The 57,671-nt window shown below is 38.3% G+C and carries 57 protein-coding genes, 1 tRNA gene and 2 pseudogenes (1 of these 60 running past the window's edge); 42 read left to right on the top strand and 18 right to left on the bottom strand.

The genetic code is table 11. The annotated features are described in order from the left end of the window. From UXI14_RS02130 to UXI14_RS02120, 3 genes are all read left to right on the top strand, one after another. Window positions 1-821, top strand: partial view of an acyloxyacyl hydrolase gene (locus UXI14_RS02130; RefSeq protein WP_335964604.1) — the 3' portion only. The gene continues 286 nt to the left of window position 1, outside the view; only the last 821 of its 1,107 coding nucleotides appear in the window; the start codon falls outside the window, past its left edge; the stop codon is at window positions 819-821. Between the two features lie 11 nt (window positions 822-832). Next, window positions 833-1,600, top strand: coding sequence for a head GIN domain-containing protein (locus UXI14_RS02125; protein WP_335964603.1), 768 nt, complete (start codon window positions 833-835; stop codon window positions 1,598-1,600). Window positions 1,601-1,670: 70 nt separating this feature from the next. Next, window positions 1,671-2,948, top strand: coding sequence for an NAD(P)/FAD-dependent oxidoreductase (locus tag UXI14_RS02120; RefSeq protein WP_335964602.1), 1,278 nt, complete (start codon window positions 1,671-1,673; stop codon window positions 2,946-2,948). Between the two features lie 109 nt (window positions 2,949-3,057). Here the strand turns inward: UXI14_RS02120 and UXI14_RS02115 are convergent, their stop codons facing one another. The 3 genes from UXI14_RS02115 to UXI14_RS02105 all read right to left on the bottom strand — a co-directional run bounded on the left by UXI14_RS02115 (window position 3,058) and on the right by UXI14_RS02105 (window position 4,649). Further along, entirely contained in the window at window positions 3,058-3,741 is a 684-nt protein-coding gene (locus UXI14_RS02115; protein WP_335964601.1) for an aspartate/glutamate racemase family protein, read from the bottom strand. Window positions 3,742-3,952: 211 nt separating this feature from the next. Continuing rightward, on the bottom strand, window positions 3,953-4,438 hold the full coding sequence (locus tag UXI14_RS02110; RefSeq protein ID WP_335964600.1) for a hypothetical protein: 486 nt from the start codon (window positions 4,436-4,438) through the stop codon (window positions 3,953-3,955). After that, window positions 4,389-4,649: a hypothetical protein gene (locus tag UXI14_RS02105; RefSeq protein WP_335964599.1), complete on the bottom strand. Its 261-nt coding sequence runs from the start codon at window positions 4,647-4,649 to the stop codon at window positions 4,389-4,391. The genes UXI14_RS02110 and UXI14_RS02105 overlap by 50 nt, the downstream gene beginning before the upstream one ends. 430 nt (window positions 4,650-5,079) lie before the next feature. Here UXI14_RS02105 and UXI14_RS02100 point away from each other — a divergent pair, with 430 nt between their 5' ends. Beyond that, complete coding sequence (locus UXI14_RS02100; protein ID WP_335964598.1) at window positions 5,080-5,538, top strand: hypothetical protein; 459 nt, start codon at window positions 5,080-5,082, stop codon at window positions 5,536-5,538. A 4-nt stretch (window positions 5,539-5,542) separates the two neighbouring features. Here UXI14_RS02100 and gldA read toward each other — a convergent pair whose 3' ends face one another. After that, the gene (gldA, locus tag UXI14_RS02095) at window positions 5,543-6,439 is read right to left on the bottom strand and encodes a gliding motility-associated ABC transporter ATP-binding subunit GldA (RefSeq protein WP_335964597.1); all 897 of its coding nucleotides are present in this window, start codon (window positions 6,437-6,439) and stop codon (window positions 5,543-5,545) included. Between the two features lie 324 nt (window positions 6,440-6,763). After that, the gene (gene pncB, locus UXI14_RS02090; RefSeq protein ID WP_335964596.1) at window positions 6,764-7,951 is read right to left on the bottom strand and encodes a nicotinate phosphoribosyltransferase; all 1,188 of its coding nucleotides are present in this window, start codon (window positions 7,949-7,951) and stop codon (window positions 6,764-6,766) included. 381 nt (window positions 7,952-8,332) lie between these two features. Between pncB and UXI14_RS02085 the strand changes: the two genes are divergently transcribed. The 16 genes from UXI14_RS02085 (at window position 8,333) to dnaG (ending at window position 26,997) form a co-directional block, all read left to right on the top strand. Next, window positions 8,333-9,160 (top strand): prephenate dehydratase, encoded by an 828-nt coding sequence (locus tag UXI14_RS02085; RefSeq protein WP_335964595.1) that lies wholly within the window; start codon window positions 8,333-8,335, stop codon window positions 9,158-9,160. Then, window positions 9,157-10,302: an aminotransferase class I/II-fold pyridoxal phosphate-dependent enzyme gene (locus UXI14_RS02080; RefSeq protein ID WP_335964594.1), complete on the top strand. Its 1,146-nt coding sequence runs from the start codon at window positions 9,157-9,159 to the stop codon at window positions 10,300-10,302. The genes UXI14_RS02085 and UXI14_RS02080 overlap by 4 nt, the downstream gene beginning before the upstream one ends. A gap of 51 nt (window positions 10,303-10,353) precedes the next feature. Further along, on the top strand, window positions 10,354-11,214 hold the full coding sequence (locus UXI14_RS02075) for a prephenate dehydrogenase (protein WP_335964592.1): 861 nt from the start codon (window positions 10,354-10,356) through the stop codon (window positions 11,212-11,214). An 11-nt stretch (window positions 11,215-11,225) separates the two neighbouring features. Further along, on the top strand, window positions 11,226-12,305 hold the full coding sequence (locus tag UXI14_RS02070; protein WP_335964590.1) for a bifunctional 3-deoxy-7-phosphoheptulonate synthase/chorismate mutase type II: 1,080 nt from the start codon (window positions 11,226-11,228) through the stop codon (window positions 12,303-12,305). 192 nt (window positions 12,306-12,497) lie between these two features. Continuing rightward, window positions 12,498-13,445, top strand: a complete 948-nt coding sequence (gene rsgA, locus UXI14_RS02065; RefSeq protein ID WP_335964589.1) for a ribosome small subunit-dependent GTPase A — start codon at window positions 12,498-12,500, stop codon at window positions 13,443-13,445. Between the two features lie 162 nt (window positions 13,446-13,607). Then, window positions 13,608-14,057 (top strand): D-aminoacyl-tRNA deacylase, encoded by a 450-nt coding sequence (gene dtd, locus UXI14_RS02060; RefSeq protein ID WP_335964587.1) that lies wholly within the window; start codon window positions 13,608-13,610, stop codon window positions 14,055-14,057. An 88-nt stretch (window positions 14,058-14,145) separates the two neighbouring features. After that, complete coding sequence (locus UXI14_RS02055; protein WP_335964585.1) at window positions 14,146-16,065, top strand: DUF3857 and transglutaminase domain-containing protein; 1,920 nt, start codon at window positions 14,146-14,148, stop codon at window positions 16,063-16,065. Between the two features lie 4 nt (window positions 16,066-16,069). Next, entirely contained in the window at window positions 16,070-18,076 is a 2,007-nt protein-coding gene (locus UXI14_RS02050; protein WP_335964584.1) for a DUF3857 domain-containing protein, read from the top strand. A gap of 2 nt (window positions 18,077-18,078) precedes the next feature. Further along, on the top strand, window positions 18,079-18,405 hold the full coding sequence (locus UXI14_RS02045; protein ID WP_335964583.1) for a nucleotide pyrophosphohydrolase: 327 nt from the start codon (window positions 18,079-18,081) through the stop codon (window positions 18,403-18,405). A 36-nt stretch (window positions 18,406-18,441) separates the two neighbouring features. After that, a complete protein-coding gene (locus tag UXI14_RS02040) occupies window positions 18,442-19,671 on the top strand; it encodes a 3-phosphoshikimate 1-carboxyvinyltransferase (RefSeq protein ID WP_335964582.1) in 1,230 nt (409 codons plus the stop codon). Between the two features lie 295 nt (window positions 19,672-19,966). Next, window positions 19,967-21,016: a tRNA preQ1(34) S-adenosylmethionine ribosyltransferase-isomerase QueA gene (queA, locus tag UXI14_RS02035; RefSeq protein WP_277898261.1), complete on the top strand. Its 1,050-nt coding sequence runs from the start codon at window positions 19,967-19,969 to the stop codon at window positions 21,014-21,016. A gap of 229 nt (window positions 21,017-21,245) precedes the next feature. Then, on the top strand, window positions 21,246-22,286 hold the full coding sequence (gene rlmN / locus UXI14_RS02030) for a 23S rRNA (adenine(2503)-C(2))-methyltransferase RlmN (RefSeq protein WP_335964581.1): 1,041 nt from the start codon (window positions 21,246-21,248) through the stop codon (window positions 22,284-22,286). Between the two features lie 123 nt (window positions 22,287-22,409). Continuing rightward, the gene (locus tag UXI14_RS02025) at window positions 22,410-23,141 is read left to right on the top strand and encodes a phosphatase PAP2 family protein (RefSeq protein WP_335964580.1); all 732 of its coding nucleotides are present in this window, start codon (window positions 22,410-22,412) and stop codon (window positions 23,139-23,141) included. Window positions 23,142-23,297: 156 nt separating this feature from the next. Beyond that, complete coding sequence (locus UXI14_RS02020; RefSeq protein WP_335964579.1) at window positions 23,298-23,699, top strand: hypothetical protein; 402 nt, start codon at window positions 23,298-23,300, stop codon at window positions 23,697-23,699. Between the two features lie 54 nt (window positions 23,700-23,753). Continuing rightward, window positions 23,754-24,731 (top strand): polyprenyl synthetase family protein, encoded by a 978-nt coding sequence (locus tag UXI14_RS02015; protein WP_335964578.1) that lies wholly within the window; start codon window positions 23,754-23,756, stop codon window positions 24,729-24,731. Between the two features lie 262 nt (window positions 24,732-24,993). Continuing rightward, window positions 24,994-26,997 (top strand): DNA primase, encoded by a 2,004-nt coding sequence (gene dnaG / locus UXI14_RS02010; protein WP_335964576.1) that lies wholly within the window; start codon window positions 24,994-24,996, stop codon window positions 26,995-26,997. A gap of 50 nt (window positions 26,998-27,047) precedes the next feature. Here the strand turns inward: dnaG and UXI14_RS02005 are convergent, their stop codons facing one another. Further along, window positions 27,048-27,677 carry a response regulator transcription factor gene (locus tag UXI14_RS02005; RefSeq protein WP_335964575.1) on the bottom strand — a complete coding sequence of 210 codons (630 nt, stop codon included), beginning with the start codon at window positions 27,675-27,677 and terminating at the stop codon, window positions 27,048-27,050. Between the two features lie 177 nt (window positions 27,678-27,854). Beyond that, window positions 27,855-28,643, bottom strand: a complete 789-nt coding sequence (gene nadE, locus UXI14_RS02000) for an NAD(+) synthase (RefSeq protein ID WP_335964574.1) — start codon at window positions 28,641-28,643, stop codon at window positions 27,855-27,857. A gap of 214 nt (window positions 28,644-28,857) precedes the next feature. Between nadE and gldB the strand changes: the two genes are divergently transcribed. The 3 genes from gldB to UXI14_RS01985 all read left to right on the top strand — a co-directional run bounded on the left by gldB (window position 28,858) and on the right by UXI14_RS01985 (window position 30,768). Then, window positions 28,858-29,814, top strand: coding sequence for a gliding motility lipoprotein GldB (gene gldB, locus UXI14_RS01995; RefSeq protein WP_335964573.1), 957 nt, complete (start codon window positions 28,858-28,860; stop codon window positions 29,812-29,814). Next, the gene (gene gldC / locus UXI14_RS01990) at window positions 29,814-30,149 is read left to right on the top strand and encodes a gliding motility protein GldC (RefSeq protein ID WP_277898270.1); all 336 of its coding nucleotides are present in this window, start codon (window positions 29,814-29,816) and stop codon (window positions 30,147-30,149) included. Before gldB ends, gldC begins: the two co-directional genes overlap by 1 nt. A 148-nt stretch (window positions 30,150-30,297) precedes the next feature. Next, window positions 30,298-30,768 (top strand): DUF4252 domain-containing protein, encoded by a 471-nt coding sequence (locus UXI14_RS01985; RefSeq protein ID WP_335964572.1) that lies wholly within the window; start codon window positions 30,298-30,300, stop codon window positions 30,766-30,768. Window positions 30,769-30,772: 4 nt separating this feature from the next. Here UXI14_RS01985 and yihA read toward each other — a convergent pair whose 3' ends face one another. Next, on the bottom strand, window positions 30,773-31,381 hold the full coding sequence (gene yihA / locus UXI14_RS01980; RefSeq protein WP_335964724.1) for a ribosome biogenesis GTP-binding protein YihA/YsxC: 609 nt from the start codon (window positions 31,379-31,381) through the stop codon (window positions 30,773-30,775). A gap of 10 nt (window positions 31,382-31,391) precedes the next feature. After that, complete coding sequence (locus UXI14_RS01975) at window positions 31,392-32,156, bottom strand: alpha/beta hydrolase (protein ID WP_335964571.1); 765 nt, start codon at window positions 32,154-32,156, stop codon at window positions 31,392-31,394. A gap of 289 nt (window positions 32,157-32,445) precedes the next feature. On the opposite strand from UXI14_RS01975, the gene mraZ reads away from it, so the two are divergent. From mraZ to UXI14_RS01900, 15 genes are all read left to right on the top strand, one after another. Further along, window positions 32,446-32,925 carry a division/cell wall cluster transcriptional repressor MraZ gene (mraZ, locus tag UXI14_RS01970; protein ID WP_335964570.1) on the top strand — a complete coding sequence of 160 codons (480 nt, stop codon included), beginning with the start codon at window positions 32,446-32,448 and terminating at the stop codon, window positions 32,923-32,925. After that, window positions 32,912-33,808: a 16S rRNA (cytosine(1402)-N(4))-methyltransferase RsmH gene (rsmH, locus tag UXI14_RS01965; protein WP_335964569.1), complete on the top strand. Its 897-nt coding sequence runs from the start codon at window positions 32,912-32,914 to the stop codon at window positions 33,806-33,808. The genes mraZ and rsmH overlap by 14 nt, the downstream gene beginning before the upstream one ends. Before the next feature lie 13 nt (window positions 33,809-33,821). Further along, window positions 33,822-34,139, top strand: a complete 318-nt coding sequence (locus UXI14_RS01960) for an FtsL-like putative cell division protein (RefSeq protein ID WP_277898275.1) — start codon at window positions 33,822-33,824, stop codon at window positions 34,137-34,139. A gap of 3 nt (window positions 34,140-34,142) precedes the next feature. After that, a complete protein-coding gene (locus UXI14_RS01955) occupies window positions 34,143-36,152 on the top strand; it encodes a penicillin-binding protein (RefSeq protein ID WP_335964568.1) in 2,010 nt (669 codons plus the stop codon). Then, on the top strand, window positions 36,149-37,612 hold the full coding sequence (locus tag UXI14_RS01950) for a UDP-N-acetylmuramoyl-L-alanyl-D-glutamate--2,6-diaminopimelate ligase (protein WP_335964567.1): 1,464 nt from the start codon (window positions 36,149-36,151) through the stop codon (window positions 37,610-37,612). Before UXI14_RS01955 ends, UXI14_RS01950 begins: the two co-directional genes overlap by 4 nt. A gap of 41 nt (window positions 37,613-37,653) precedes the next feature. Further along, entirely contained in the window at window positions 37,654-38,886 is a 1,233-nt protein-coding gene (mraY, locus tag UXI14_RS01945) for a phospho-N-acetylmuramoyl-pentapeptide-transferase (RefSeq protein ID WP_277898278.1), read from the top strand. Continuing rightward, on the top strand, window positions 38,886-40,220 hold the full coding sequence (murD, locus tag UXI14_RS01940; RefSeq protein ID WP_335964566.1) for a UDP-N-acetylmuramoyl-L-alanine--D-glutamate ligase: 1,335 nt from the start codon (window positions 38,886-38,888) through the stop codon (window positions 40,218-40,220). Before mraY ends, murD begins: the two co-directional genes overlap by 1 nt. A gap of 13 nt (window positions 40,221-40,233) precedes the next feature. Further along, a complete protein-coding gene (locus UXI14_RS01935) occupies window positions 40,234-41,436 on the top strand; it encodes an FtsW/RodA/SpoVE family cell cycle protein (RefSeq protein ID WP_335964565.1) in 1,203 nt (400 codons plus the stop codon). Further along, on the top strand, window positions 41,423-42,520 hold the full coding sequence (murG, locus tag UXI14_RS01930; RefSeq protein WP_335964564.1) for an undecaprenyldiphospho-muramoylpentapeptide beta-N-acetylglucosaminyltransferase: 1,098 nt from the start codon (window positions 41,423-41,425) through the stop codon (window positions 42,518-42,520). The genes UXI14_RS01935 and murG overlap by 14 nt, the downstream gene beginning before the upstream one ends. 7 nt (window positions 42,521-42,527) lie before the next feature. Then, a complete protein-coding gene (gene murC / locus UXI14_RS01925; protein ID WP_335964563.1) occupies window positions 42,528-43,883 on the top strand; it encodes a UDP-N-acetylmuramate--L-alanine ligase in 1,356 nt (451 codons plus the stop codon). After that, window positions 43,867-44,586, top strand: coding sequence for a hypothetical protein (locus tag UXI14_RS01920; RefSeq protein WP_335964562.1), 720 nt, complete (start codon window positions 43,867-43,869; stop codon window positions 44,584-44,586). Before murC ends, UXI14_RS01920 begins: the two co-directional genes overlap by 17 nt. 3 nt (window positions 44,587-44,589) lie before the next feature. After that, on the top strand, window positions 44,590-45,936 hold the full coding sequence (gene ftsA / locus UXI14_RS01915; RefSeq protein WP_335964561.1) for a cell division protein FtsA: 1,347 nt from the start codon (window positions 44,590-44,592) through the stop codon (window positions 45,934-45,936). Between the two features lie 77 nt (window positions 45,937-46,013). Further along, complete coding sequence (gene ftsZ, locus UXI14_RS01910) at window positions 46,014-47,948, top strand: cell division protein FtsZ (protein ID WP_335964560.1); 1,935 nt, start codon at window positions 46,014-46,016, stop codon at window positions 47,946-47,948. 103 nt (window positions 47,949-48,051) lie between these two features. Next, entirely contained in the window at window positions 48,052-48,501 is a 450-nt protein-coding gene (locus UXI14_RS01905; protein WP_335964559.1) for a GatB/YqeY domain-containing protein, read from the top strand. A gap of 37 nt (window positions 48,502-48,538) precedes the next feature. Continuing rightward, window positions 48,539-48,612: transfer RNA gene (locus UXI14_RS01900), tRNA-Arg, on the top strand. A gap of 193 nt (window positions 48,613-48,805) precedes the next feature. On the opposite strand, the pseudogene UXI14_RS01895 reads toward UXI14_RS01900, so the two are convergent. Beyond that, a pseudogene (locus tag UXI14_RS01895) lies at window positions 48,806-48,964 on the bottom strand (helix-turn-helix domain-containing protein); the annotation flags it as partial. A 6-nt stretch (window positions 48,965-48,970) separates the two neighbouring features. After that, complete coding sequence (locus UXI14_RS01890; protein WP_335964558.1) at window positions 48,971-49,315, bottom strand: helix-turn-helix domain-containing protein; 345 nt, start codon at window positions 49,313-49,315, stop codon at window positions 48,971-48,973. 86 nt (window positions 49,316-49,401) lie between these two features. On the opposite strand from UXI14_RS01890, the gene UXI14_RS01885 reads away from it, so the two are divergent. Beyond that, window positions 49,402-50,202, top strand: coding sequence for an SDR family oxidoreductase (locus UXI14_RS01885; RefSeq protein ID WP_335964557.1), 801 nt, complete (start codon window positions 49,402-49,404; stop codon window positions 50,200-50,202). Between the two features lie 280 nt (window positions 50,203-50,482). Here UXI14_RS01885 and UXI14_RS01880 read toward each other — a convergent pair whose 3' ends face one another. Both UXI14_RS01880 and UXI14_RS01875 read right to left on the bottom strand, forming a co-directional pair. Further along, window positions 50,483-50,971: a hypothetical protein gene (locus tag UXI14_RS01880; protein ID WP_335964556.1), complete on the bottom strand. Its 489-nt coding sequence runs from the start codon at window positions 50,969-50,971 to the stop codon at window positions 50,483-50,485. A gap of 58 nt (window positions 50,972-51,029) precedes the next feature. Beyond that, window positions 51,030-51,176 (bottom strand): annotated as a pseudogene (locus UXI14_RS01875) (Txe/YoeB family addiction module toxin); the annotation flags it as partial. A gap of 43 nt (window positions 51,177-51,219) precedes the next feature. On the opposite strand from UXI14_RS01875, the gene UXI14_RS01870 reads away from it, so the two are divergent. The 3 genes from UXI14_RS01870 (at window position 51,220) to UXI14_RS01860 (ending at window position 52,844) form a co-directional block, all read left to right on the top strand. Then, entirely contained in the window at window positions 51,220-51,450 is a 231-nt protein-coding gene (locus UXI14_RS01870; RefSeq protein ID WP_335964555.1) for a hypothetical protein, read from the top strand. Beyond that, entirely contained in the window at window positions 51,444-51,668 is a 225-nt protein-coding gene (locus UXI14_RS01865) for a hypothetical protein (RefSeq protein WP_335964554.1), read from the top strand. Before UXI14_RS01870 ends, UXI14_RS01865 begins: the two co-directional genes overlap by 7 nt. Window positions 51,669-52,424: 756 nt before the next feature. After that, window positions 52,425-52,844: a LuxR C-terminal-related transcriptional regulator gene (locus UXI14_RS01860; RefSeq protein ID WP_335964553.1), complete on the top strand. Its 420-nt coding sequence runs from the start codon at window positions 52,425-52,427 to the stop codon at window positions 52,842-52,844. A 136-nt stretch (window positions 52,845-52,980) separates the two neighbouring features. On the opposite strand, the gene UXI14_RS01855 is transcribed toward UXI14_RS01860, so the two are convergent. From UXI14_RS01855 to UXI14_RS01835, 5 genes are all read right to left on the bottom strand, one after another. Further along, window positions 52,981-53,211, bottom strand: a complete 231-nt coding sequence (locus UXI14_RS01855) for a hypothetical protein (RefSeq protein ID WP_335964551.1) — start codon at window positions 53,209-53,211, stop codon at window positions 52,981-52,983. A gap of 255 nt (window positions 53,212-53,466) precedes the next feature. Next, window positions 53,467-54,336: a lysophospholipid acyltransferase family protein gene (locus UXI14_RS01850; RefSeq protein ID WP_335964550.1), complete on the bottom strand. Its 870-nt coding sequence runs from the start codon at window positions 54,334-54,336 to the stop codon at window positions 53,467-53,469. A 10-nt stretch (window positions 54,337-54,346) separates the two neighbouring features. Further along, window positions 54,347-55,219 (bottom strand): DUF6268 family outer membrane beta-barrel protein, encoded by an 873-nt coding sequence (locus tag UXI14_RS01845; protein ID WP_335964548.1) that lies wholly within the window; start codon window positions 55,217-55,219, stop codon window positions 54,347-54,349. Window positions 55,220-55,463: 244 nt separating this feature from the next. Next, window positions 55,464-56,219: a LytTR family DNA-binding domain-containing protein gene (locus UXI14_RS01840; RefSeq protein ID WP_335964547.1), complete on the bottom strand. Its 756-nt coding sequence runs from the start codon at window positions 56,217-56,219 to the stop codon at window positions 55,464-55,466. Beyond that, window positions 56,216-56,998, bottom strand: coding sequence for a histidine kinase (locus UXI14_RS01835; RefSeq protein ID WP_335964546.1), 783 nt, complete (start codon window positions 56,996-56,998; stop codon window positions 56,216-56,218). Before UXI14_RS01835 ends, UXI14_RS01840 begins: the two co-directional genes overlap by 4 nt. Window positions 56,999-57,671 lie beyond the last annotated feature (673 nt).

Raw genomic sequence — 57,671 nt, 5'->3', positions numbered from 1 at the left:
ACGTGGCGTTTTACGGGCATTACAATTTTTATTTTTTCAACAGAAATTTAATATTTCGGGTGGGGCAGGGAATTGCCATAGCCGGAAACCCTTATGATAAAGAAGACAATTATAGGAATGTTGCTTTTGGGTCGAAGTTATTGAGCAGCACTTATTTAATGCTGAATTATAAAAAAGAACGCATTTTTGATAAATTCGGACTTCAAGCCGGACTTACGTTGGTGCATTATTCCAATGGAAACACCAAGGCGCCCAACACCAGTATAAATACCGTTAATCTAAATGTAGGTGTAAATTATCAATTGGATGCTATTGAACCCGAATACATAAAAACCGAAGGCTTAACAAATAGGTATACCGAGCCCGTACGTTTTAATTTTGTGTTTAGAACGGGCGTTAACGAGAGCGATGTAATCCATAGCGGCCAGTTTCCTTTTTATGTTTTTTCGGTGTATGCCGATAAGCGCCTCAATAAAAAAAGTGCCATTCAACTGGGGACCGATGTGTTTTATTCCAACTTTCTAAAGGAATATATTGAGTATAGCTCGATTGCCTATCCCGAAAGAGGTATCGATGGTTCCGAAGATTACAAGCGCGCCGGAATTTTTATTGGCCATGAACTGTTTATCAATAGGTTTTCTGTTATTGCACAAGCGGGGTATTATGTATATTACCCAATAGATTACGAAGGGCAAATGTATTTGCGGGGCGGTTTAAAGGGGTACATCACCAAAAACAAAAAACTATTTGGAGTGGTAACCGTAAAGGCACATGCTGCACAAGCAGAAGCGGTAGAAATAGGAATTGGTTATAGACTTTAAGATATTTTTAAATGAGAATACTACAAGGCATATATTTAATAACGGGTTTGCTGTTGGCAACAGTATTTTTAGGCTGCAATAGCGAAGATGCCAACGATTGTTTTCAAACCGCAGGCACCATTGTTCAAGAAGAAAGACCGGCAACCGATTTTTCGCGTATTTTGGTAAACGAAGGCATAACAATGGTGATAAAACAAGCGCCCGAATACAAAGTTGTGGTAGAATCGGGAGAAAACTTAATGAACGATATCCATACCGAAGTAAAAGACGGTCAATTAATATTGACCAATAACAATATTTGCAATTATGTGCGCAAATACGAGTTTACAACCATTTTTGTTGCTGCTCCCGACATTGCAGAAATACGCAGTGCAACCCAGCGGGAAATTCGTTCTGAAGGCACCATTACTACCGATAAGTTAACGGTTTATTCAGAGAATTATCAAAACAACGAATACTTGACCAGTGCAGCTATTTATTTGAACGTTGATGTAAATCAGTTTCAAATTGTCTTCAATGGTATTTCCAATATTTACATGACCGGAAAAGCAAAAAGCCTGAATATTAACATGGCTTCCGGAAATGGCCGTTTTGAAGGACGTAATTTCCCGGTTGAAAACGCAACTGTTTACCACAGGAGTTCCAACGATGTAATTGTAAAAGCTTCCACCTTGCTAAAAGGCGATATTTATAGCACGGGCGATATTATTTCCGTAGGCATACCACAAACAGTTGAAATAGTAGAACACTACAAAGGAAAACTTATTTACGAAGAGTAATTATTGAACCAGATTAACTTTATTCCGGGTAGTTTCTCCTAACTTTGAAGAAATAAAAGTTGTTAAAGAAATGAATACCGATAAGAAAAAGAGAATTGTAGTTATTGGCGGGGGCTTTGCCGGATTGGAACTTATAAAAAAGCTGAAGCATTCGCCTGCTTACGAAGTTATTTTGGTAGATTTAAACAATTATAATTTTTTCCCACCATTATTGTATCAAGTAGCATCGGGTTTTATGGAACCTTCGGCCATTAGTTATCCTTTCAGGAAGATTTTAAGGGGAAAAGAGAACGTACGGTTTCGGTTGGGTGCATTGCAGCAAGTAATTCCCGAAGAAAACAGGGTCGAATTGAGCAACGGGAGCCTTACGTATGATATTTTGGTAATGGCCACCGGGACAGAAACCAATTTTTTTGGCAATGAAAATGTACAAAAATGGTCATTGCCCATGAAAACCATTGGCGATGCCTTGGCATTGCGAAATTTAGTATTTACCCGATTGGAAAGGGCCACCCGTGTAGAAGACCCATTGCACAGAAAAAAACTATTGTCTTTTGTTATTGCCGGGGCAGGGCCAACCGGTGTTGAGCTTTCGGGTATTTTGGCCGAAATGCGCAAGAATATCCTCCGGAAAGATTACCCCGAACTAAAAAAAGAAGATTTGGGCGATATTTACCTGTTGGACGGGCAAGATTCCGTTTTGGCCACCATGTCTGATAAAACGCAGCATTACACCAAGAAAAAATTAGAAGGATTGGGTGTTATTGTGAAATTGGATACACTGGTACAGGATTTTAAGGAAGACACCGTGTATTTATCTGATGGGACTACTTTAGCATCTAAAAACCTTATTTGGGCCGCAGGTGTCTCTGCCAAGGTATTCGACGGCTTTAAAAAAGAAGATTACGGGCGTGGACGCCGTTTAAAAACCAATGCGTTTAACCGTTTGGAAGCCTACAATAATATTTTTGCCATTGGCGATACCGCTTTACTCACCAAAGACCCGGCCTATCCAGATGGGCATCCGCAGGTGGCGCAAGTAGCCTTGCAACAGGCACGCAACCTGGGCGATAATCTTTTAAAGAAAACCGAGGACCAATGGCAGCCTTTTCAATATAGCGACAAAGGGTCCATGGCTATCATTGGGAGGAACAAAGCAGTAACCGATGGGCCCAAAGAGAAATTTTTTATCAATGGTTTTTTGGCGTGGTGCATATGGATTTTTGTACATATTATGTCACTGGTAAATTACAGGAACCGTATTCGTGCCCTTTACGATTGGATTGGATATTATTTCCACAAAGACCAATCGTTTAGAATGATAATTAAACCAAGGAATGTAAAATAGCTTGTCTAATTGTATGTTGCAAAGGAGAAAGCAACAACCTGGAACATAGAAAAATAGAATTTACGATAGGTGCCATTTCATAATTGGCATTAGTAACAGCAGTTGACTTTTATTGATTTAAGGTGAAATTTACAATGTTTTCAACATGAATTTTTGTTGTATCAAATACCGGAAAGTCGAAATCCTTTTGATCGATTAGCATTGGTATTTCCGTGCATCCTAAAATGAGGCCTTCTGCTCCTCTTTCTATTAATTCATTTGCGTATTGTATAAATTTTAATTTCGATTCTTTATTTATAATTCCTTTTCCGAGCTCATTTTTTACAATCTCCTGTATTTCTTCAATATCTTCTTTTTTTGATGGAACAATGGTTTCAATGTTATATTCCTTCAGTTTATTTCGGTAAAAGTCCATTTCCATTGTAAATTTTGTGCCTAACAGCCCTACTTTATGTATTTTTTGCTTTTTTATTTCTTCTGCAGTGGCAGATGCGATATGAATAATAGGGATGTTAATTTTTGATTGTATTTCATCAGCAAATAAATGGGCTGTATTGGCGCACAAGACTATAAAATCTATATTGTTGGATGTTAAACTTTTACAAGCGTTGAAAATGAGATCGTAAGAGTTTGTCCACCCTATATCTTGAATATCAGAAAAATTCAAGGAATATATAATGCATTCAGCCGAATTAAGCCCTCCTAATTTTTCGTTTATGCCTTGGTTTATATATTTATAATAGTCTAAAGTTGAAGTCCAACTTATTCCACCAACCAATCCTATTTTTTTCATTTTATTGCGTTTTTGTTTTTTTAGCGTGTGCCCAATGTTTACAGTCAGTACGCCATAATTTCGGTTGTATATTCTACCATTGCACAAGTTATTAAAAAATTAAATTTTTAACATACTATTAAATTGTGTAACAAAACAAAAGCCCTTAAATCTATCTAGTTTTTATTGAATTAGTGGGTTATATAATGGTTACTGTTGTTGGCATTAATTATTATTCAATTTTTAAAATGTCTTTCAGTTTTTTTCCAATTGATGTAATCCATATTACAACTTCTCCACCTTTAACAATAGATTTATCTGATATTTCATAGTCCCGTTGGTCTTCTACTCTTGTTGGATTATATCCAAACCCACAAATCCCACTATTAATTAACGGAAAAGTATCATCGTCAGGTGCTTCTTCTGTTGATGCTTCAATTTCAATTTTGGATAGGTCACGACCTAAAAAATATTCCAAGTCTCCGTTATAAATATTTTGAATTATGCGTGCACCTTGTAAAAACTCCTCGTAAGTTATTTGACTTTCCAGAAATCCACGGAAAAATTGCCCAATGTATTTAGCATCAAGATAATCATCACACTTGTCCAATATGAAAATCAGTTTTTCTCCGATTTTGATTTTCTGTTTTTCCGAGTTATCAATCGAGTCAATCATTTTTTCTCTCTGTTCGGTTGGAATATCTTTTAACTCTGTCAAAAAATAAATTATTTTTTTTAGAAAAAGAGCATCTTTTATTTATTGTTGAAGCAGTTTTTCCCATGCCAACGATTGAACCTAAAATCGGAATATCCTTTAAAATTCCGTCATCGAGCATCGAATCCAGTATAACTTCAGCCAAATCTGTCGAAACATTCTGAAGGTCAGAAGTCTTGATTGTTTTTGTTAATGATTTGTCTATTTTATTCAATTCTCGTAACGATTTATTTTAATTAAGTAATCGCTCAATAAACACCAATTTCTTATATAAAACACCTAAAAAATAGTAGTAGCGAAGTATATGGTATTGGTTTAGTTGTTACTAACAATACATATTTCTCTTACAAAATAACAGGTTATAGTGCTTTTTAGTCCTTTTTTTGCTAAAAATACAATTCCAGATACGTCCAGAACCCCACGGGATACGTCCACCAACATATCTGGATATATAAAAGACCCCAAAAATAGGTGCATTAACGTATCAGGACATATAAAAAAAACCGCCATATAGTTTGCCCATGTATTGGTATGGTTCTATTTATAGGCTATGGTATTAAAGGGGCGGGGTCCAAAAATTTTATTTAATTATCTTATCGATTCATCTATATTTGTTTATAGATTAATTTAGACCAACCATAACCATGCAAAAACTTACTTTTCTTATTGCGGTAGCAATCATAAGTATTTCCTGTTCACCTAAAAAAAATCAACCAAAAACGGTGGACAACCCATTGATAGGTACCTGGAGGTTGATTTCGGGAACTACCATTGAGGGAACGGACACCACGGTAACCGATTATACCAGGGACAGGGAAATGATTAAAATTATCAACAAAACACATTTTGCCTTTTTAAACCATGATTTAAACCATGGAAAGGACAGTACAGCGGCTTTTGTGGCTGGCGGGGGCACCTATTCTGTAAAAGACAGTTTGTATACCGAACATTTAGCGTATTGCAACTTTAGGGAGTGGGAGGGCAATAGCTTTTCGTTTGTGTATACCGTTCATGGCGACACGCTTGTTACAAAGGGGGTTGAAAAAATAGAAGATATCGGGGTAAACCGTATCAATATCGAGAAACTGGTGCGGGAAAAGTAAAAAATTAACTGCTGGTAAGCTCTACGAACAAACTTTCCAGGTTTTTGTTTTTTTGATTGAGTTGAAGCGTTTTGAGTCCGTTGTCATGGGCAAAGTCAAAAACGGTGGCGCGCATATCGGTGTCGGTTTCAAAGGTAATTTCATATACAAAACCAATACTGTTTTTTACCTGTTTGGCCTTTGGCAGTTGTTCCAACAATACTTCTTCCACACGGTAATCAAACTCCACTTCGATAATCTGCTCTTGTGCTTTTCTAAGTTCGGTAAGCTTTTTGTCGGCCACGATCTCACCTTTATTAATAATGATTACCCGGTCGCAAATAGCCTCGACTTCCTGCATGATATGGGTGGAGAGCAGTACGGTTTTTTCTTTCCCAACCCTTTTTATAAGTTTTCTAATCTCGATTAACTGGTTGGGGTCAAGCCCAGTAGTGGGCTCATCGAGAATCAAGACATCGGGGTTGCCAATCAGCGCAGCAGCCAGCCCGACCCTTTGGCGGTATCCTTTAGAAAGGGCGCCTATTTTTTTATTGGTTTCCGGGGTCAACCCGCATTGGACGATTGTTTCTTCAACAACATTTTTTTTAACCTTGTATAAACTGGCGGTATAATTTAAATATTCGCGCACGTACATATCCAAGTGCAACGGGTTGTGCTCCGGCAAATACCCAATGCTTTGTTTTACATCCATTTTTTGGGCATCAATGGTAAAACCGTTTACTTTGGCAGTTCCTTCGGAAGGGCTTAAATAGGTGGTAAGGATTTTCATCAGGGTTGATTTCCCGGCACCATTGGGCCCTAAAAAACCAACGATTTCTCCTTTTTTAAGGGTGAAGGATATATTTTTAAGCGCTTGTTGCGCTCCGTAATTTTTACTTATGTTGAAGACTTCTATGGACATACACCAAATGTAGTTTTAATGTGTTAAAGTTAAAAGTTGAAAGTTAAAAAGTTTTAAAGTTCGTTGAGAGTTGGTAGTTGGGATTTTGGAATGGTTATTAGGGAAGAGGGAAAAGTGATTAGGGGGTTAGTTAATTGTTATTTGTTATTAGGGACATACGGCTCTCAACTCAAAAACCCCTTTCCTCGTTAACTTATTTGATCATTATGCTATGCGACTTCTCTCCTGATGCTATTGGTCGGGATCGAAGTGACCATAACTTTGCACCTCTGTATCTTTGCACCTTTACACCTCTGCACCTTTGAAACCATACACCTTGCCCGGTTAAGCAATCCTGAGTAATTCTTTGGCCAAGGCAATCATTTTTTTATCGCCGGTGTGCTTGCCGGGCTCGTCCGATAGTTTTACGGTAGGCAGCCATTCGTTATCGCTGGTGAGTACGTCGGTAAGTTTAATTACAATATTCATGGGTTTTAGGCCAACATCGTTGGTTAAATTAGTGCCTATACCAAAGGAGAGGCCTATTTTTCCTTTACAGGCTCTGGTTATGGACGCTACTTTCTCTGGGTTGAGGCCATCAGAAAATATAATGTATTTGTACAAGGGGTTAATGCCATGGTTTTTATAATGCTCAATGGTTTTTTCGGCAAATTCAATCGGGTCGCCGCTATCGTGCCGGACGCCGTCGAAAAGTTTGGCAAATTTGGTGTCGAACTGTTTAAAGAATACTTCCGTGGTGTACGTATCAGACAGTGCAACACCCAAATCGCCACGGTACACGTCTACCCAATGTTCGAGCGACATGGCATTGGCCATTTTAAACCCATACTCGGCCGCATGAAACATAAACCATTCGTGCGCATGTGTACCAATGGGCTTTACATTGTACAGCATTGCCATATGCACGTTGCTGGAACCTATAAAACTTTGCCCTTTATACGATGATAGCGTATGCATAACCTCGCGGTGCGTGCGGTACGAATGCCTTCGCCGGGTACCAAACTCGGCAAAGGTTACGCCCAGTTCGTTGTATAATTTAATTTTTTCAAGTGTATTGGCCGTTATTTTTTCATCGCTCCAGCGTTTTTGTCCGGTAAGTTTGTAAAACAGCTCGCTAATAAGGGCCAAAATAGGGACTTCCCATAAAATGGTCCTGTACCAATAGCCAGAAATATAAACTTCCAGATTTTCCCCGGTTTGTGATATGGTCACTTCAGAGGGGTCGTAACGGTAACCTTCCAGAAAGTCTACATAAGCCGGGTTGAGGTATTGGCAGTTTTCTTTAAGGAACTGTTTTTCGCTTTTGGTTAGTTGCAATTGTGCCATTTGGTCTACAGCGGTTCTAAGTACTTGGCCAAACCCTTCAGGGAACTTGTGTGTTCCCCGGTTAATAAATTTATATCTTGCTTTTACGCGTGGAAACAATTTTACCACGGCGCATTGCATGGTAAATTTATAAAAGTCGTTATCAAGGATAGAATTAAAAATTGAAAAGTCGGGATCCTTCAGCATGCCTGTTACAGTTTATTTAGAAAGGTACTACATATTTTTTAATAGCGGCTATTGGCGAGCGTAAATATAGGGCAAAGGGCAAAAAGTGGTTATGGGATTTTTAAAAAAGCGTGATTTTTGAAATTAATTATTTAAAAAAAGTTATGAAATACTCTTTTTTTCAAAAAAAACGGGGCAAAGGGTTTTATTTTTCAAATTAATAATTACATTAGCACCACAAAACAGTATAAAATTCATGTTGGCAAACGCTTATATCTGGAACTTTTACTTTTTCTTCTTTTATTTTTTTAATGAAAGAACGGGACGGTTATAGGTTATTGCTAAAGTAAAATATATAAGGTCCCGGAATTTTTTCGGGACTTTTTTTTATGCAAAATTTAAATGAACAATAAAGTTGCAATACAAGGAATATTAGGTTCTTTTCACCATCAGGTGGCAAAAGAATATTTTGGCGATGATGTAGGCGTAGACGAATGTCTTTCGTTTGATGCCTTGGTAGATAGCCTGTTAAGTAAAACAAGCAGTGTAGGTGTAATGGCCATAGAAAATTCCATTGCAGGGTCCATTATCCCCAATTATGCCCTTATAGACATGAACGGCCTGCACATTATCGGCGAGCATTACATTAACGTACAGCATAATTTATTGGTATTGAAAGGGCAAAGCATCGAGGATATTACCGAAGTATACTCGCACCCAATGGCCTTATTGCAATGCAAGGTGTTCTTTAAGCAATATCCACATATAAAATTGATAGAAGATGCCGATACCGCCGAAGTGGCCCGGAGAATACATCAAGGACAATTAAAAGGTATGGGGGCCATTGCAAGCAAGGTTGCAGCCAATATTTTCGATTTGGATATCCTGGCGGAAGGCATACAGACCATGAAAAACAATGCCACACGTTTTGTAATTGTACAAACAAAAAATTCGGTCATACCAAAAGAAGCCATCAACAAGGCATCGGTAATGTTCGAGCTCGGTACCAAAAGAGGGAGCTTGGCAACCGTATTGAACGTAATGAGCGATTGCAAGTTAAACCTGACCAAGATACAGTCGTTGCCAAAAATAGAAACCCCATGGCGTTATTCCTTTTTTGTCGACGTGACTTTTGAACAGTATGAAGATTTTGAAAAGGCAAAGGCATTGCTTAAAATAATGGCATCGCACTTTAAGGTACATGGCGAATATAAAAATGCAAAAAAATGATACAAGTTGCAGACCGTTTACAAACCGTTGAAGAATACTATTTTTCTAAAAAATTAAGAGAAGTAAGAGGATTAATGGCCGAAGGGAAACCCATTATCAACATGGGCATAGGAAGCCCCGATATGGCTCCGTCCAAAGAAGTTTTAGAAGCACTTGTCACTTCGTTGGGAGACGATAAGGCCCACCAGTACCAAAGCTATCAAGGGCTCCCGGAATTGAGGAATGCCGCTGCCAACTTTTATAAAAAGCATTTTCAAGTTGAAGTTGACAGCAATACAGAGTTATTACCGTTAATGGGCTCCAAAGAAGGGATTATGCACATTAGTATGGCTTTTTTGAACGAAGGCGATGAGGTGCTCATTCCAAACCCGGGATATCCAACATACACATCGGTAACAAAGTTGGTGGGCGCAGTACCTAAATATTATGGTTTAACCCAAAGCGGTAGTTGGTTGCCCGATTTGGAAGTTTTGGAGAAAACAGACCTTTCCAAAGTAAAGCTAATGTGGTTAAGCTATCCGCATATGCCAACCGGTGCCAACGCCAATAAAGAGATATTTGAAGGACTGGTAAAATTTGCCAAACGCAACAACATACTGTTGGTAAACGATAACCCTTATAGTTTTGTGCTGAACGAAGAAAGATTGAGCATTTTGGCGGTACCTGGTGCCAAAGAAGTGGCATTAGAGTTAAATTCATTAAGCAAAACATTCAATATGGCCGGTTGGCGCGTAGGGTTTGTTTTAGGGAACGCACGGTTTATTGATGCGGTGCTTAAAGTAAAGAGCAATATGGATAGCGGTATGTTTTACGGCTTGCAAAAAGGAGCGGTAAAGGCATTGGAGCTATCGTCAAAGTGGTATTCAGCGTTGAACAAAGTGTACCAAAAACGAAGGGCCTTGATTTTTCAGCTTGCCGATACATTAGGCTGTACGTACAATACAGATGCTTCGGGAATGTTTGTTTGGGCCAAATTGCCTTCAGAAATGCCATCGGCGGAAGCGTTTATAGACAAAATATTGTACGATAAAAGCATCTTTATTACCCCGGGCACCATTTTTGGGAGCAATGGAGAAGGGTACATCCGCTTTTCGTTGTGCGTAAAAGAAGAACAGATTAAGGAAGCGATAAATAGGTTTTAAAATGGAACATAAACAAATTTGTATATCAAAAACCATAAACCATAGATAGTAATGAATGTATTTGTAATAGGGTTAGGGCTCATAGGCGGTTCAATGGCATTAGACATTAAAACCTCCAACAAAGAAGCCAACATTGTAGGGTTTGATGCCAACGAAGCACACATGGAAGAAGCCGTATCTATTGGGTTTATAGATAGAAAAGGGACCCTGGAAGATGCTAAGGAGGCCGATGTGGTAATTGTATCCATTCCCGTAAATGTTTCCTTGGAAGTGATTCCCAAGGTTTTGGACATCGTAAAAGACGATACTTTGGTTTTTGACGTTGGCTCAACAAAAGCGAATATTTGCACTGCTATAGAAAATCACCCAAAGCGCAGGAACTTTTTGGCAGCACACCCCATTGCCGGAACCGAGTTTTCTGGGCCAAAAGCAGCAATAAGAGGATTGTATACAGGGAAAACAAATATAGTTTGCGAGGTAGAAAAAACAGCCTTTAAATTACAGGAACGGGGCTTTAAAATATTTAACGATCTGGGGATGCGCATTCGTTACATGGATCCAAAGGCGCACGACAAGCACATTGCCTATGTGTCACATTTATCGCATATCAGTTCGTTTATGTTGGGAAAAACGGTTATCGAAAAAGAAAAAAACGAGCGCGATATTTTTGATATGGCAGGCAGTGGATTTGAAAGTACCGTAAGGCTGGCAAAAAGTTCGCCGGCCATGTGGAGCCCCATTTTCGAACAGAACAAAGAAAACGTAATAGAAACGCTTGAAGAATATATAGCAAACCTTCAAAAGTTTAAAGAATTAATGCAACAAGACGATTATAACGCTATCTATAAAGAGATGGCCGATACAAATAGAATAAAGGAAATATTAAAAGGAATTTCAATCAAAACTTCATAAGTAAATTTAAAATGGAAAATTCAGCAGGATTAAGAACATGGTTAGACGGGATGAACTTAGATCATCCGTTAGTAATTGCAGGCCCATGTAGTGCAGAAACAGAAGAGCAGGTATTAAAAATTGCTCACGACCTAAAAGATAGCGATGTAAATTACTTCCGTGCAGGAATATGGAAGCCAAGAACAAGACCTGGAAATTTTGAAGGCGTAGGCTCTATTGGGTTAAAATGGCTAAAAAAAGTTAAAGAAGAAACCGGTTTAAAAACTGCAACCGAAGTAGCCAATAAAGCACACGTAGAACTGGCCTTGGAAAACGATGTGGATTTATTGTGGATTGGCGCACGTTCTACCGTTAGCCCGTTCATTATTCAAGAAATTGCCGATGCCCTGGAAGGAACCGATAAAATTGTATTGGTAAAAAACCCGGTAAACCCAGATTTGGCCCTTTGGTTAGGCGGTATTGAGCGTCTGTACAGCAAGAACATCAAGAACCTCGGGGTTATCCATAGAGGATTTTCTACTTATGAAAAAACTAAATACAGAAACAATCCGGAATGGCAACTGGCCATTGAGCTTCAAAATAAATTCCCCGATCTTCCATTGATATTGGACCCTTCGCACATTACTGGAAAAAGGGACATGATTTTTGACGTGTCGCAAATGGCGTTGGATTTAAATTACGACGGGTTGATGATTGAAACACATTGCGATCCAGACAATGCATGGAGCGACGCCGCCCAACAGGTTACTCCGCAAAGTCTGAAGCAGATCATGAGGGATTTGAAAATTAGAAAAGAAACCGATGAGGAAGCCGAATACAACAGCAAATTAACCAATTGCCGTGCGCAGATTGACGTGATTGATAATTCGCTGATAGAAATACTGGGCAAGCGCATGAAGGTTTCTGATGAAATCGGGAAGCTAAAGAAACAACGCAACGTAGCCGTGCTTCAGTCTAAACGATGGAACGAAATTTTAGGAAAAATGGTGCTGGAAGGAGAGCAGAATGGCTTGAGCGAAGAATTTATCTTACGGATCTTCAAGGCAATTCACCAAGAATCCATCAATCACCAAGAAAAAATCGTTAAATAATAACAAGAGGTTAAGAAGTCAAAAGGAACTAACATTATAGTTGTGATTTGCTGCTGCGAAAACTGAAATTTATATCAGAAAAATATATAAATTTCAGTTTTACTACAGGTAAATGCATAAAATTATTTCATTGGATCGGTATTAATTTTCAACGAAATAATTTTGTGTACTTTTGACTTCTAACTTTTCAATATGACAGGATTAGTCTACAAATCAACCGGGAGTTGGTATAATGTAAAGGCCGAAGATGGAACTTTTATTAATTGCAGGATAAAGGGAAAGTTTAGGATTCAAGGAATAAAAAGTACCAATCCCATTGCTGTTGGTGATGTTGTGGACTTTAATCTGGAAACCATCGGCGATGAAAAAATTGGTGTAATCGCTAACATTCACGACCGCAAAAACTATATAATACGCAAGTCTGTAAACCTTTCCAAGCGAACGCACATAATTGCAGCCAACATAGACATAGCTTTTCTATTGGTAACCCTTAAAGATCCGGTAACCTTTACAGATTTTATAGACCGTTTTTTGGTTACTTCAGAGGCATATGATGTTACCCCGGTGTTGCTGTTCAATAAAATAGACACCTATACAGAAGAAGAATTGATAGATGTAGAATATCTGGCCGATGTATATAAAAAAATTGGTTATCAGTGCTTTAAAGTGTCGGCAAAGACAAATACAAACATAGCGGCAGTCCAAAATATAATGGAAGGGAATACCAGCATATTTTCTGGACATTCGGGAGTTGGAAAATCTACGCTTATAAATTGCATTCAGCCCGATTTGAATTTAAAAACGGCCGAAATTTCCGAACAACACAAGCAAGGCCAACATACCACAACTTTTGCCGAAATGTACGACTTGAGCTTTGACGCCCGGATTATCGATACGCCCGGAATTAAAGGCTTTGGAATTGTAAATATGGACAAATATGAAGTAGGTGATTATTTCCCGGAGTTTTTCGAGCTGAAAAGCCAATGCAGGTTTAACAACTGTTTACACATAGACGAACCCAAATGCGCGGTAAAAAAAGCATTGGAAAACAACGAAATAGCATGGAGCAGGTATAAAAGCTATTTGCAAATACTTGAAGGCGAAGAAGAAAACTACCGAACCGATATTTATGGAGATTAGCTTTTTTGAGTTCAGAGTTTCAAAGGTGCAAAGCTTTAGTCACTTCGACGAAGGAAAAGTCATACTAATGTAAGGAGCTAATAAGTTAATAAGGAAAGGGGTTTTGTTCAAGGTTGTCCTTTTATATCAACTATCAACCATCAACCCAACAAACAATAAAAAATGCGTGTAGTTATTCAAAGAGTAAGTGAAGCAAGTGTTACCATAGAAGGAGAAATAAAATCAGCAATAAAACATGGGCTGCTTATACTTTTAGGGATAGAAGAAGCAGATACAAAAGAAGACATCGATTGGTTGTGCAGAAAAATAACCGGCCTCCGTATTTTTAATGACGATAATAATGTAATGAACCTTTCCATAAAAGAAATAAATGGCGATGTAATTGTGGTAAGCCAGTTTACCCTGCATGCTGCTACAAAAAAAGGAAACAGGCCTTCTTATATAAAAGCAGCCAAGCCCAATATTGCCATTCCGCTTTATGAGGCCTTTGTAGCCCAACTGGAAAACGAGCTCGGTAAAAAAGTAGGAACCGGTGAATTTGGTGCCGACATGAAGGTCTCGTTGCTCAATGATGGTCCGGTTACCATTTTAATAGATTCCAAAAATCGATAATAGCGAAAAAAAACACTAAAAAAATAAATACCCTCACTTAAATTTGAGATTTTTTATATATTTAGCGTCTAAACAAACCTAACTATTAATGCAAATTAAATCCTATTTAGGAGTATTCTTCGTGCTCTTTAATGTAATGACCGCTGTTTCCCAAGAAGCATTTCAACTTCAATCGATTGTACTAAATACAGCATTGACAAAAGATGCCAATGCCATAATGCGTAATGACAGCATTTCTATAAATATCCCATCGTTTGACAAGATGAGGGTATACAAAGAAGAAGTAGTTACCATATTGAACAAGGCAGGCGATAAATATGCATCAGCTTATGAATATTATAGCGATGACGTAAAAATCAAATCGGTTGAAGCTGTTATTTACGACCAAATGGGTAATGAAATAAAGACATTTAAAAAGAGGGATTTTAAAGACCGAAGTGCTGTTCCCAGAGGCACGCTCTATTCCGATCATAGGATTTTGTACCTAGATTACACGCCAACTTCGTATCCTTATACAATTAAATTTATTTCTGAAATAGAGACCCCGAACACGGTTTCCATACCTATATGGTATTTTGTTTCTGGTTACAATGTGAGCGTAGAAAAAAGTACATTTCATATTAATTACGGAACAGATGTTACACTTCGTATAAAAGAAGACAACCTTGAAGGTTTCAATATTCAAAAAACTCAAAATGACAATGACATCACCTATTCTGCAGGGTCAATTCCAGCAATTGAATATGAAGATTTAGCACCCAGCCTAATGTACTTTATACCGAAACTCCAAGTAGCGGCCAATCATTTTAACATAAGTGGCATTGAAGGACATGCCTCTAATTGGGAAGAATTGGGAGGATGGATGTACAACAAGATTTTAACAGGTAGAAATATACTTCCCGATCAAACCATTGCCACAGCAAAAGCATTGGTGGCAGGAATAGACGACCCGATATTAAAGGCAAAGAAAATATATGAATACGTGCAGGAACAAACACGATATATAAGCGTTCAAATTGGAATTGGTGGAATTCAGCCTATCATGGCAGAAGAAGTAGACAAGGTGAAATATGGCGATTGCAAAGGGCTTTCAAATTATACAAAAGCCTTGCTGGAAGCCGTTGGGGTAGATGCCTATTACACACATGTGGAAGCAGGAAGCCAGATTGTGGATTTTGATGGGCAGTTTGCTTCATTGACGCAGGGGAACCATGCTATTTTGGCCATACCCAACGGCGAGGATTATTGTTGGATAGATTGTACTTCAAGGGTGCTTCCGTTTAATTATGTCGGGGACTTTACCGATAACAGAAAAGTACTTGTTATGAAGCCCGAAGGCGGGCAAATTACAACAACCGTTGCCTATATTAACAGGGATAATGAGTTGCGTAATATAGGCGAAATAGAACTGCATGCAGATGGAAGTGTAGATGCCAGTGTTTCCATTACCACAAAAGGTGTGCTGTATGACAGCCGTTTTTATCTAGGTGAAAGAAATAACGATGATATTGTAAAATCTTATAAAGATTATTGGCATTATATAAACAATCTCTCCCTAAAACAGCCCCGGTTTAAAAACGATAAAGAGAATGTGGTTTTTATGGAAGATGTAAGTTTATCGGCTACTAAATATGCATCGAATATGGGAGACAGGATGTTGGTGAACATCAATCTCTTCGACCGTAATACATATGTGCCCGCAAGGTACAAAGACCGAAAAATGGCTTTCGAGGTTCCAAGGGGCTTTGTCTATAAAGACAGTATAAAAATTAACCTTCCGGAAGGTTTTGAAATTGAGGCCATGCCAAAAAACGAAACCCTGGAGAGCGAATTTGGCAGTTATGCCCTAAACCTTGAAAAAGATTCAGAAAACAATATTATCTATCAAAAGGAATTCTTTTTGAAAAAAGGGCTGTACCCAAAAGAGAAATATGCCGATTATAGAGATTTTAGAAAGCAAATATCCAAACTAGAAAACGCTAAAATAATGTTGATAAACAAAAACTAAAACTATGTTCAAGACTTTTACCCTACTGTTAATCCTGTTTTTTGGAGCTGAAAGTATATATTGCCAAGATTACGATTTTGGAAAAGTGTCCATAAGTGAACTTGAAGAAAAAATGCACCCCACTGATTCATCAGCGGTAGCTTCAGTTTTATTTGAAAAGAAAAGATCCTATTTTCAATATGTTCAGGACAAAGGTTTTTTGTTGATAACCGAAGTGCAAAAACGAATTAAAATATACAATGAAAAAGGATTTGCCTACGGAACCGAAAAAGTCTACTTGTACAAAGGCGATTCTGATGATGAAAATTTATCCTCGTTAAAAGGATATACCTATAATCTGGTAGCTGGTAAGATTAATGAAACCAAGTTAAATAAAAGTGCAGTATTCAATAATGACGAGTCCCGATACTGGAAAAGCGAGACATTTACTTTTCCCAACCTAAAAGAAGGCAGTATAATTGAATATAAATACAATATTACATCTCCTTTTTTATCCAATATACATGAGGTTCAAGTACAAAGGGAGATCCCGGTAGACCAAGTAGAAGCTTCTTTTGAGTTTCCCGAATATTTTTACTTTAAACCATTGATAAAAGGATATTATCCACTTAACATTGCTACTAGCGCCAAAAGCGGCTCGATTAACTTTGTAAATAAAAACAGGTCGAACAATAATGGACATGTTGTAAAAACAACATACAGCAGCCAAAAGTTGGACTATAAAATAAACATCAACTCCATAAACTTATCCAACATTCCTGCGTTAAAAGACGAGCCTTTTGTAAACAATATAGATAACTACAGGGCGAGCATAGATTATGAACTTTCGTATATTAAATTTCCAAACGCCCCTATAGAATACTATGCCACCACTTGGGAAGACGTTACAAAAAAGATTTATGGCTATAGCGATTTTGGCAATGAATTGCGTAAAACCGGATATTTTGAAAAGGATATAGACCCGCTTATGGCCAATGCTTCGACCAATGAAGAAAAAGTAGGGCTAATATTCAACTATGTAAAAAATAAAATGGCATGGAACCAAAATCATGGGTATACCTGTCACGATGGAGTAAAAGAAGCATACAAAAAGAATAGTGGCAATATTGCAGAAATTAATTTAATGTTAACCTCCATGCTTAATTATGCAGGTGTTGAAGCCTATCCGGTATTGGTAAGTACCCGTTCTCATGGCGTTCCATTGTTCCCTACGCAAGAAGGGTTTAACTATGTGATTACGGCCGCTAAATTGGGAGATGGCTACGTACTTATGGATGCTACAAGTAAATATTCAATCCCGGGAATGTTGCCCACCCGTGCGCTTAATTGGTACGGAAGGATAATAAGAAAAGACGGCAATTCCATGCAAATAGATTTAATGCCCCGGTCTACTTCAAGAGAAGTTGTCAATATGTTGGTAGACATAGATGTCCAAGGTGGGGCAAAAGGAAAAGTTAGAGGGCAGTATTTTGATTATAATGCACTTTCTTATCGGATAAATTACGACCAGAAAGATGAAAACGACATAATTAAAGATAGGTACAATGAAATAGTTATTGATGAATATGAAATAAAGAATAAAAAAGACCTTCAAAAACCAATAATAGAACAGTTTAGTTTCTATGACGAAAGTGCCTACGATTTAATAGCCGATAAAATATACCTATCTCCCTTGTTCTTTTTTGCCATGAAAGAAAACCCTTTTAAATTGGAGAAAAGAGAGTTCCCTATCGACTTTTCGTATCCAAGGGAAGAAAGTTATATGATTAATATCAACGTCCCTGAAGGTTACAAAGTAGAGTCTTTGCCAGACCCCATGAAAATGGTAATCCCGGATGGAATGGGCGAATTTAGTTACATGGTAGTCCAAAACCAACAAATACTTCAACTAAAGGTAGATTTAAAAATTTCTTCAGCAGTGATATCACCACTTTATTATGACGCAATAAAGCAGTACTTTAGCAAAATAATAGAAAAGGAAAAAGAAAAAATTGTAATAAGCCAACTTTAACAATGGATATAAAAAATGCACAAATCGAAGTCGATAAATGGATAAAAGAACACGGGGTACGCTATTTTAACGAGCTTACAAATATGGCCCAACTTACCGAAGAAGTCGGTGAGGTGGCCCGTATTATCGCCCGTCGTTATGGAGAACAAAGCGAAAAGGAAAGCGACAAAAACAAAGATTTGGGCGAAGAACTGGCCGATGTGGTTTTTGTGGTCTTGTGCCTGGCCAATCAAACGGGCATAGATTTGCAGGCATCGTTCGATGAAAAAATGAACCAAAAGGCCAAACGCGATCACGATAGGCATCATAATAACGAAAAACTAAAATAAAAACCAAAAAAATAAGAAACCGCGAGTCTTGAAATTATGAATATATTAGTAGCTGCAACCAAAACCACCCTTCATCAGCATATAAATATTACAGGTTCTAAAAGCGAAAGTAACCGCTCTCTTTTACTGCAAGCTTTATACCAGAACATACAAATAGAAAACATCTCAAACTCAGTCGATGCTCAAGTGATGCAAAAAGGACTTAAAGTACATCACGGAGAAGTGGACATTCACCATGCAGGAACCGCGATGCGCTTCTTAACGGCTTTTTTTGCCACCCAGGAAGGCAGGGATGTGGTGCTAACGGGTTCGCAACGTATGACGGAGCGTCCCATAAAAATATTAGTGGACGCATTACGTCAATTGGGTGCAGAAATTGAATATGTAAAAAACGATGGCTACCCCCCAATTAAAATTAAAGGAAAAACAATAACCAAAAGTAAAGTATCGCTGGCCGCCAATATAAGTAGCCAGTACATCTCTGCTTTATTATTGAATGCGCCCCAGCTTGAAAACGGACTGGAATTAACCCTTGAGGGCAAGATTACTTCGGTGCCCTATATTAAAATGACAGTGGCACTGCTCAACGAAATTGGTGCAAATACCAATTTTGAGGGCAATAGTATTACCGTGCAACCATTGAACACTGCCAATGAGACAACTTTAGTGGTGGAATCCGATTGGAGTTCGGCTTCTTACTTTTACAGCATAGTTGCAATGTGCAAAACCGGAACAGAAATTTCTTTGTCGAGTTATAAGGGAAACAGCTTGCAGGGCGACAGTGTCTTACAGGAAGTCTACAAACAATTTGGGGTAGAAACTACTTTTAATGAAAATATTTTGAAACTTAAAAAAGTAACCGAAATACCCAAAAGCACAAATATCAATATAAATCTGGCCAATGCACCCGATATTGCCCAAACAATTGCTGTTACATGTTTCGGCCTAGGGATAAAATGCGAGCTCTCTGGGCTACATACATTAAAAATTAAGGAAACAGATCGCTTGGAAGCCTTGAAAATAGAGCTCTCTAAATTGGGCGCCCACATAAAGGTAACCGACAAAGAACTTTTTTTAGAGCCCTCTCAAGCCATAAAAGAAAATGTTGAAATAGATACGTATAACGACCATAGGATGGCAATGGCCTTTGCACCACTGGCCTTAAAAGTCCCAATTGTTGTTAACGATGCCGAAGTAGTCTCTAAATCGTACCCGGATTTTTGGAAGGATTTGGAGCAATTGAGCTTTTCCATTACAAAACTGTAAAATTAGGGTCTTTTTTAGGGCTATTTGGTCCCGTTATAAAATGTAATTCTTTGAAAACAAGAAATAATTACCGTTTTCCTTGACAACCCCTGTTTCCATATTGTATATTTGCGGCTCGTAAAAATACGAGTATTGGCAATTTTTGTTGGTTTAATAAAGATTGCCTTTAAATTATAACAGATTTGAACCACAAAAATTAAGTATAAATACTTGCCGATTTTTCAAAATCTATCATTGATTGTTGAATGTCGGTTTTTTATTTGTAATAATTTAGGTTCCTGAAAAAAATGAATAGATGAAATTATCACATTTTAACTTTGAACTTCCAAAGGAGTTATTAGCAGAGTATCCTTCAGAAAATAGAGATGAATCCCGTTTAATGGTTCTTCATCGAAAAGAACAGAAAATAGAGCATAAACTGTTCAAGGATCTAATCGATTATTTTGACGAAGGCGATGTAATGGTGCTTAACAATACAAAGGTGTTCCCTGCGAGATTGTTTGGTAATAAAGAAAAAACAGGCGCCCGCATTGAGGTATTTCTTTTAAGGGAACTTAATGTAGAACAACGTTTATGGGATGTATTGGTAGACCCTGCTAGAAAGATTAGAATTGGTAATAAACTATATTTTGGCGACGACGAAAGCTTGGTGGCCGAGGTAATAGACAATACAACCTCCAGAGGACGTACACTCCGTTTTTTATACGACGGTTCTTATGAAGAATTCAGAAAAAAATTAAACGACCTTGGCGAGACCCCGCTTCCAAAATACATTAAAAGAAACGTAGAGCCCGAAGACGAAGAGCGTTATCAAACCATATATGCCAAGTCCGAAGGGGCTGTTGCGGCACCTACGGCCGGATTGCACTTTTCAAAACATTTGTTAAAGCGTTTAGAGATAAAAGGCATCGATTTTGCCGAGCTTACCCTCCATGTTGGTTTAGGAACATTTAACCCAGTTGAGGTAGAAGATCTTTCTAAACATAAAATGGATAGTGAAGAGCTTTTTATAGATCAAAAAGCAGCGGCCATTGTAAACAATGCAAAAGCCAAGAAAAGAAAAGTTTGTGCCATCGGGACTACCGCGATGCGTGGTTTGGAGAGTTCGGTATCGTCAGATCATATGTTAAATCCATATGAAGGATGGACCAACAAATTTATTTTCCCTCCATACGATTTTAGTATAGCCAATTGTATGGTCACCAATTTTCATACGCCAAAATCGACCTTGTTGATGATGATTTCTGCTTTTGCAGGGCACGATTTTATAATGAAAGCATACAAAGAAGCCGTTAAGGAAGGCTATAAGTTTTATTCTTATGGAGATGCCATGTTAATTTTATAAGGTGTAGTGTTCAATAATAATGAAAAGTCCTGTTGTATGTTACTAACAGGGCTTTTTTACTTTTATGGATTACTCCCGTATGATTTCTTAAAAATTGTTTTAGGTTATTAAAAATACCCCATGGCAGCGTAGTTATGCCTAAATAGCTTAAAAAAGACCTTGCACGATAAAAGCTTTGTGTGGTTTTATATAATTGAAATCCGAAAATCAAAAATGTATCTTTGCACATATGCAGGCAATAAAAAAAGATATCCGGGCATTGACCAAAGAACAATTAAGAACGTTCTTTGAAGCCCATGGCGATAAAGCCTTTCGTGGTAACCAGGTTTATGAATGGTTATGGGGAAAGGCCGCTCACTCTTTTGATGAAATGACGAACATTTCTAAAGAAACACGGCAAATGCTGGAAGATAACTTTGTTATCAACAATATACGCGTGGACCAAATGCAGCGGAGCAATGACGGGACCATAAAAAATGCAGTGCGCCTCCATGACGATTTAATTGTAGAATCGGTATTGATACCAACTCCTACCAGAACTACGGCATGCGTCTCCAGTCAGGTAGGTTGTAGTTTGGACTGCAAGTTCTGTGCCACGGCCAAGTTAAAGCGCATGCGCAACTTAAACCCGGATGAAATATACGACCAAGTGGTGGCCATAGACAACGAAAGCCGCTTGTATTTCGATCGGCCCTTGTCCAATATAGTTTTTATGGGCATGGGGGAGCCGCTCATGAACTACAATAATGTACTGGCGGCCATAGACAAGATAACTTCCCCGGAAGGGTTAGGTATGTCTCCACGGCGTATTACGGTCTCTACATCTGGGGTGCCAAAGATGATAAAAAAAATGGCCGATACCGAAGTAAAGTTCAAGCTGGCCGTATCGTTGCACTCGGCCATAGACGAGGTGCGAACCTCCATTATGCCTTTTAATGCCACTTTTCCGTTGGCCGATTTGCGAGAGGCATTGGAATATTGGTATGGCAAAACCAAAAGCAGGATTACCTACGAGTATGTTGTATGGAAGGGCATAAACGATACACGTAACGACGTGGACGCACTGGTTAAGTTTTGCAAATTTGCCCCGTCCAAGGTAAATTTAATAGAATACAACCCCATTGGCGACGAGGTTTTTAAACAAGCCGACAACCGCGCCATAGAAATGTACCAACAGATATTAGAGCGAAATGGCATTACGGTAACGGTGCGCCGTTCCAGGGGAAAAGATATAGATGCCGCATGTGGCCAGCTCGCCAATAAGTCGTAGTTTAGAATCTTTTTTAATAAGCTTCTCCGTACAATTATTAAGTAGTTGCCTCGTTTCTTTAGCAACTAGTAACGAATTCTGCTATAAATAATGAGAAGGCTTATATTTTTTATTGCCTTATTAATGACACATAGTCATTATGGGCAAAAAAACAATCTTCAAGACACTTTAAATGCAAAAGGCACAACTTTCCTTGAATTTAATTACAAAGCCTTAATTGTTCCTTCAGTAATGATAGGTTATGGGCTCATTGCTACAGAGAGCCACAGTCTAATAAATATCAATAATGGAATAAAAGAAGAAGTTACCGAACACATTGACGAGAAATTCACTGTAGACGACATTTCTCAATACGCTCCCGCAATTGCAGTATATGGGCTTAATATGTTTGGGGTAAAAGGGAAACACAATTTGAAAGATAGAAGCATTGTTTTAGCAACATCTTATTTAATAATGAGCAGTAGTGTACTTGGCTTAAAGACAATTACCCGAGTTGAAAGGCCCGATGGCAGTTCTAGGAATTCTTTCCCCTCTGGGCATACGGCAACCGCTTTTGTAGGGGCCGAATTTTTATGGCAAGAATACAAAGATGTTTCCATTTGGTATGGTATTGCAGGGTATGCAGTGGCCACCGGAACAGGATTTTTTAGAATTTATAACGATAGGCATTGGTTTAGTGATGTTGTTGCCGGAGCCGGGATAGGAATTTTGAGCACAAAGATTGCCTATTGGATTACACCATTTATAGAAAAAAAAGTGTTTAAAAAGCGGTATAAAAAGGATAAATATGATAAAGCTTTTGTGCCATTTTACAACGGGAAAGAAATAGGAGTTGGTATGGTAATTCAATTTTAATGCAAGACAGTATATGTACAATATGCACAGATTCATCAAAATTTCTTAAATTGTACAGGTAGGCCACTCGCATGCAAGTATGTGTGGCTTTTAAAAGAAAATTAAAACCGCCATACATGGCATTTTAATCTCACTTTGTGAGTAAAACTCAAACCCATGCAATTGCAAAATGGAACACTGGAAATAGTAGACGGTGCACTCTATATCAAGGACGGAAAGAAAGCACAGTACCTTTTTTTAAAAATAGCCCTGTTGCTCAGTGCCTGTATCGGGGTTTTTCATATGTACAATTACTTTCGGGGCGATGCCCATTACAGTATATATGTTATTGTTATGGGAATTATAAGTGCCTTCATATTGATATGGCTTTTTCAATATTCCAATAAAGAGGTAATTTCTTTAGGTGAAATAAAAAAAGTAAAGCAAAAAAGTGCGTTGGGGCGAAAGTCGTTTGTAGTTTATTTAAAATCGGGTAGAAAGCGCGAAATCATGTACCCCAAATACCTTTCCGATGTGAATGATTTAAAAGAATTTTTTAAAGAAAAAGGATTTTTGTAAAAATAAGAAAAGCCTTTTATATCGTAGTATTTTAATACTATCTTTACGCTTTCTATGAAAGTAGTAGAACAAATCAAGCAGCCTATACGTAAGGAAATGGAACTTTTTGAGAAAAAGTTCCACGATTCCATGTCTTCCAAGGTGGCCTTGCTCAACCGGATTACTTATTATATTGTAAACAGGAAAGGAAAGCAAATGCGGCCCATGTTTGTTTTTCTAGTAGCCAAAATGGTGTCCAATGGGGAAGTTAACGAGCGCACCTACCGCGGGGCCAGTGTTATAGAGTTAATCCATACGGCTACTTTGGTGCACGACGATGTGGTAGACGATAGCAACCGTCGTCGTGGTTTTTTCTCCATTAATGCCCTGTGGAAAAACAAGATTGCCGTACTTGTTGGCGATTACCTGCTTTCCAAGGGCCTGTTACTTTCTATCGACAACGGAGATTTTGATCTGCTCAAGATTATATCCGTGGCTGTCCGCGAGATGAGCGAAGGGGAGCTTCTACAAATAGAAAAAGCCAGGCGATTGGACATTACCGAAGATGTTTATTATGAGATTATACGCCAAAAAACGGCAACCCTAATAGCGGCCTGTTGCAGTTTGGGCGCATGTTCCATAAAACCAAATTCTAATGAAGTGGAACAAATGCGTAAGTTTGGCGAGCTTATTGGCATGGCCTTCCAGATAAAAGACGATTTATTTGATTATACCGATGGCCCTATAGGTAAACCCACTGGAATAGATATTAAGGAACAAAAAATGACGCTGCCGCTTATCCATGTATTGAACAACGCCGGAAAAGAAGAGAAAAAATGGCTCATTAATTCGGTTAAAAAGCACAACAAAGATAAAAAACGGGTTCAGGAAGTGGTTGCCTTTGTTAAGGAAAAAGGCGGACTTACATACGCCGAAGAAAAAATGATAGCTTTCCAAAAAGAGGCACTTGCGCTTTTGTCCGGTTTTCCACCTTCGCCATATAAAGATTCCTTAGAACTAATGGTAAACTACGTTATAGAGCGTAAAAAGTAGTAGATTTTGCGCATTATTTCCACATGAGAGGCCATAAAATTACCTTCTCAATACCTGTAAGGCTTGGATGTGTGTTTTTTCCAAGTGATTAAATTGTAAAGTAATATTTTAAGCAAGATATTCAACAATATAAGTTTTAAGCAAAGTGCCAAATACTGCCTGCCGAATAAAACAAATCGTCAACGTATATTTAACAGATATTCATTATTTTTGATTCCCTTTTTTTGGAGAATCTTTATTTTTATAAAAAGCCGCTTAGATTTTGATTTCAAAAGAAACCATAGATAAAGTATTTGATGCCGCACGGGTTGAGGAGGTGCTTGGCGACTTTGTGCAATTAAAAAAATCGGGTTCCAACTTTAAGGGACTTAGTCCGTTTTCAGACGAGCGCACGCCTAGTTTTATGGTGTCGCCGGTTAAGCAGATTTGGAAAGATTTTAGTAGTGGCAAAGGCGGGAATGTGGTTGCTTTTTTAATGGAGCATGAGCATTATACATATCCAGAGGCTATTAAATATTTAGCCAAGAAATACAACATAGAAGTTGAGGAAACCGAGCAGACCAATGAAGCCAAGGAAAAAGCAAGCGAACGGGAAAGCATGTACCTGGTCTCGGAGTTTGCCCAAAAAAACTTTCAAAATAATTTAAAAACTACAGAGCCGGGAAAAGCCATTGGCGGGACCTATTTTAAGGAAAGGGGCTTTACCCGGGAAACCATAGATAAATTTAAACTTGGATACTCGCTGGACGAGTGGGATGCCTTTACCAAAGAAGCGCTGGGTAAAGGGTATCAATTGGAGTTCCTGGAAAAAACCGGGCTCACTATTGTTAAGGAAAGAGAGGGGACTGCTGAAAAAAGAATGTTCGACCGTTTTAAGGGGCGTGTAATGTTCCCTATTCATTCAATGAGTGGTCGCGTGCTTGGTTTTGGCGGACGTATTTTGACCAACGATAAAAAGGCCGCCAAATATTTAAATTCCCCTGAAAGCGACATTTACCACAAAAGCAAGGTATTGTACGGTATTTATCATGCCAAACAGGCCATTGCCAAGCAGGACAATTGTTATTTGGTAGAAGGGTATACCGATGTTATCCAGTTTCACCAAAGCGGGATAGAGAATGTTGTGGCATCAAGCGGTACCGCATTGACTTCGGAACAAATACGATTGATAAACAGGCTTACCAAAAACATTACGGTATTATTTGATGGCGATGCTGCTGGATTAAGAGCTTCTTTAAGGGGGATAGATTTGATATTGGAGCAGGGCATGAATGTAAAGGTTTGCACATTTCCCGAAGGGCAGGACCCCGATAGTTTTGCCCGGACGCATACCGATAGTGAGCTAAAGGAGTTTCTCGACCAAAATGCAACCGATTTTATTCGTTTTAAAGCTTCTTTGTTGGTAAAAGATGCCAAGAACGACCCTATTAAAAAGGCAGATACCATTCGGGAGATTGTAAACAGTATCTACAAAATCCCAGACCGTATCCAAAGGGAAGTATACGTGCAGGAATGTTCCCGTATTATGGATATTTCAGAAGATGTGCTTTACAATACGTTGGCTCAGCTAGGAAACAAAGAAGTAGCTGAGGCCAATAAAAAGCATAAGGAGGAGCAAAAAAAGAATACGTTTAACGTAGTTAAGGATGCCGAAAGTACAGCTTCGGGGAAAATAAACCAATTAGATGAACTGGAAAAGGCCATTATTGGGATACTGCTTTTTCATGGAGATAAGACTGAAACTTTTAACGACGTTGTTTTAGAGGAAGATGAAGAAGGCAATATGATCGAAAATGAGGTAAAAGTGGATATGAAGGTTTACGAAAAAATATTTTTGGACCTCCAGACCGATGAAATTGAGTTTGCCAATACCGATTTTAATGAAATATACAACATCCTGATTGAATGTTTTAACGTTGAAGGAGCGCTTAAAATGGATGATTTCCTGCAAAAATTGTCGTTCAAGCAAAATGCAGTCGTGGTAGATATATTGATGAACGAAGAAAAGTATGCACTTTCCAATTGGGAAAGCAAAGATATTTTGGTGAAGGATAAGGATATGTCGGTTCGCTTATTGGTTTTTCAAACCATTTCAATGTTGCGGTTAAAACTTCTTAATATGTTGGTTGATAGTATTCATGAGGCCATTGGTGCTAATAATAATGCTTCGATGGACCAAATGGAAGATATAAAGAACTATTGGAGCTTAAGAAAAATTCTTTCAGATAGGTTTGGTCTGGTTACCAACACTACTTTTTACAATTAAAAAAGGTGCCTTTTCGGGTACCTTTTTTAATTGTAAGGACAAGAAGGTCTTTAGTAAAGTTCCAGGGCTTTTGCCTGTTGCAACATATCGACCATATTGTCTACATTTAATTTTCTCATGAGCCTTGCTTTGTAGGTACTCACGGTTTTCTCATTTAGATTTAGTTCCTCGGCTACTTGTTTATTTCGCTTACCGGCAGACAAAAGTTTTAACACTTCGACTTCACGGGTAGATAATTTTCTAAATAATTTTCGGGGCTTGTTGGTGCTTTCATCAAATGCTAGGCGCTGTGCCAATTCATTGGTAATGAACATACCACCTTCGGCAACCTTTTCAATGGCCCCAGTTAATGTTTCAATAGGAGCAGTTTTGGACACATAACCAGAAGCACCGGCCCGCAAAGTGCTGAGTGCATAAACGTCTTCGGGTTTCCCGCTGTAAATTAGTACTTTAACGTTTCCATAATCTCTTTTTAGTTTTCTCAAGGCGGTAATTCCATTTACTTCGGGAATATCCATTTCCAACAACACCACATCGGGTTGCTTAGATGAGAGTACGCTAAAAAGTTCAGAAGTTGTACTTACATTGCCAATAATCTCGACAATGTCGTTTTTTTTAAGAGCTGTTTCAAGGCCTATCCTTACTATGGGATGGTTATCAGCCACTAGAACTTTAATCATAATTAACCATTTTAAAGTTAGTTTCGAATAAGCCATAACAAAAGAGGATGCTATTTTAGCACCATCATGTTGGCTTGGGGGTATTTTATATTATTTGTAAGTAAATATAGTAAAATAAATCTTACACACCAAATAAAAAAGGGGTTGATTTCGAAAAAAAGTTCTACTCTTTTTTGTCTACCTAAGGCTTGCTGGTATTTCACAAACGGGAATTGGAACCATTTTGTGCTTATTGGCGTTGTGCAATTTGGTATAAATATCGATTATTTGTTTCTCACGCCCTTCAAAATCGGTAGATTTTTTTCCTTCGGATGTCATTTTCATTGCCCATTCCAGTTCGGGGTAAGAAGCACCTATTTGGTCTTCGTCCGTTCGGTCGTCGCCCCATAAACCATCTGTTGGTGCGGCTTTTTGAATGTCTTCGTTAATGCCGAGTTCTTTGGCTATGGAATAGACTTCTGTTTTTAACAAGTCTGCAATCGGGCTAAGGTCTACGCCGCCGTCTCCATACTTGGTATAAAAGCCTACCCCAAAATCTTCTACTTTATTTCCCGTGCCCGCCACCAGATATTTGTTCAATGCGGCAAAATAGTAAAGAGATGTCATGCGCAAACGGGCTCTTGTATTGGCGAGCGACATAAATCTTTCTTCTTCGTTTTGCACCTTTGGGAAAGAAGCTACGAGACTGTCAAAAACAGGGGTAAGGTCTACTTTTGTCATTTTAACGTTGCTATAATTACTTTGTAGCCATTTAATGTGGTTTATGGCACGGCTAACTTGATTATCGGCTTGATGAATGGGCATTTCCAAACATAGTACTTCCAGTCCGGTTTTGGCACAAAGCGTGGAGGTGACCGCCGAGTCGATGCCGCCGGAAACACCAATTACAAATCCGTTCATGTTTGCTTTTTCGGCATAATTTTTTAACCAGCTTACAATGTGGGCAATTACTTTATCGGTTTTCATTTATATAAATTTTTTGTTTGCTGAAAATAAGTAAATCATATATTCGTAAAGGTTTGGAAGGTTCAATTCCTCAATTTTTATCGGGAGGGGAAATCACAAGATAGTCGATTTTTTTTGAACGTAATCCTCGTATTCGTTTTAACTTTGTAAGCAAATGTAACAGATTATTAAATTTATCAAAAGGGAAACCTTTAAAGGATTAAAAAATATGCGTATGAACAAAATTTTGGGTTTGCTTATTGCGATATTGATAATTTCTTGCTCAAAAGAAAATAAATTGGAGCAGGAAATAGCAAAAATAGAAGTGCATGTCCGTATTGATAGGTTTGATGAGGTTTTTAATAATTCGTCTACAAAAGACCTTCCGAAGTTAAAAAATAAATACCCTTATTTGTTTCCAGCGGAATATAACGACAGCATTTGGGCAAACAGGATGAACGATACCTTGCAAAAAGAATTGTATGCCGAGATAGACAAACGTTTTGCCGATTTTGAAAACGATACTGCTCAGTTTAGCTCCCTGTTTCAACATATAAAATATTATTTTACAGATTTTAAACCGCCAAAAATAGTTACCGTAATTTCTGATGTTGATTATAAAAACCGGGTTATTTATGCCGATACCCTGCTTTTGCTGGGCCTGGATAATTATTTGGGTGCCGACCATAAGTTTTATAAAGGTATTCAGCAGTACATCAGAAAAAATTTTGAAGCCTCGCAAATCCCTGTCGATATGGCAAAGACCATTGCCAAAAGCAAAGTGCGGCCGCCAGAAAGCCGCACCTTTATTGCGCAAATGGTTTATTATGGGAAAATATATTACTTGGTACATTTGTTTTTGCCCAACACGGCCAAGGAAGTCCAGCTTGGCTATACCGGTGAAGAATTAAAATGGGCCATTGCCAACGAAGGCTATATTTGGCGCTACTTTGTGGAAAGGGAGCTTCTTTTTTCTACCGATGCCAAACTTCAGGAACGGTTTATCCATCCGGCGCCTTTTTCAAAATTTTATTTGGAGCTCGATAATGAATCTCCCGGTAGATTGGGGCAATATATAGGTTGGCAAATTGTAAATGCATATATGGAAAATAATGAAGTATCTTTGCAGCATATGTTGAATGCTTCGGCCGAAGAAATTTTTAATAACTCAAAATACAAACCCAAAAAATAATGGCAAAATCGCATAGATCGGATATAAACTTACGTATAGAACTCGATGAAAATAAAGTTCCGGAGAAATTGTTTTGGACCGCAAAAGACGGGGGCGTAGAAAATGAAGCCGCTAAGGCTTTATTGCTTTCTGTATGGAACAGCCAGCAACAGGAAACCTTGAAAATTGACCTTTGGACCAAAGATATGCCCGTTGATGAAATGAAAAAATTTATGCACCAGACCTTGGTGTCTTTAAGCGATACTTATTTCAGGGCTACCCAAGACGAGAAAATGACGGCTACCATGCGGGATTTTTGCGATTATTTTGCAGAAAAACTGGAACTAAAAAAGTAAAACATCAAATAGGTGCATGCATTTCCAAAATGGGGCCGCGATGTACTAAAAGTGACTGCCCGAGCTAGTATAGGGAATATTGATTTTAATGTTGGCTGTAACAATATGTGTTGCAATTCGTCGTAAGCATATAACCAATATTTTAATTATGAGAAAAATAGCAATATTAGCAGCAGTTTCGCTTTTGATAGTTTCTTGTGGAGCTTCTACGCCCTACGATTCCTTCAGAAAAGAAAATAAAAAAGACATCGCTTTTTCATTAAGTGCATCCAATTTTTTGGTCAAAATGTTTGTAGACGATGAAGATTTTAGGGAAATCAATAAAGTAGTATCGGGAATTCATAAATACAGAGTGTTGATTAGTGAAGAAGAGAGTTCTCAATATCTTGAAAATGAGTTTGATGATTTTGTTCAGCGAAAAGGCTACGAATCTTTAATGTACGTAAACAGCGACGGTAGCAAAGTGGGGCTTTTTTACTATCAAAAAAGAAACAAAATCAAGGAGGTGCTGTTGAAGGTTAAGGATGATGAAGATTTTGTTGTTTTAAGTGCTGAGGGAAATATAAAAATTAAAGATTTGGACAGATTAGTGAACAATGCCGTTGCAGAAATAAAATAAAAGGTTAATTTTTTGTAATCTGCTGGTTTATCTGTTCAATGTAGCTTAAAACATCTTCTTTTCCGGCTCCAGACGTTGATGAAGTTACAAAATAATTTGGGGCTTCTTCCCAGATGTCATCGGTCATTGCCTGTAAGTAATTGTTTACATTCTGGGGAATTTCCACGGGTTTCAACTTATCGGATTTGGTGAAAATAATAGAAAACGGAATTGCATGCTCGCCCAACCATTGCATAAATTTCATATCTATTTTTTGCGGACTGTGGCGAATGTCAATCAAAACAAATGCAGAGACCAATTGGCTACGCTTTTTAAAATATTCGGTTATAAATTTTTGAAATGTATTTTTGAGCTTTTTAGAAACTTTGGCATAGCCATACCCTGGTAAATCTACCAAAAACCAGTTTTCGTTAATTTTAAAATGATTGATAAGTTGTGTTTTTCCTGGCCTTCCAGATGTCTTTGCCAAGTGCTTGCGGTTGGTAAGCATGTTGATTAACGAGGATTTTCCAACGTTAGACCGTCCAATAAAGGCATATTCGGGTATTGGCTCTTTAGGGCACTTTTCCACATTAGAGTTGCTCATTACAAAAGCAGCCGATTTTATTTGCATCATTTTAGTTTTATAAATCCCTTTCAGTAAGCCATTTGTCGAGAATCCTGTTAAAATCGTTGGGATGTTCCATCATGGGCGCGTGCCCGCATTTGTCTATCCAGAAAATATCAGAGTCTGGCAAAAGCTCATGAAACTCCTTTGCAACGCTAGGCGGCGTAACCGTATCGTTTTCGCCCCAAATAATGCAAGTCGGTGTATGCATGTGCGGAAGGTCTTTGGCCATGTTGTGCCTAATAGCGCTTTTGGCTATGGCCAATGTTTTTATAAGTTTGTTCCGGTCGTTAACCGTTGCAAATACCTCGTCTACAATTTCTTTGGTTGCAACGGCGGGGTCGTAAAAAACATCCTGGCTTTTCTTTTTAATAAATTCGTAATTGCCGCGTTTGGGATATCCGTCCCCCATGGCATTTTCATACAGCCCAGAACTCCCCGTAATTACAAGTGCCTTGACTTTTTGGGGGTAAAGTTTGGTATGTAAAAGGCCAATATGTCCTCCTAAAGAGTTGCCTAAAAGAATTACTTCCTCCAGCTCTTTAAACTCAATGAATTTCTCTAAGTAATTAGCAAAACTTTTTACGTTTGTCTTCAATAAAGACATTTTGTAAATAGGTAATTCGGGGATTAACACCTTGTATCCTCTTGTTGAAAAATAATCAGCTACATCGTCAAAATTGCTCAAACCTCCCATCAATCCATGCAAAACAATCATGGGGGTTCCTTCTCCAACTTCTAAATAAGTAAATTTACCTTCCTTCTTTAAATCGTGTGCCATTAAGGGTTAGTTACATTTCTTCGGGAACAAATATAGGCATTTCGAGCTTATAATAAATCATTTCTGCTCAATGCCGGAATTTGCCCATTTTAAAAATGCAAAATTATGAATTTTCGCCTTCGCCACGGCAATTATATACTTATTAACAATTTTATAACTATTGGATTTACTGTTGGTTGGCGTAAAAAACGGGGAATTTATCAACAAAGTGGTAAAAAGTGACGAAAAGTGGTAAAAAGTGGTAAATAATTCTCTATATTTGAAAAAGTTAACCGCTAAAACGGATTGAGTGATTCAGTTTTCAGAAGAGTATGAGTGTAAGGCAGATAGCAAAGGGCGTATTATGGTGCCATCTTCTTTGCGTGCCAAATTAGCGCCCGTTCTTAAGGACGGTTTGGTGCTAAAGCGCTCTATTTTTCAAAAATGCCTCGAAGTTTATACCATGGCTGCCTGGGAAAAGGAAATGAAGCAGGTTGGTAAGCTAAACCGTTTTGTGAAAAAGAATAACGATTTTATCCGTCAGTTTACGGCAGGAGTGAGAGTGGTGGAGATTGATGCAAATGGAAGACTTTCCCTTCCTAAAAATTTAATGGCGTTTGCGGGGATTGAAAAAGAAGTGGTTCTTTCCGAATCAATCGACAGGATTGAAGTATGGGACAAGCAAAAATATTATAATGTGCTCGACGAAGGCGCCGGGTCTTTTTCTGACCTTGCCGAAGATGTAATGGGCGGGTTTGAGGTAAACAACGATGAGGATGGAGTATCATAACCCGGTATTGTTGAAGGAGGCTGTAGACGGACTTCATGTGAAAGATGATGGGATATATGTAGACGTAACATTTGGCGGCGGCGGGCATTCCAGGGAAATATTGGCTAGGCTCGGTGAAAGGGGGCGGTTGATAGCTTTTGATCAAGATGAAGATGCGGCAGGGAATGCAATCGACGATGAACGATTTTTATTGATAGGAGAAAATTTTAGGTTTATAAAGCGTTTTTTGAAATTTAACGGAATAGTGAAGGTTGATGGGATTTTGGGTGATTTTGGAGTATCCTCACATCAATTTGACATTCCGGAACGTGGCTTTTCAACGCGTTTTGATGCTGAATTGGACATGAGGATGAGCCAACAAAATCCTGTTTCTGCTTTTGAGGTTGTAAACAACTATGAAGAGGCAGCGTTGCGAAACGTGTTGAGTGTGTACGGAGAGCTAAGAAATGCCGGGGCTATTGCAAAAACCATTGTCCAGCAGCGGGCAGAAGCTCCAATAAAAACTACCGAAGGGTTAAAACAGGCCCTGAAGAAGTTTTTGCCCCAACATAAGGAGCATAAAATATTGGCCCAGATATATCAAGCTATCCGTATTGAAGTCAATCAAGAGGTGCAGGTGCTAAAGGAATTTTTAATGCAAACTGCCGAAATTTTAAACACAGGAGGAAGGCTTAGTTTAATAAGCTACCATTCGTTGGAGGACCGTCTGGTGAAAAGATTTATAAGAAGCGGAAAGTTTGAAGGGGAGCCGGAGAAAGATTTTTATGGAAACATCAATGTTCCGTTTAAAAAGGTGGGGGGGTTGATTATGCCTTCCGCAGAAGAAATTAAAGTGAATAATAGGGCGCGAAGCGCTAAACTTAGGATAGCGGAAAAGCTATAGAAAATGAAGTGTTATGAAGAAAGGGATTTTAGATTTATTGAAAGGGAAGTTTCTCATAAGCGATGATTCGGTAAAAAACTGGAGGTTTTTTCTTTTTGTTTCAATATTGGCCGTTATCATGATTTCTAGTGCGCACCATGCCGATAAAAAAGTACATGAACTGGCAAAGTTGAACGATGAGGTAATGGAGCTTAGAAGCGAATTTGTAGATGTCAGGACAAAAGTTCAGCAAGTGAAGCTGGAATCGAACGTAACAGAAAAAGTGGCCGCATCTGGATTGAGGCCTTCTTTAATTCCACCGAAAAAAATAATGGTAGCTCAAAAAAAATAAATTATGCCAACAACCGATAAGAACATATTAAGCCGATTGTATTTTGTGGCCGGATGTATGTTTTTCTTCGCTTTGGCCGTGGTGGTAAAACTTATTACCATTCAAGTAGTAGATGGAGAAAAATACAGGGGGTTGGCAGAACAACGCACTATTAAGAATTTTACAATAGAGCCAAAAAGGGGTAACCTGTATTCAGACGATGGTAGCTTGCTGGCTACTTCCGTTACTAAATATGATATCCGTTTTGATGCAATTACGCCGCAGCACAAAGTTTTTGAGGAAAACTTAAAGCCGTTGTCCGATTCGTTGTCGTTAATACTTGGCAGGCCTGCATCATATTATCAAAATTTACTTCGAAAAGCGCGTGCCAATAAAAACAGGTACTTGCTTATAGCACGCGATCTTGGCTATACAAACTATATCCGTGTTAAAAATTTTCCGCTGTTCAACCTTGGGCCATACAAGGGCGGACTTATCGTTGAACAGGAAACCAAGCGGGAATATCCCTTGGGCGGAATGGCACATAGAAGTGTGGGTTATGAACGCGTAGACGATAAAGGTTATTACACAAGGGTTGGACTGGAAGGTGCTTTTGGCGATTATTTAAGGGGAACGGAAGGACACAGGTTGAAGCAAAAAATAGCAAAAGGACAGTGGAAGCCCATAACCGATTACAATGAGGTCGAGCCAAAAGACGGTTATGATGTGGTTTCGACCATTAATGTAAATATTCAGGATATCGCTCATCATGCTTTGTTGAGCCAATTGGAAAAATACAAGGCCGATCACGGCTCGGTAGTGGTTATGGAGGTGGCTACCGGAGAAATCAAGGCAATCTCAAATCTGGGAAGGACAAAAGGTGGAAAATACTACGAACGGTTAAATTATGCCGTGGGTGAGTCTCACGAACCCGGATCTACCTTTAAGTTGATGTCCATGATTGCTGCTCTGGAAGATCATGCCGTTGATACCACAGATATTATCGATACCGAAAAAGGGGTTATTTCCTTTTACGGAGAGAAGGTAACGGACTCTAAAATTGGAGGCTATGGAAAGATAACGGTAGCTGAAGTTTTGGAGCGTTCGTCAAATGTTGGGATTGTTAAAATTATAGATGGATATTATGGAGACCAGCCCGAAAAATTTGTAAACCGCCTATACAATATGGGACTTAACAAAAAATTGGGCTTGTCCATAAAAGGAGAAGGGGCTCCCATTATCCCACATCCAAACGATAAAGACCGCTGGAGCGGAATAGCATTGCAATGGATGGCCTATGGTTATGGGGTGTCTTTTACGCCATTGCAAACGCTTACTTTTTATAATGCCGTGGCAAACGGCGGCGAAATGGTAAAACCAAGGTTGATTAAGGAAGTCAGGGAGTGGGACAAGGTAATTTATAAGTTTGACAAAGAAGTTATAAATCCATCAATTTGTTCAAAAGAAACCATAAAGGAAGTACAGGCAATGTTGAAAAATGTAGTGGAATATAAGCATGGAACCGGACATGGATTGTACTCTCCAAATTTTTCAATGGCCGGAAAAACAGGTACCTGTCAAAAAGATTATAGGGATAAAAGCAAGTTGAATTACATATCCAGCTTTGCTGGATACTTTCCTGCCGAAAACCCAAAATACTCATGCATTGTTGTTATTCACGAACCCGATAAAAGCGTTGGTTATTTTGGAGCCGATGTTTCCGGGCCGGTTTTTAAAAGCATAGCACAAAAAATTTATACCAATTCTCCGCTTATAGATACCATTGAAGAATTAAACGAAGAAGATGGAGCAGTAGAAAAAGATTATAAAGCATATTACGCCAAAGTAAAAAAACGAAACGAGATTGTGCCCAATGTTGAGGGAATGAGTGGCATGGATGCTATTTCTATTCTAGAAAACCTTGGATTAAAGGTAAAAATAGAAGGAAGCGGTATTGGCGTGGTAAAAAGCCAGTCGCTTAAAAGTGGAGAAAAAATAAAAACAAACCAAACCATTGTATTGCAATTGTCATGATTTTGTTAAAAGACATATTATACAAAGTGAATATCAATGCTGTAGCCGGTAATACGGTTACCTATGTAAACGATGTTCATTTTGATTCCAGAAAAGTTTCCCTGGATGATGTTTTTGTGGCAGTTCCCGGTACTGTTGTAGATGGTCATGATTATATTACCAAGGCAGTCGAAGCAGGCGCCATTGCTGTAGTATGCGAAAGGCTCCCGGAGCAGCTTGTCAATGGGATTACTTATGTTGAAGTAGAAAATGCGCACAAAGCATTGGCGGTAATGGCTGCGAATTTCTACGGAAACCCTTCACAAAACTTAAAATTGATAGGAGTTACCGGAACAAATGGTAAAACAACGGTTACCTCACTTTTGAGCCAGTTATTTACAAAAGCAGGATACAAAACAGGTTTGTTGTCTACAGTTAAGGTAATGGTAGGGAGTAAAGAATATCCGGCAACACATACAACCCCGGATTCCATGACCATTAATAGGTATTTAAAAATGATGAACGACGCCGGGGTAGAGTACTGTTTTATGGAGGTAAGTTCGCATGGCATTCATCAGGAACGCACTATGGGCCTGAACTTTGCAGGCGGTGTTTTTACCAATTTAAGCCATGATCATTTAGATTACCATAAAACATTCGCCGAATACCGAGACACTAAAAAACGCTTTTTTGACGAACTCCCCAAAAATGCTTTTGCCCTCGTTAATGTGGATGATAAAAACGGGGTGGTCATGCTACAAAACACAAAAGCCAGAAAAGTTACCTATGCCTTAAAAACATATGCCGATTATAAAGCCCAAATATTAGAAAATCAATTTACCGGATTGCTTTTAAAAGTAAACGATAACGGAGTCTGGTCGCGTTTAATAGGGAGTTTTAATGCATACAACTTATTGGCCGTTTATGCGGTAGCCGACCTTTTTGAGCTTGATAAACTAGAAATATTAAAATATATAAGCGAACTGGAGAGTGTGGGTGGCCGTTTTCAGTATTTTATTTCAGATGATAAGATTACGGCCATAGTAGATTATGCACATACACCCGACGCTTTAAAAAATGTCCTGGAAACCATTAATGCCATTCGCACAGGTAACGAAACGTTGATAACGGTTGTAGGCTGTGGGGGCGACAGGGACAAAACAAAACGGCCAATAATGGCAAATATAGCGTCGACCTTGAGCACCAAGGCAATTTTTACTTCTGATAACCCCCGGACCGAAGACCCAAACAAAATTATAGAAGAAATGGAAAGTGGAGTCGAGCCCCAAAATTTTAATAAAACACTTTCTATTGAAGACAGAAAGCAGGCCATAAAAACAGCTTGCCAATTTGCACAGGCAAACGATATCATTCTTATTGCGGGGAAGGGGCATGAAACCTATCAGGAAATAAATGGCGTCCGCAGTGATTTTGACGATATGAAAGTGGTGAAAAAATTATTAACGCACATAAAAAAATAACGCAGCGGTTCCTTTTAGAATAGGGCCAAACAAAAATTTATATGTTATACTATTTATTCGAATTTTTAGAGAAAAACTATCAATTGCCTGGAGCGGGATTATACCAGTTTATCACCTTCAGGGCTGCTGCTGCTGTTATTTTATCATTATTGTTTTCTACCATTTACGGTAAAAGGATTATCAATTATTTACGCGCACAACAAATAGGAGAAAGTGTAAGGGAATTAGGTCTGGAAGGGCAGTCACAAAAAGCGGGAACCCCGACCATGGGAGGTATTATTATTATCCTGGCTACCATAATTCCCGTATTGCTGTTTGCAAAACTGGAAAATATCTACATAATCGTATTGTTGGTAACTACTATTTGGATGGGGGCCATTGGTTTTGTAGACGACTATATTAAGATTTTCAAAAAAGACAAAGAAGGGCTAAAAGGAAGGTTTAAAATCCTTGGCCAAATAGGAATAGGGATTATAGTTGGCGCAACGCTATATTTTCATCCAGAAGTAACCGTAAAAGAAGAATTAAAGGCCCCCAATAATATCGAGGTGGTATCAAATGGAGATGTAACGCAGGAATACGGAGAAGAAGAAAAGTCAACCAAAACCACCATCCCGTTTGTAAAGAACAATGAGTTTGATTACGCAATGCTGATTTCTTGGTTGGGCGATAACTATAAAAGCTACGCATGGCTCATTTTTATCCCTATAGTGATTTTTATTATTACGGCTGTTTCAAATGGGGCAAACCTTACCGATGGAATCGATGGTCTTGCCGCTGGTACATCGGCAATTATAGTGCTGACGCTGGGAATTTTCGCATGGATTTCGGGTAACATCATTTTTTCAGACTATTTAAACATAATGTACATTCCACGTGCCGGGGAAATAACCATATTTATTGCCGCTTTTGCGGGTGGCCTGGTAGGCTTTTTATGGTACAATGCATTCCCTGCCCAAATATTTATGGGAGATACGGGAAGCTTGACCATTGGTGGTATTATAGCTGTTATTGCAATAGCCATTAGAAAGGAGTGGCTTATACCCATTCTCTGCGGAATCTTTTTAGCCGAAAACTTATCGGTGGTAATGCAAGTGAGCTACTTTAAATATACCAAGAAAAAATTTGGCGAAGGGAAACGTATTTTTTTAATGTCGCCCTTGCATCATCATTATCAAAAGAAAGGATATCATGAAAGTAAAATAGTAACCCGTTTTTGGATTATCGGGATTCTTTTGGCAATCGTTACCATTGTAACACTTAAACTGAGGTAATGCAAAGACTGGTTGTGCTAGGCGGGGGAGAAAGCGGAGTTGGGACTGCCGTTTTAGGAAAGCAAAAGGGTTTTGATGTTTTTGTTTCTGATAAAGGAAGAATAAAGGAAAAATATAAAAACGTTCTTATAAATTCTAAAATTGATTGGGAAGAAGAAAAGCATTCAGAAGAAAAAATATTGAATGCAGATCTGGTAATGAAGAGTCCGGGAATACCCGATAAAGCTCCTCTGGTTAGCGAGCTTTTGAAAAAAGGTATCAAAGTGATTTCAGAAATTGAATTTGCATCGCTTTACACCAGAGCCACAATTATTGGGATTACCGGAAGCAATGGTAAAACCACCACCACCATGCTTACGCACCACATACTTAAAAATGGGGGGCTAAACGTGGGAATGGCAGGAAATATAGGTGATAGCTTTGCCCAAATGGTAGCCAAAAATGATAAAGATATGTATGTACTGGAAATCAGTAGTTTTCAGTTGGATGGCATAGAAACATTTAAGCCTCATATTGCAATAATTACCAATATAACACCCGATCATTTAGATCGATACGATTATAGGTTCGAAAATTATATCGCATCCAAATTTAGGATCGCCATGAACCAGACCGAAGACGATTACCTTATTTACGATGCCGATGATCCCGTTGTTCGGGATTGGCTGGATAAGCATCCCGTACAATCAAGGTTATTGCCGTTTTCCATTGAAAAAACAGTAGAAAATGGAGCGTATTTAAAAGATGAAAGCATAATAATTAATATAGATAAACAGCATATAGAAATGTCTACAGATACTTTAGTACTAGAAGGAAAACATAATTTGAAGAACGCTATGGCAGCTTCAACAGTAGCGAAATTGGTAAAAATAAGGAAAGCGACCATCAGGGAAAGTTTAGAAAACTTTCAGGGCGCTTCGCACCGCTTGGAAAAAGTATTGAAAATTCAAAACGTGCAATACATAAACGATTCAAAAGCTACCAATGTAAATGCTACGTTCTATGCTTTGGATAGTATGAATACGCCAACGGTTTGGATTGTCGGCGGACAGGACAAGGGAAATGACTATCTGTCTTTAATGCCATTGGTGCGGGAAAAGGTAAAGGCAATTGTTTGCCTTGGGCTGGACAACGGTAAGATTATTGAAACTTTTGGGAGCGTTGTAGACTTTATTGTAGAGACAACTTCTATGCAGGATGCTGTTAAAATTAGTAAAGAAGTAGCCGAGAGGGGCGATGCAGTGCTGTTGTCTCCGGCATGTGCTTCATTCGATTTGTTTAAGAATTACGAAGATCGAGGAGATCAGTTTAAGCAAGCCGTTAAAAATTTATAAAAACTAAATATACGTGCAGGAATTATTTAAAAATATAAAAGGTGATAAGGCAATATGGGCTGTAGTGGCACTGTTGGCATTGTTTTCTTTTTTACCTGTGTATAGCGCAAGTACCAATTTGGTATACGTGGTAGGCAGCGGTACCACCTTTGGCTATTTGCTCAAGCATGGTATATTGCTGGCATTGGGCGTGGCCATAATTTATGGGGTGCACAAAATACCCTACCGATATTTTAAGGGATTGTCTATTATAGCCATGCCAATAACCATATTACTTCTAATATATACTTTGGCACAGGGGACAACCATTGGTGGGGCAAATGCAAGTAGGTGGATTCAGGTACCGTTTGTGGGTATTACTTTTCAAACGTCAACATTGGCCTCTATTGTCTTGTTGATTCATGTTGCAAGGTATTTGGCAAAAATAAAAAAAGAAAAAATAACCTTTAAAGAGAGCATAGTGCCACTTTGGTTGCCAGTGTTCTTGGTTTTGATATTGATTCTCCCTGCCAATTTTTCTACCACGGCCATTATCTTTTTAATGGTTTTGGTATTATGCTTTTTGGGGGGGTATCCATGGAAATATTTAGCAGCAATTGTAGGAGCCGGATTGTTGGGCTTAACCATGTTTGTTTTAACGGCCAAAGCTTTTCCGGGGCTATTCCCAAATAGGGTAGACACATGGATAAGTAGGGTTGAAAATTTTGCCGATGAAGGAGATAGCGAGGCCGATTATCAAATAGAAAGAGCAAAAATAGCCATTGCAACCGGCGGAATTGTAGGCGTGGGTGCCGGAAAAAGTGTAATGAAGAATTTCTTGCCCCAAAGCTCATCAGATTTTATATATGCCATTATTATTGAAGAATATGGTTTAATAGGCGGACTTACAATGGTTTTTATTTATTTGCTGCTCCTTTTCAGGATAGTAATAGTAGCACATAAGTCGGAATCCACCTTTGGAAAACTCTTGGTCATTGCCGCCGGATTGCCCATAGTCTTTCAGGCATTTATAAATATGGCGGTTGCCGTAGAACTATTCCCGGTTACCGGGCAAACATTACCACTTGTAAGTAGCGGCGGTACTTCTATCTGGATGACGTGCCTTTCCATAGGAATTATTTTAAGCGTAAGCGCCAAACGCCAAGAAGATTTGGAACAAATTGAAGAAGAAGCCGATAATCAAAATCCATTAGATATTTTAAGTGAGCAGTTATAGATTCATATTATCAGGAGGAGGCACAGGAGGCCATATATATCCAGCCATTGCCATAGCCAACGAGCTAAAGCAACGGTACCCGGACGCTTTATTCCTGTTTGTAGGTGCTCAAGACAGGATGGAAATGGAAAAAGTGCCGCAGGCAGGCTACGAAATTAAAGGTTTATGGATTTCAGGCATTCAGCGAAAGCTAACGCTTAAAAATTTAATGTTCCCGTTTAAATTAATAAGCAGCATATGGAAAGCAAAAAAAATAGTAAAATCGTTTAAGCCCGATATTGCCGTTGGAACAGGCGGGTATGCAAGCGGACCATTATTAAAGGCTGCTTCGGGAAAAAGGATTCCATGTGTATTGCAGGAACAAAACTCTTTCCCTGGAATAACAAACAAGTGGTTGGCAAAAAATGTAGAAAAGATATTTGTGGCATACAATGGCCTGGATCGTTTTTTTCCTGCTGATAAAATAATAAAAACCGGAAACCCGGTCCGTCAAGATTTATTAAAGATTGATGATAAAAAAGAAGAAGGTCTTAAATTTTTTCAATTGACCAAGAACCGTAAAACCCTGTTTGTCATGGGCGGAAGTTTAGGAGCGAGGAGAATTAACCAGTTAATAGAAAAAGAGCTAAACTTTTTTAAGGAAAATAACGTACAACTTATATGGCAATGCGGAAAGTTGTACTTCGATGAATATAAAAAGCACCAAGGCGACACCGTAAAAGTGCACGCATTTATTAACGATATGAAACTGGCATATGCCGCTGCCGATATTATTATTTCCCGTGCAGGGGCCATCTCTGTTTCAGAATTGGCCATAGTGGGGAAACCTGTGTTTTTTATCCCATCGCCAAATGTTGCAGAAGACCATCAAACTAAAAATGCTTCAGCAGTTGTAAAAAACAATGCGGCTGTTTTAATCAGGGAAAATGACTTGGACACAACTTTTGAAGAAACATTTTTATCGGTATTTAATTCAGAAGAAAAACAAAAAGAGCTGGGCATCAACATTAAAGCCATGGCGTTGCCAAATGCCACTAGCGATATTGTTGACGAAATAGAAAAATTAATAAAAAAAGTTGCATAAGCATAAAATGGACTTAAATAAAATACATAACGTTTACTTTTTGGGCATAGGCGGCATTGGCATGTCTAGTCTGGCACGTTATTTTAAGTTCATTGGGAAAAATGTAGCGGGTTACGATAAAGTTTCAACAGAAATTACAGACGGACTTGCAGATTTGGGAATCGATCTTCATTTTGAAGAAGATGTGGATAAAATTCCGCGTGGTTTCAAGGATAAAGAAGCAACATTGGTGGTATATACGCCTGCGGTGCCCAAAATGCATCAGGAGTATGTTTATTTTTCGGCAAATGGCTTTGAAATACAAAAACGCGCTGCCGTACTGGGCATCATAACAAAAGATACGTATTGCTTTGCCGTGGCTGGAACTCATGGAAAAACCACTACAAGTGCCATATTGGCCCATATTTTAAAAGAAACGGGAACGCCCATTACAGCCTTTTTGGGTGGGGTTTCAGAAAATTTCAACAGTAATTTTTTAATTGAAGGCAACGAGTATACCGTTGTGGAAGCCGATGAATTCGACAGGTCCTTTTTGCACCTTTCGCCAATGGTAGCTTGTATTACTTCCATAGATGCCGACCACTTGGACATATATGGAAATGAAAACGAAATGAAAAAAACATTCATTGAATTTTCTAAAAAAGTAAAGCCACAAGGAAAGCTTTTTGTTAAAAACGGATTGCCAATTCAGGGGACTACCTTTGGGATAGAAGACAATTCGGACTTTTCAATCAGAAATATAACAATTACAAACTCAACCTACCTATTCGACCTAGTAACCCCGACAGAAACCATAAATGGGGTTATGTTTAGCAAACCAGGAAAACACAATTTGTTAAACGCATTGGCAGCATTGGCAATGGCGACAACTTTAGGCACCCCCCTAAGTCGCCTTGCCAGGGCGCTTGCCAGTTTTAAAGGCATAAAACGCCGCTTTTCATACCAAATCAATGAAAAGGATTTAATTTATATAGACGATTATGCGCATCATCCTACAGAAATAGATGCCGTGTATGAAGCTGTTACGAGTACACACCCAAACAAAAGGATTACGGTGGTATTTCAACCACATTTGTTTTCAAGAACAAAAGATTTCGCCCTAGATTTTTCAAAGAGCTTAGCCCGTTTTGATGAGATTATTTTACTGGACATTTACCCTGCAAGAGAAGAACCCATTGAAGGAATAACAGCTAATTGGTTGCTGGACATGATAGACCATGGCCACAAACAAAAAGTTGTAAAGCAAGACCTTCCCGAGATTTTGAGAGCAAGCCGTTCTCAAGTCTTTTTAACGCTCGGTGCAGGCGATATCGGACAAGAAGTTAATAGCATAAAAAAAGCGTTAAGTGAAAAAGTATGTTAGTTTTATAAAATTAGTAATAGTGCTCCTTGCATTGGTTTTTATGTATTCTTTTTCAAACAAAAGAAACAATAGCCGTATGTTGAGCAACAATTCCCGTATTGAGTTCCTAAACGATAATGCACATTTTATCACAAGGAACACAGTTAATAAATTGTTGATACAAAATCGGGACACTGCTTCGGGCGTACCCAAAGAAAAATTAGCTTTGAATATTATGGAGAAATCCCTCAACGCCAATAAAATGGTTCAAGAGGCCGATGTCTATGTATCTATAACTGGGGAAGTTGGGGCAAAAATACGTCAGCGTACACCAATTGCAAGAGTGGCGGCTAGTAAACCTTTTTATATTGATGTAAAAGGAAAAACGATGCCGTTATCGCCTGTTTATTCAGCTAGGGTACCTTTAGTAACAGGGAATAGTATAAAAAATAAATTGCCGGAGTTATATACACTGGCCAAATTTATATATGATGATGATTTTTTAAAGATGAACGTAATTGGCATCCAGCAAAAAGAAGATCATTACGAATTAAAATTGAGAACCGAAGATTTTGTCTTGTACCTGAATAAAATAGAAGAACTGGAATCTAAGTTTAATAATTTTAAGGCTTTTTATCAAAAAGGGTTGCACGATAAAACCTTGGATAAATATAAGGTTGTAAACCTAAGCTTTGACAATCAGGTAGTGTGTACCAAAAAATAGATTATGGAAAATACTAAATACGCAGTAGGGTTAGACATAGGGACCACAAAAATAGTGGCCATGATCGGTCGAGAGAACGATTATGGAAAGATTGAAATATTAGGTATTGGTAAGTCCAAAAGTTTGGGGGTGCACAGGGGCGTGGTAAACAATATTACCCAAACAATTCAATCAATTCAACAAGCAGTACAGGAGTCCGAGAGCGCATCGGGCCTTAAAATAAACGATTGCGTGGTAGGGATAGCCGGACAGCATATAAGAAGTTTGCAACACAGCGATTATATAACCAGACCCGATTCGGAAGAAGTAATCAGCGAAGACGATCTGGACAAACTTTGCAATCAAGTGTATAAGCTGGTAATGCTTCCCGGGGAAGAAATCATCCATGTATTGCCACAAGAATACAAAGTAGACGGCCAGGCCGAAATAAAAGAGCCCATCGGGATGTATGGCGGCCGTTTGGAGGCCAATTTCCATGTGGTCGTGGGGCAGGTATCATCCATTAGAAATATTGGTAGGTGCGTAAAAAGCTCAGGTCTCGATTTGGCCGGTATTACCCTCGAACCTTTGGCGGCGGCCAATGCTGTGTTGAGCCAGGAAGAAAAAGAAGCTGGCGTTGCGTTAATCGATATCGGGGGCGGCACCACCGACCTTGCCATTTTTAAAGACGGAATTATCCGTCATACCGCGGTAATCCCTTTTGGTGGGAATGTAGTTACCGAAGATATAAAAGAAGGCTGTTCCATTATCGAGAAACAGGCCGAATTGTTAAAAATTAAGTTTGGATCGGCATGGCCCGGCGAAAACAAAGACAACGAAATAGTCTCCATACCCGGTTTAAGGGGAAGGGAACCAAAGGAAATTACATTAAAAAACCTCTCTAAAATTATCCATGCACGCGTTGTGGAGATTATTGAGCAGGTATACATGGAAATTAAAAATTACGGTCACGAAGATCAAAAGAAAAAGCTGATTGCCGGAATTGTATTAACGGGCGGCGGAAGCCAGTTAAAGCACCTAAAGCAATTGGTGGAATACATAACGGGCATGGATACCAGAATTGGCTATCCAAACGAGCACTTGGCAGGCGATTCGGATACAGAAATAGCCAGCCCGGTATATGCCACGGCAGTCGGTTTGGTAATGAATGCCATTCAGCAACAACAAAAGAATGCGCCAAGACAGCCTGGAAACCAATCGAAAAAAGAAGCACAAGAAACCAAACAAGAAGAACAACCAAACGATTATAATCAAACAGAGCCCCAATCAACTGAGTCAAAAAGAGAAAGGAAATCCTTTCTTGAAAAATGGTCAGAGAAATTAAAAGATTTTTTAGACAATGCAGAATAGTCAACCAACACTAGAAGCAAGCGTTTAAAAAATATTAGTAAGTAGTAATAGGAAAAAATAGGGTAAAAAAAATTATTATGAGTAGCAACACAGATTTAGGGAACATCTCATTCGACTTACCAAAAAATCAAAGCAATGTAATTAAGGTTATTGGCGTTGGCGGCGGAGGTAGTAATGCAATTAATTACATGTTTCAACAAGGCATAAACGGCGTGGATTTTGTAGTTTGTAATACAGATTCGCAGGCATTGCAAAACACTGGAGTGCCAAATAAAGTACAACTGGGGGTATCTTTAACAGAAGGCCTCGGTGCGGGGGCAAATCCCGAGGTAGGCGAAAAAGCGGCCATAGAAAGCTTGGAAGAATTGCAGTCCATGCTGGACACCAACACCAAAATGGTTTTTATCACTGCCGGTATGGGTGGCGGAACAGGCACCGGAGCGGCACCGGTAATAGCCAAGCTGGCCAAGGATATGGATATCCTAACGGTTGGAATTGTAACCATTCCTTTTCAGTTTGAAGGGAAAATGCGTAACGAACAGGCACAACGCGGCGTGGAAAAATTGCGTTCCCATGTCGATTCTCTTATTATGATTAATAACAACAAACTTCGCGAAGTATATGGAAACCTTGGTTTTAAAGCAGGCTTTTCCAAAGCGGACGAAGTATTGGCAACCGCGGCAAGGGGGATTGCAGAAGTTATTACGCACCACTACACGCAAAACATTGACTTAAGAGATGCCAAGACGGTGCTTTCTAACAGCGGAACCGCCATTATGGGGTCTGCAACGGCAACCGGTGCAAACCGAGCGCCCGAAGCCATTATGAAAGCATTGGATTCTCCATTATTGAACGACAACAAGATTACCGGCGCACAAAACGTACTGCTACTTATAGTTTCAGGTGCCGAAGAAATTACCCTAGATGAAATTGGAGAAATCAACGATCATATTCAAAACGAAGCCGGCCACAATGCCAATATTATCATGGGTGTTGGTGAAGACGAAGGTTTGGGCGATTCTATAGCCGTAACCGTAATTGCAACGGGATTTAACCCTGAGCAACAACATGAGATTGTAAATACAGAAGCCAAAAAGATTATCCACACACTGGAAGACGAACAAAAAGCGGTTCACGACCTTACCCCAAAGGCTTCACAAAAGAAATTTACAGCATCATCATCTATTGATGAAGAAAAGTCCGAAGAAAAAAAGGTAGTGAAGCATGTTTTGGTGGACGATTCAGAAGAAAAGATAGTTGAAGACCAACAAATGGAATTGATTCCAACTTCAGAAATTATAAAAAACATCAATGTTATTTATGATGAAGTGACATTGGAAAACGACGATGATTTTATTATAATAGATACCACTGCCAAAATTAAGGACATAGATGTTGTGGACCCGGAAATATTAAAACCAGAGGCCAAAAAGCAGACAATGCTTTCTTTTGACATGCCCTTGCAGGAAGAAGACCGCGAAGAGGAGGAAAACGTAATTACATTCGACCTTTCTGAAGATGTAAGTGATTATGAGGTGAACGACCATGTAGAAATAGTGCCGGTTACCGAAGTTTCGCATGATGGTACGAAGCGTTACAGCTTGGATGATTATATGGAAATGGAAGATCAGCTAAACAATGCAAGGCCAAAAGATAAAAAGGCCGAAAAAGTTGAAAAAGAACTGGATTTTGAAAAAAAGGTAGTCGAAGAAAAGCCGTCCCAAAACCAATCTTCAGACGAAATAGACCCCATGAACAGTTCCATTGAAGACAGTTTAAGGAGCAGGGCCGAAGAACGCAGGCGCAAGCTAAAAGATTTCAACTATAAATTTCATAATAATGCATCAAAAATAGAAGAAATAGAAAAGCAGCCCGCATACAAGAGGATGGGGATAGACCTTGAAAGTCAACAAGAAGAAAATCAATCTTCAAGAACGAGTGTAGGCTCAGATAGCAATGAAGAAATTCAGCTAAGAAGTAATAACTCCTTTTTGCATGATAATGTAGATTAGGGAAAATTGATAATAGCCATAAAACCCGAAATCTTTTTAAGAAGTTTTCGGGTTATTTTTTTATCTTCGCACTGCGAAAAAAGTTTTATAAAACAATAAGACCATGAGTTTACAAGATAAAGTGATGACCGAAATGAAAACTGCCATGAAGGCCAAGGATTCAAAGGCACTGGAAGCCCTTAGGGCGGTTAAGTCTGAACTTTTATTGGCAAAGACAAACGCAGCGTCCAAAGATGGCCTAAGCGAAGAAGAAGAGGTAAAGCTTTTGCAAAAACTTGTAAAACAAAGAAAAGATAGTGCAGCTATATACAAAGAGCAGGGGCGGGCAGATTTGGCAGAACCCGAACTGGCACAAGCTGCTATTATAGAGAAATTTTTGCCCGAACAATTGAGTGAAGAGGAAATTACAGAAGTGGTTTCTGGAATTATCTCCAAGATAGGTGCAGAAGGGATGAAGGATATGGGAAAAGTAATGGGGATGACATCGAAAGAACTGGCTGGAAGAGCAGATGGAAAAACCATTTCTACAATTGTTAAGGCTAAATTGAGTTAAATATATAAAGTAAAAATTCCGGCATAAGCAGGAGTATGGCCCCGTGGCGCAACTGAATAGCGCATCAGATTTCGGCTCTGAGGGTTGCAGGTTTGAATCCTGCCGGGGTCACAAAAAGGGATACTAATTTAGTGTCCCTTTTTTACTTAATTATCGATTTTATTGAGAAATCCTTAATTTTTACTTTAAAAAATCATTAATAATATTTCTTAAATAAACAATTAGATTTTTTTAGAGAGTTAGGCTAAATGGATTCGAACCAAGCTGAGACAAAATTAAAATTAGCACTCTTGAATAAAACATATTAATTAAAACTTGTACGGAATTCCTGTGGGGTTTGATTGGTTTTTGATTTAAATAATTTGCTAAATGATTGGGAATGTTCAAACCCCAATTCAAAAGCAATTTCACTAACGGAAAGCTGGGTAGTGGAAAAGCGTTCCTTAGCTCTTTCGATGAGTTTGAAAGTTCATTTTGCTTTGATTTTTTCTATATGATTTTTCCCCCATTTTTCCATCGGGTTTACAACTTTCCCAATACTAAAACAATAGTCAGTTACGTGATATTCGATTCGAACGGGATATTCATCAATTACAGCCCTGGTAATCAATAAATTTTCTTCCAAATGCTTTAGCTCTTTGGACAATACCCGATTGGTTATTTTGGGAATGGAATTGGAAATTTCGTTAAACCTTTTGTTCCCGTCGTGAATAGAGAGGATAATCGGTAGTTTCCATTTTCCCCCCAGTACAAACATCGTGTCCTGTATCGCCTTTACTTTTTCTTTAAACCGTTGTTTATCCTTTTCTTTCATTTTAGGTATCCTCTAGTATACAAGTATCAAATGTATACTTTCACGCCTTAACTTTGTAGAATTAATGAATTAAAAATTAAATAAAAATGAAAACAATTTTTATAACAGGCGCTTCATCGGGTATAGGAAAAGCAAGTGCTAAATTTTTTCGGGCAAAAGGCTGGAATGTTATTGCCACGATGCGAAGCCCCGAAAAAGAGACGGAACTCACCCAACTTGAAAACATAACAATTTTACCTCTGGACATTACTGATGCTGAACAAATACTATCTACGGTTAAAAAAGCCACTTCGTTACACGATATAGACGTAGTGCTTAACAATGCGGGATATGGATTATTTGGCGCAATGGAAGCATTGAGCAATGAGCAAATTACGCAACAGGTAAACACGAACCTAATTGGGACAATGCAGGTTACCCAAGCGTTTATCCCTTATTTTAGGGAAAAGCAGAAGGGCTCGTTTATTACCGTAACCTCGATAGCTGGACTTATGGCATATCCTTTCGGGAGTGTGTACCACGCCACAAAATGGGCATTGGAAGGTTGGAGCGAAAGCCTGTCCATTGAACTATCGATGTTCAACATCGGGGTTAAAACTGTTTCACCAAGTGGAACCAATACAAACTTTTCCGGCAGTTCATTGGATTTAGGCTCTCATCCGATATATAACGAAACCATAGAAAAAACAATGGGAGGCTTTAGTTCGCCTTCTACTCCGGAAGAAATTGCAGAGATTATCTACGAAGCAGCTACCGATAATAAAGATCAGCTACGTTATCTTGCAGGACAAAATGCAAATCAACGTTATGCAAGACGATTGGAAATAGGTCCGGAAGCTTTTAGAAAAGAAATACTCCAATGGTTTACAGATATAAGAAACTCCTAATTAATACTATTTTTATAATACTTTTCGTGCTAACTCTAAGTGGTTAGTTTTCAATTTCTTGAGAAAAACGTTCTTTATGACAATCCGTACATTTATAAAACCAGTACTAAGATACAACTTGTAGGATAGTCACCCAGAATTCAAGAGATAGGTACTACATGTACAGTATTAAGGTGAAAACTTAATGATTAAAAGCCAATGGGGCAATAAAGGGGCAATAAAGATGCAATTACTCCAAAACGACCTGTTTAACCATGGAAAATGAGGGATTTGAATTTCTTTAAGCAGCCACTATATCAGCTAAAAGCTTTAAATCTTCTATTAATTGGTTCGAATTCTGTACCATATCGTTCACCATAGGGGAAAAGTCAATTTTATTTGATTTTTCCCCTTTTTTATGTTCTTGTAAGTGCTTGTTAATCATGGTAGTTAGAGCTAAAGCTTCGTTGATTTTAGGTGTTCGAATTTTTCCAGAAATAATTGTCAATTTTTGAGGGAAAAGAGACGAAATTAACTTTCTTTTAACAATAATATCACTTTTTAAATAGAGTATATCTAACATTGAAAGACAATTATAAGCTTTTTCCAAAAGACTACTGAGGTTGATGTTATCTTCTTGAAAAACAGAAAGTTCACTCTCTATTTTAAAGATTTCATCTGCACATTCAGATTTTATCACTCTAAAGTCATTGGCGTCAATGGTATCAGTCAATAACAGCTCTCGAGCCTTTCTCATTTTATCATTAGCTATTTTTAGTAAACTCTTCAAATGATCAATTTTTTGAGTTCTTCTTATGTTTTTAATTTTTTGGGAGGAGGTCACAACCTTGTAAATCTCCTTTTAAAGCTTCGGGTTTTCCGATACCTTCAAAAGGTATTCGCATACAACTTTTAATTAGTTCGTTAATTCGTTTTACTATTTTCTTATCGACTTTCTGCCAATACAAATAATCTTCCCAAGAAGAAAAAACTATGGAACATAAATTGTATCTTTACAATAAGAAAAGAGGAATAATTATGGCAACTTTAGATTTAAGACAAAGTGTTTTAGAATATATAAAAAACAAGGCAGACGGTAAATTTTTACGTTTGGTTGACGCAATGGCAAAAACCTACCAAGAAGAAGAGATCCCGGAACGCATCAGTATTGAGCAGTACAATAAAGAAATCGACGAATCCATAGCACAGATAAACCGCGGGGAATTCTATACCCAGGAAGAAATGGAAAAAATGGCAAAAGAATGGTGAAACCCAAAGTCATCTGGAGTAAAAACGGTTCCCTTCAGTTAAAGGAATCCTTGGAGGATTTAAGGGAGAAGTCACCAAAGGCAGCATCAAAAGTTAAAAACGAAATACTCAAGGCATCAAGGGAGCTATCCGATAAACCAGAAATCTATAGTCCGGATAGGTTCAAGAAAAAAAACGACGGAAGCTTTAGGGCTTTTGAAAAATACAGTTACAGGTAACCTACCAAGTGGAAAAGACTCAAATAACGATATTACGGGTCCGTCACACAAGCAGGGAACCTTTGGAACATTAAATAATCCCCATAAAACAAAACCCAGATTGTTGCCGGAAAAGGCAAAAATCCCCTGTCTTTTGTTTTATTCCGCTCGCCACTGGACTTGCAACAAAAGACTAGACAATGAGAAAAGATATAATATTGTTAATTTTTAATTTCAATCTCATTGTAGAATTACTATTCTATTTAGATATAAAATTATCTTCATTTTCTACAGCTGCCAAAAGTTCTAAATCTTTAATAAAATTTTCAGAAATTTGTATTTCTTGCGTCACCATCGAGGACAAATTGATATTTTTCGATTTGTCCTCTTTTTTTTTATTTTTAAGTTACTGTTAATCAATAGTATTATAGCTATTTCTTCATTAATTTTAGTGGTTCAAACTTTTCCAGATATTATCGTTAGTTTTTCAGGAAAAATTTTAAAAAGATTATAATTGGCAATTAAATGGATACGCGGAGCATGTTGACCCCTCTACCGGAAGCTCTTTAATGCACTGTCATTACGGCGGATGCTGACCCCTCTATAAAAAAACACAGTCATCAAGGTGATATCATATTCCGGAGCATGTTGACCCCTTTATTGGGGAAATGATTAAAATTCCGGGTATATTGACCCCTCTAGTGATTGTTTTATTTGATTTTGGTTTTTTTGGTGGGAACCACCAAAAGATATGTAATGACAGGAAAACCAAAACGAATGAGTCAAGTAAAACAAATACTCCGTATGCATATACAGGGCAAAGGCATTAAGACCATTGCCCGAGAATTATCCATTAGCAAGAATACAGTAAAGAGCTATATCAAAAAAGTAACCCAGGGCGAACTCTCTATTGCTGAACTTTTACATGAAGAAGATCCTGCCTTGGAAGCTAAACTCTGGTCTGGAAATCCTTCTTATAAAGATGATCGTTATGAATACTTAAAACAGCGCCTTGATTACTATAACAAGGAACTTAAACGGGTAGGTGTAAACCGCCAACTTATATGGGAAGAATATTGCCAAGGTACTACAAGGCCCTATAGTTATACTCAATTTTGTTATCATTTGCAGCAATTTAGGCATAGCAGCAGCCCTACGATGGTACTGGAACATCAGCGGTGGAACTACAGGAATTAAACGGAGAGAGCGGTATTACTAAAAATACGAAAGCCCAAATAATGTATAGTGTCTTTAATTTTGCATTCAATAGTTGAAAAAGTGAAACTCTTCCATTTTGAAGGAAAAATCTTAATCTCTCGGTATCCATTTGCTGTTATGTCAATGCTTTGCAATATACATATTGGTGTTGCAATATCTTTTCAACTTCGCTTTCGGAAATCCCACAAGATACCACCCTTAAAACCTTGTCAACATCTTCCAGGTCGAAATTGGCTTGTTTGACTCCTGGGTGCGTTAAAAGTTTTTCCAATATAATATTCATTTGATCGGTAGAAAAAATATTAGTGGCAAAGACCAATATTTCTAAAGAGGCTGTTTTATTCATCGTTGTTGGTTTTATGGTTTTTATGTCTTTCTTTTATACTGTGCTCCCAGAGCTTGCCACCGGATTTTTCCCTTCCTGCCTTTAAATCTGCCGCGATAGCCTCCCCATCCACTGCTTAAAAACAATAGCTAGTACAGCAACAAAATATCAAGGGTTTGACAGAAGGTAAGGCTCGGATTTACTTGTGCGGAAGATTATTTAAGTAAAAAAATCCTATTAATACACTATGTATTTTGTTTGTTTTCATTAATGAATTTATCTTTTCCATCGTTTATGTGTCCATAACCAACCGTATGGTTCTCCTTTTATATTTTCTTCAAGTAAATTGACATACTTTTGGGTTATCTCCCTTTCATTTGTAGATACTGCCTCTGAACATAGTGGGATACACGATATCCTGTAATTTCCTTTCGATAGTTGTGTTATGTGTAGGTAGATGACTGCCGCCCCACTTGTATGTGCCAGTTTTTCCATACTTGAAAAGATATAGGTTTGCTGGTTTAGAAATTCGAATTTGTACTTGTCTTCTCTTGTACTGGGACATTGGTCAGCTAGAAAAAGATAAAGGGCGGGCGATGATTTTTGGGTCAGGATATGCCGCATTACCATTTTATCAGGGATCAATTTTAAACCGAAACGAGACCGGATTTTAATCATCAGCCTGTTCATTACTTCTGACCGTAAAGGTTTATATACAGCATAAACTTCGTGATTAAGCTTATTTGGCATAAAATTTAGCATTTCCCAGTTACCACAATGTCCCAGGCATGCGATAACATTTCGACGGGCGGACATATGCCTGTCTATGAGTTCCAGGTTCTCAAAGATGATCTTTTTGTCAAGCACTTCGACCGGAGCAGAGATGTTTTTTATGATTTCAGCAAAATAGTTGGTAAAGCATACGTAGAATTTTTTTATAATACCATAGATTTCGCCATATCGTTTATCGGGAAACGAACGTGCCATGTTCTGGATTACTATTGGTTTCCTGTATCCGATAATGTAATACACTATAAAAAACGCAAGAGAAGCCACGGCATAAAGAAATGCCATAGGTGTCAAACTCAGGACATAAACAATACCATAGAGACTCATATATACCAAGGTTTGTAGAGCTTGTTTCATTTTTCAGGACTTAAAACTTCATCTTTAATCCCAAAGATACATACGGGGAAACAGCAAAATAATAATCATTATCAGAAGCAAAAATTCCTTTGAGAGTTCTATCCGTATATGACGCAGGACGGTATAGGTTTAACCCGGCCATACCTGTCATAGACAACCCGCTTTTACCAAACTTTATTTCGGGACGAAATCCTGTAACGATGTATTGGTGGGAGAATATCTTATCTTCACCGTCCTTCTCCAACAAGGCTACTTGGCCATTTATTTGAAATGCATACGACAGTTTGAACCTATCATTAAAATCATACCCTACTGAAGCATCCAAACCTTCGATCAACTCAACGTTTATATCAAATTTCCTTTCATTTTTCCAATTAAAATAGAAGGCTGGAAATACCATTGGGTAGCCTAAGGTACTATTTATAGCTAAACCTCCACCAATATCTAAATTTGGGGTCAAGTGACGGATAAAAACAACGCCTCCGCTTCCGAGCACATTTTTGAAACTGATTTTGGAAAAATCGGTTGAAGGAGTAAATATACCCACGCCCAAGCTTGCCCTCATTGACCACTTCTCGCTCAAAGGCCGAAGGTGGTAAAGCCCTATTTGAAGATTCATTATTTCGGAGACCATATCGTCCGTGAAATGTTTATTATCTAACGAAACATATGTCCCGCCAGCTCCAACACCCCAAACAATTGGACGGTTGTTTTTATCCGTTTTTACGGATAATGGCATATTTAACGCCCCCTGATAAACTATAGCATAACCTTCGGCATTGCCGATTCTTTCTTTTGGGCCTTCACCGGGAGGCAAATAATAATAGCCTGAGTTTCCAATGTACTCCGTTTTGAATGATATTTCCTGCGCTTTTCCTTTCATGCATAGCAACGTTACCAACGTTACAAAGAATACTGATTTTAGCTTCATGATTTTAAATTGATTTGCTTTTGTTATATATATTTTGGACAAAAGAATGATGGATAGAGCAGAACAGAAAGCACTAGCCTATAGGCTTTAGAATTGGATAAATGAAATACAGAATTAGAGGAACGGATTTTTTAAGCCCGATATCAAAGAAGAGAAATTATGGGAGTAATAAATGGAAAAACTTGCGAAGACCTAATTATTCTACAATACCGTCCATCCATTTAAGGAAGTCGGGGACACGTACTCGACTTACTAAAACTTCATGTGGGCATTCGGGAACAAAGGAAAGTTTCAACCGGCTATTGAAATGCTTCGCTACATTTTCAATGGCCTTTACATTCCCGATGCAATTACGGGATACACGAAAAAACAAACGTTTATCAAGTTGCTGTTCCAACCGATCCAAGGTGTAATTAATAATATACCGTTTGTTTTGAAAAGTATGTAGAAATACAACCCCATCTTCACTATAAAAATGAGCAATGTCCACCGTCTCAATGTAATGGTAGTTTTCTCCTTTTGATATAAGGAAACGGTTTTTGGTTTTAGTCAAGAGTAATTGTTCAAAGTTTTCGGAATCAGCTCTGTAAGAATGCTTTTGGAAGAGTTTCTCGAATTTAATTAATGCCACTTCCAGCTCATTCTCATTAAATGGTTTTAGCAGATAATCAATACTGTTTAATTTAAACGCTTTAATCGCATGCTCATCATAAGCAGTTGTAAAGATTACCGGTGTGGTCACCTTTATGTGATTGAATATCTCGAAACAGTTACCGTCTGCAAGACGTATGTCCATAAGAATTAAATCTACGTCAGAAACTTTCAAAAATTCGATGGTATCTACCACTGTTTTTGTTTGTTTCTCCAACAAATATTCAGGACGTAATTTCGTTATCATACGTTTTACTTCTTCGTATGCAAACCGTTCATCTTCAACTATCAGGTACTTCATGGTTGGATATAGGGGATTTTAACGATAAACAAATCGTCTGTATGCACTATAAGGACCTCTTTAGCATATACTTTATATTGCTTGGCAATATATTTCAACCCGATTCCGCCTTTATCTACACTGCTAGATGGCTGGATGTTGTTCTCAACCGTGACATAATCGCTATCAATGGTGATTTTTATATTCAACAATGATTCTTCGATCGCGATGTTGTGCTTGAATGCATTCTCTATAAGTAATTGCAGGGTAAGGGGAATGATCTTGTTCTGTTCGTAGCTAGTTGTTTTAGCCACTGTGAAAGTAAAAGAGTTTTCAAATCTTGTCCGCATCAGGAAGATATATGAATCCAGGGCATCCAGTTCATCTGCTACAGAAACCATTGGCTGCTGGCTAAGGGAAAGCACATATCGGTAGGTCTTCGATAGGGCTTTTGTAAATTTATTGGCACTTTCTTGGTTGATGTAGATCAGTGAGGACAATACATTCAATGAATTAAATAGGAAATGTGGATTAATCTGTGACCGCAATGTTTCGTGTTGAAACAACAGTACCTTACGTTTGGCTTTTTCAGAATCGGCTATGGCCTTTTGTTCGGACTGGAAGTAATGGATTAACTCGAAAACCAACAATATGGGAACATTGGTTGTCATTGCAAATGCAAATTTGACAATGAAAGGAGGCAATCCTTCCTCGGGAACAAGGAACACATTATATATTAAAAAATTAAATATCCATAATAATATCAGGCAAATAGCTATGATCCCTATAATGTCTGCCATAATACGTAAAAAGATATTTTTGGAATATGGTAAATGCTTATTTAGAAGTAATAGTAATCCGCAGTCTGCCATACACATGGCAAGTATGACGACATAATGCACTGAAAGCTGTAAGTGAAAGTTCTTCCATAAATCTTCTTTCATCACAATAATGCTAAAAAGCATTTGGCACAGAGCATAGACCAGTGATGAGAAGAAAAAGATAAGTAGTCTTTTAATATTTATCTTTTTTTGAGCCATTATTCAAAAGTAAAATTTCTCTTCAAAACTCATGGATAAGTCTCCCTGTTTTATGATGAACTTCATTATTTGGAGGATGAATTTAACAGCTCAATATCCTTCTCTGTAAATACCGATGTTTTAAACACATTAATCATAACGCTATTGCTCTATAATTTGCAAAATTCGGATATACTATTAATTTTAGAACAAACTGATCCACTTGTGCCGGATTAAACTGAGCATAGCTTGCCGGCTAAGATATATAAAGAACAGTCGGATAATGGTGATAATTATGTGATTAGACTTAAGTTTTTAAAATCTGATTTGTTTTGGGTCAAGGATTTTAAACTTAATAGGTTATAGTTGTTCGTGTTAATTTGTTACTGATACAAAATAGTAGTTTATTTCAAGATATTTTTCCAGATAATAATCAACAAAGTAATTACTTTAA

Origin of the sequence: Galbibacter sp. PAP.153, from assembly GCF_037029175.1 — a bacterium.
In the GTDB taxonomy this organism is placed as follows: domain Bacteria; phylum Bacteroidota; class Bacteroidia; order Flavobacteriales; family Flavobacteriaceae; genus Galbibacter; species Galbibacter pacificus.
Note: the sequence above shows the minus strand (reverse complement) of the source record. Positions and strands in the feature narration are given on the sequence as shown.

Coding starts and splice junctions, on each gene's coding strand:
- UXI14_RS02100 (WP_335964598.1), top strand. CDS start 5,080: ATGCAAAAACTTACTTTTCTTATTGCGGTAGCAATCATAAGTATTTCC.
- murC (WP_335964563.1), top strand. CDS start 42,528: ATGGACTTAAATAAAATACATAACGTTTACTTTTTGGGCATAGGCGGC.
- ftsA (WP_335964561.1), top strand. CDS start 44,590: ATGGAAAATACTAAATACGCAGTAGGGTTAGACATAGGGACCACAAAA.
- UXI14_RS02045 (WP_335964583.1), top strand. CDS start 18,079: ATGGATATAAAAAATGCACAAATCGAAGTCGATAAATGGATAAAAGAA.
- UXI14_RS01905 (WP_335964559.1), top strand. CDS start 48,052: ATGAGTTTACAAGATAAAGTGATGACCGAAATGAAAACTGCCATGAAG.
- UXI14_RS01865 (WP_335964554.1), top strand. CDS start 51,444: ATGGTGAAACCCAAAGTCATCTGGAGTAAAAACGGTTCCCTTCAGTTA.
- ftsZ (WP_335964560.1), top strand. CDS start 46,014: ATGAGTAGCAACACAGATTTAGGGAACATCTCATTCGACTTACCAAAA.
- UXI14_RS02085 (WP_335964595.1), top strand. CDS start 8,333: ATGAACAATAAAGTTGCAATACAAGGAATATTAGGTTCTTTTCACCAT.
- UXI14_RS02015 (WP_335964578.1), top strand. CDS start 23,754: ATGAAAGTAGTAGAACAAATCAAGCAGCCTATACGTAAGGAAATGGAA.
- UXI14_RS01975 (WP_335964571.1), bottom strand. CDS start 32,156: ATGGCACACGATTTAAAGAAGGAAGGTAAATTTACTTATTTAGAAGTT.
- UXI14_RS02115 (WP_335964601.1), bottom strand. CDS start 3,741: ATGAAAAAAATAGGATTGGTTGGTGGAATAAGTTGGACTTCAACTTTA.
- UXI14_RS01840 (WP_335964547.1), bottom strand. CDS start 56,219: ATGAAGTACCTGATAGTTGAAGATGAACGGTTTGCATACGAAGAAGTA.
- UXI14_RS02025 (WP_335964580.1), top strand. CDS start 22,410: ATGACACATAGTCATTATGGGCAAAAAAACAATCTTCAAGACACTTTA.
- UXI14_RS01950 (WP_335964567.1), top strand. CDS start 36,149: ATGATTTTGTTAAAAGACATATTATACAAAGTGAATATCAATGCTGTA.
- UXI14_RS02070 (WP_335964590.1), top strand. CDS start 11,226: ATGGAAAATTCAGCAGGATTAAGAACATGGTTAGACGGGATGAACTTA.
- UXI14_RS02125 (WP_335964603.1), top strand. CDS start 833: ATGAGAATACTACAAGGCATATATTTAATAACGGGTTTGCTGTTGGCA.
- UXI14_RS02020 (WP_335964579.1), top strand. CDS start 23,298: ATGCAATTGCAAAATGGAACACTGGAAATAGTAGACGGTGCACTCTAT.
- UXI14_RS01855 (WP_335964551.1), bottom strand. CDS start 53,211: ATGAATAAAACAGCCTCTTTAGAAATATTGGTCTTTGCCACTAATATT.
- queA (WP_277898261.1), top strand. CDS start 19,967: ATGAAATTATCACATTTTAACTTTGAACTTCCAAAGGAGTTATTAGCA.
- dtd (WP_335964587.1), top strand. CDS start 13,608: ATGCGTGTAGTTATTCAAAGAGTAAGTGAAGCAAGTGTTACCATAGAA.
- mraY (WP_277898278.1), top strand. CDS start 37,654: ATGTTATACTATTTATTCGAATTTTTAGAGAAAAACTATCAATTGCCT.
- rlmN (WP_335964581.1), top strand. CDS start 21,246: ATGCAGGCAATAAAAAAAGATATCCGGGCATTGACCAAAGAACAATTA.
- gldC (WP_277898270.1), top strand. CDS start 29,814: ATGGCAAAATCGCATAGATCGGATATAAACTTACGTATAGAACTCGAT.
- UXI14_RS02055 (WP_335964585.1), top strand. CDS start 14,146: ATGCAAATTAAATCCTATTTAGGAGTATTCTTCGTGCTCTTTAATGTA.
- rsgA (WP_335964589.1), top strand. CDS start 12,498: ATGACAGGATTAGTCTACAAATCAACCGGGAGTTGGTATAATGTAAAG.
- UXI14_RS01835 (WP_335964546.1), bottom strand. CDS start 56,998: ATGGCAGACATTATAGGGATCATAGCTATTTGCCTGATATTATTATGG.
- gldB (WP_335964573.1), top strand. CDS start 28,858: ATGAACAAAATTTTGGGTTTGCTTATTGCGATATTGATAATTTCTTGC.
- UXI14_RS01870 (WP_335964555.1), top strand. CDS start 51,220: ATGGCAACTTTAGATTTAAGACAAAGTGTTTTAGAATATATAAAAAAC.
- UXI14_RS02040 (WP_335964582.1), top strand. CDS start 18,442: ATGAATATATTAGTAGCTGCAACCAAAACCACCCTTCATCAGCATATA.
- rsmH (WP_335964569.1), top strand. CDS start 32,912: ATGGAGTATCATAACCCGGTATTGTTGAAGGAGGCTGTAGACGGACTT.
- nadE (WP_335964574.1), bottom strand. CDS start 28,643: ATGAAAACCGATAAAGTAATTGCCCACATTGTAAGCTGGTTAAAAAAT.
- UXI14_RS01985 (WP_335964572.1), top strand. CDS start 30,298: ATGAGAAAAATAGCAATATTAGCAGCAGTTTCGCTTTTGATAGTTTCT.
- UXI14_RS01860 (WP_335964553.1), top strand. CDS start 52,425: ATGAGTCAAGTAAAACAAATACTCCGTATGCATATACAGGGCAAAGGC.
- yihA (WP_335964724.1), bottom strand. CDS start 31,381: ATGCAAATAAAATCGGCTGCTTTTGTAATGAGCAACTCTAATGTGGAA.
- UXI14_RS02120 (WP_335964602.1), top strand. CDS start 1,671: ATGAATACCGATAAGAAAAAGAGAATTGTAGTTATTGGCGGGGGCTTT.
- UXI14_RS01955 (WP_335964568.1), top strand. CDS start 34,143: ATGCCAACAACCGATAAGAACATATTAAGCCGATTGTATTTTGTGGCC.
- murD (WP_335964566.1), top strand. CDS start 38,886: ATGCAAAGACTGGTTGTGCTAGGCGGGGGAGAAAGCGGAGTTGGGACT.
- gldA (WP_335964597.1), bottom strand. CDS start 6,439: ATGTCCATAGAAGTCTTCAACATAAGTAAAAATTACGGAGCGCAACAA.
- UXI14_RS01850 (WP_335964550.1), bottom strand. CDS start 54,336: ATGAAACAAGCTCTACAAACCTTGGTATATATGAGTCTCTATGGTATT.
- UXI14_RS02050 (WP_335964584.1), top strand. CDS start 16,070: ATGTTCAAGACTTTTACCCTACTGTTAATCCTGTTTTTTGGAGCTGAA.
- UXI14_RS01885 (WP_335964557.1), top strand. CDS start 49,402: ATGAAAACAATTTTTATAACAGGCGCTTCATCGGGTATAGGAAAAGCA.
- UXI14_RS02005 (WP_335964575.1), bottom strand. CDS start 27,677: ATGATTAAAGTTCTAGTGGCTGATAACCATCCCATAGTAAGGATAGGC.
- UXI14_RS02075 (WP_335964592.1), top strand. CDS start 10,354: ATGAATGTATTTGTAATAGGGTTAGGGCTCATAGGCGGTTCAATGGCA.
- UXI14_RS01845 (WP_335964548.1), bottom strand. CDS start 55,219: ATGAAAGGAAAAGCGCAGGAAATATCATTCAAAACGGAGTACATTGGA.
- pncB (WP_335964596.1), bottom strand. CDS start 7,951: ATGCTGAAGGATCCCGACTTTTCAATTTTTAATTCTATCCTTGATAAC.
- UXI14_RS02080 (WP_335964594.1), top strand. CDS start 9,157: ATGATACAAGTTGCAGACCGTTTACAAACCGTTGAAGAATACTATTTT.
- UXI14_RS01960 (WP_277898275.1), top strand. CDS start 33,822: ATGAAGAAAGGGATTTTAGATTTATTGAAAGGGAAGTTTCTCATAAGC.
- UXI14_RS01890 (WP_335964558.1), bottom strand. CDS start 49,315: ATGAAAGAAAAGGATAAACAACGGTTTAAAGAAAAAGTAAAGGCGATA.